The sequence below is a fragment of the Pseudarthrobacter sp. NamB4 genome (genome assembly GCF_005796185.1).
GTDB lineage: Bacteria > Actinomycetota > Actinomycetes > Actinomycetales > Micrococcaceae > Arthrobacter.
On the sequence record NZ_VAHM01000021.1, the window covers coordinates 1 to 56,323 of the forward strand.

The 56,323-nt window shown below is 65.2% G+C and carries 52 protein-coding genes, 1 pseudogene and 1 riboswitch (1 of these 54 cut by a window edge); of the genes and pseudogenes, 30 read left to right on the forward strand and 23 right to left on the reverse strand.

Annotation, left to right across the window (positions count from 1 at the left end; genetic code table 11):
• Nucleotides 1–40: 40 nt before the first annotated feature.
• From FDW81_RS16460 to FDW81_RS16485, 6 genes are all read left to right on the forward strand, one after another.
• Nucleotides 41–571, forward strand: coding sequence for a ferritin (locus FDW81_RS16460; RefSeq protein WP_138135291.1), 531 nt, complete (start codon nt 41–43; stop codon nt 569–571).
• Between the two features lie 66 nt (nt 572–637).
• A riboswitch (guanidine-III (ykkC-III) riboswitch) is annotated at nt 638–702 on the forward strand.
• A gap of 9 nt (nt 703–711) precedes the next feature.
• On the forward strand, nt 712–1,035 hold the full coding sequence (locus FDW81_RS16465) for a multidrug efflux SMR transporter (RefSeq protein WP_138135292.1): 324 nt from the start codon (nt 712–714) through the stop codon (nt 1,033–1,035).
• Entirely contained in the window at nt 1,035–1,403 is a 369-nt protein-coding gene (locus tag FDW81_RS16470; RefSeq protein ID WP_138135293.1) for a multidrug efflux SMR transporter, read from the forward strand. Before FDW81_RS16465 ends, FDW81_RS16470 begins: the two co-directional genes overlap by 1 nt.
• 110 nt (nt 1,404–1,513) lie before the next feature.
• Nucleotides 1,514–2,140 carry a nucleoside/nucleotide kinase family protein gene (locus FDW81_RS16475; RefSeq protein ID WP_138135294.1) on the forward strand — a complete coding sequence of 209 codons (627 nt, stop codon included), beginning with the start codon at nt 1,514–1,516 and terminating at the stop codon, nt 2,138–2,140.
• Nucleotides 2,141–2,190: 50 nt separating this feature from the next.
• Nucleotides 2,191–3,183, forward strand: a complete 993-nt coding sequence (locus FDW81_RS16480; protein WP_138135295.1) for an aldo/keto reductase — start codon at nt 2,191–2,193, stop codon at nt 3,181–3,183.
• Between the two features lie 36 nt (nt 3,184–3,219).
• Entirely contained in the window at nt 3,220–3,870 is a 651-nt protein-coding gene (locus tag FDW81_RS16485; RefSeq protein ID WP_138135296.1) for an MBL fold metallo-hydrolase, read from the forward strand.
• Nucleotides 3,871–3,993: 123 nt separating this feature from the next.
• Here FDW81_RS16485 and FDW81_RS16490 read toward each other — a convergent pair whose 3' ends face one another.
• Nucleotides 3,994–5,877, reverse strand: coding sequence for a DEAD/DEAH box helicase (locus tag FDW81_RS16490; RefSeq protein WP_138135297.1), 1,884 nt, complete (start codon nt 5,875–5,877; stop codon nt 3,994–3,996).
• Between the two features lie 335 nt (nt 5,878–6,212).
• Here FDW81_RS16490 and FDW81_RS16495 point away from each other — a divergent pair, with 335 nt between their 5' ends.
• Nucleotides 6,213–6,968, forward strand: a complete 756-nt coding sequence (locus FDW81_RS16495; protein ID WP_138135298.1) for a bifunctional 2-polyprenyl-6-hydroxyphenol methylase/3-demethylubiquinol 3-O-methyltransferase UbiG — start codon at nt 6,213–6,215, stop codon at nt 6,966–6,968.
• On the opposite strand, the gene FDW81_RS16500 is transcribed toward FDW81_RS16495, so the two are convergent.
• On the reverse strand, nt 6,969–8,357 hold the full coding sequence (locus FDW81_RS16500; RefSeq protein WP_138135299.1) for an MFS transporter: 1,389 nt from the start codon (nt 8,355–8,357) through the stop codon (nt 6,969–6,971).
• Between the two features lie 13 nt (nt 8,358–8,370).
• Nucleotides 8,371–9,708, reverse strand: coding sequence for an MFS transporter (locus FDW81_RS16505; RefSeq protein ID WP_138135300.1), 1,338 nt, complete (start codon nt 9,706–9,708; stop codon nt 8,371–8,373).
• Nucleotides 9,709–9,802: 94 nt separating this feature from the next.
• Here FDW81_RS16505 and FDW81_RS16510 point away from each other — a divergent pair, with 94 nt between their 5' ends.
• The 3 genes and pseudogenes from FDW81_RS16510 (at nt 9,803) to FDW81_RS18780 (ending at nt 12,145) form a co-directional block, all read left to right on the forward strand.
• Complete coding sequence (locus FDW81_RS16510; protein ID WP_138135301.1) at nt 9,803–10,222, forward strand: hypothetical protein; 420 nt, start codon at nt 9,803–9,805, stop codon at nt 10,220–10,222.
• 51 nt (nt 10,223–10,273) lie between these two features.
• Nucleotides 10,274–11,197 carry a tRNA (guanosine(46)-N7)-methyltransferase TrmB gene (gene trmB, locus FDW81_RS16515; RefSeq protein WP_138135302.1) on the forward strand — a complete coding sequence of 308 codons (924 nt, stop codon included), beginning with the start codon at nt 10,274–10,276 and terminating at the stop codon, nt 11,195–11,197.
• Nucleotides 11,198–11,243: 46 nt separating this feature from the next.
• A pseudogene (locus FDW81_RS18780) lies at nt 11,244–12,145 on the forward strand (DUF1206 domain-containing protein).
• 17 nt (nt 12,146–12,162) lie between these two features.
• On the opposite strand, the gene FDW81_RS16525 reads toward FDW81_RS18780, so the two are convergent.
• Together FDW81_RS16525 and FDW81_RS16530 are read right to left on the reverse strand one after the other, a co-directional pair.
• Nucleotides 12,163–12,822 (reverse strand): zf-HC2 domain-containing protein, encoded by a 660-nt coding sequence (locus tag FDW81_RS16525; protein ID WP_138135303.1) that lies wholly within the window; start codon nt 12,820–12,822, stop codon nt 12,163–12,165.
• Nucleotides 12,819–13,313, reverse strand: a complete 495-nt coding sequence (locus tag FDW81_RS16530; protein ID WP_138135304.1) for a sigma-70 family RNA polymerase sigma factor — start codon at nt 13,311–13,313, stop codon at nt 12,819–12,821. Before FDW81_RS16530 ends, FDW81_RS16525 begins: the two co-directional genes overlap by 4 nt.
• A 173-nt stretch (nt 13,314–13,486) precedes the next feature.
• Between FDW81_RS16530 and FDW81_RS16535 the strand changes: the two genes are divergently transcribed.
• Entirely contained in the window at nt 13,487–14,035 is a 549-nt protein-coding gene (locus FDW81_RS16535) for a hypothetical protein (RefSeq protein WP_138135305.1), read from the forward strand.
• A gap of 83 nt (nt 14,036–14,118) precedes the next feature.
• Here FDW81_RS16535 and FDW81_RS16540 read toward each other — a convergent pair whose 3' ends face one another.
• The 3 genes from FDW81_RS16540 to FDW81_RS16550 form a co-directional block, all read right to left on the reverse strand.
• Nucleotides 14,119–14,838: a hypothetical protein gene (locus tag FDW81_RS16540; RefSeq protein WP_138135306.1), complete on the reverse strand. Its 720-nt coding sequence runs from the start codon at nt 14,836–14,838 to the stop codon at nt 14,119–14,121.
• Entirely contained in the window at nt 14,831–15,394 is a 564-nt protein-coding gene (locus FDW81_RS16545; RefSeq protein ID WP_138135307.1) for an RNA polymerase sigma factor, read from the reverse strand. The genes FDW81_RS16540 and FDW81_RS16545 overlap by 8 nt, the downstream gene beginning before the upstream one ends.
• Nucleotides 15,395–15,596: 202 nt before the next feature.
• Nucleotides 15,597–16,310, reverse strand: a complete 714-nt coding sequence (locus FDW81_RS16550; protein WP_138135308.1) for a protein tyrosine phosphatase — start codon at nt 16,308–16,310, stop codon at nt 15,597–15,599.
• Nucleotides 16,311–16,490: 180 nt separating this feature from the next.
• Between FDW81_RS16550 and FDW81_RS16555 the strand changes: the two genes are divergently transcribed.
• A complete protein-coding gene (locus FDW81_RS16555) occupies nt 16,491–17,084 on the forward strand; it encodes a DUF5655 domain-containing protein (RefSeq protein WP_138135309.1) in 594 nt (197 codons plus the stop codon).
• Nucleotides 17,085–17,122: 38 nt separating this feature from the next.
• Here the strand turns inward: FDW81_RS16555 and FDW81_RS16560 are convergent, their stop codons facing one another.
• Nucleotides 17,123–17,752 carry a hypothetical protein gene (locus FDW81_RS16560; RefSeq protein WP_240720367.1) on the reverse strand — a complete coding sequence of 210 codons (630 nt, stop codon included), beginning with the start codon at nt 17,750–17,752 and terminating at the stop codon, nt 17,123–17,125.
• Between the two features lie 231 nt (nt 17,753–17,983).
• Between FDW81_RS16560 and FDW81_RS16565 the strand changes: the two genes are divergently transcribed.
• Together FDW81_RS16565 and FDW81_RS16570 are read left to right on the forward strand one after the other, a co-directional pair.
• Nucleotides 17,984–21,451 carry a DEAD/DEAH box helicase gene (locus FDW81_RS16565; RefSeq protein ID WP_138135345.1) on the forward strand — a complete coding sequence of 1,156 codons (3,468 nt, stop codon included), beginning with the start codon at nt 17,984–17,986 and terminating at the stop codon, nt 21,449–21,451.
• A gap of 147 nt (nt 21,452–21,598) precedes the next feature.
• Complete coding sequence (locus tag FDW81_RS16570; protein WP_240720368.1) at nt 21,599–21,802, forward strand: hypothetical protein; 204 nt, start codon at nt 21,599–21,601, stop codon at nt 21,800–21,802.
• Nucleotides 21,803–21,914: 112 nt separating this feature from the next.
• On the opposite strand, the gene FDW81_RS16575 is transcribed toward FDW81_RS16570, so the two are convergent.
• Nucleotides 21,915–23,204: an ammonium transporter gene (locus FDW81_RS16575; RefSeq protein ID WP_138135310.1), complete on the reverse strand. Its 1,290-nt coding sequence runs from the start codon at nt 23,202–23,204 to the stop codon at nt 21,915–21,917.
• A 518-nt stretch (nt 23,205–23,722) separates the two neighbouring features.
• On the opposite strand from FDW81_RS16575, the gene FDW81_RS16580 reads away from it, so the two are divergent.
• The 3 genes from FDW81_RS16580 to FDW81_RS16590 all read left to right on the forward strand — a co-directional run bounded on the left by FDW81_RS16580 (nt 23,723) and on the right by FDW81_RS16590 (nt 27,356).
• Entirely contained in the window at nt 23,723–24,856 is a 1,134-nt protein-coding gene (locus tag FDW81_RS16580; RefSeq protein WP_138135311.1) for a Gfo/Idh/MocA family protein, read from the forward strand.
• A complete protein-coding gene (locus FDW81_RS16585) occupies nt 24,856–25,605 on the forward strand; it encodes a ThuA domain-containing protein (RefSeq protein WP_138135312.1) in 750 nt (249 codons plus the stop codon). Before FDW81_RS16580 ends, FDW81_RS16585 begins: the two co-directional genes overlap by 1 nt.
• Before the next feature lie 65 nt (nt 25,606–25,670).
• Nucleotides 25,671–27,356: an alkaline phosphatase D family protein gene (locus FDW81_RS16590; protein ID WP_138135313.1), complete on the forward strand. Its 1,686-nt coding sequence runs from the start codon at nt 25,671–25,673 to the stop codon at nt 27,354–27,356.
• A 9-nt stretch (nt 27,357–27,365) separates the two neighbouring features.
• Here the strand turns inward: FDW81_RS16590 and gdhA are convergent, their stop codons facing one another.
• A complete protein-coding gene (gene gdhA / locus FDW81_RS16595) occupies nt 27,366–28,703 on the reverse strand; it encodes an NADP-specific glutamate dehydrogenase (protein WP_138135314.1) in 1,338 nt (445 codons plus the stop codon).
• A gap of 173 nt (nt 28,704–28,876) precedes the next feature.
• Here gdhA and FDW81_RS16600 point away from each other — a divergent pair, with 173 nt between their 5' ends.
• The 4 genes from FDW81_RS16600 (at nt 28,877) to FDW81_RS16615 (ending at nt 34,913) form a co-directional block, all read left to right on the forward strand.
• Nucleotides 28,877–29,539, forward strand: coding sequence for an AmiS/UreI family transporter (locus FDW81_RS16600; RefSeq protein WP_370279137.1), 663 nt, complete (start codon nt 28,877–28,879; stop codon nt 29,537–29,539).
• A 138-nt stretch (nt 29,540–29,677) separates the two neighbouring features.
• On the forward strand, nt 29,678–31,966 hold the full coding sequence (gene treS, locus FDW81_RS16605) for a maltose alpha-D-glucosyltransferase (protein WP_138135315.1): 2,289 nt from the start codon (nt 29,678–29,680) through the stop codon (nt 31,964–31,966).
• Nucleotides 31,967–32,026: 60 nt separating this feature from the next.
• On the forward strand, nt 32,027–33,946 hold the full coding sequence (locus FDW81_RS16610) for an amylosucrase (RefSeq protein WP_138135316.1): 1,920 nt from the start codon (nt 32,027–32,029) through the stop codon (nt 33,944–33,946).
• A gap of 109 nt (nt 33,947–34,055) precedes the next feature.
• Nucleotides 34,056–34,913, forward strand: a complete 858-nt coding sequence (locus tag FDW81_RS16615) for a prephenate dehydratase (RefSeq protein ID WP_138135317.1) — start codon at nt 34,056–34,058, stop codon at nt 34,911–34,913.
• On the opposite strand, the gene FDW81_RS16620 is transcribed toward FDW81_RS16615, so the two are convergent.
• On the reverse strand, nt 34,895–36,805 hold the full coding sequence (locus FDW81_RS16620) for an FAD-binding monooxygenase (protein ID WP_138135318.1): 1,911 nt from the start codon (nt 36,803–36,805) through the stop codon (nt 34,895–34,897). The genes FDW81_RS16615 and FDW81_RS16620 overlap by 19 nt on opposite strands.
• A gap of 207 nt (nt 36,806–37,012) precedes the next feature.
• On the opposite strand from FDW81_RS16620, the gene FDW81_RS16625 reads away from it, so the two are divergent.
• Genes FDW81_RS16625 through FDW81_RS16650 form a run of 6 tightly spaced genes read left to right on the forward strand, consistent with a single transcriptional unit; the run spans nt 37,013 to nt 43,503 of the window.
• On the forward strand, nt 37,013–38,503 hold the full coding sequence (locus FDW81_RS16625) for a fumarylacetoacetate hydrolase family protein (RefSeq protein WP_138135319.1): 1,491 nt from the start codon (nt 37,013–37,015) through the stop codon (nt 38,501–38,503).
• Complete coding sequence (locus FDW81_RS16630; RefSeq protein WP_138135320.1) at nt 38,496–39,179, forward strand: GntR family transcriptional regulator; 684 nt, start codon at nt 38,496–38,498, stop codon at nt 39,177–39,179. Before FDW81_RS16625 ends, FDW81_RS16630 begins: the two co-directional genes overlap by 8 nt.
• A gap of 37 nt (nt 39,180–39,216) precedes the next feature.
• On the forward strand, nt 39,217–40,758 hold the full coding sequence (hpaE, locus tag FDW81_RS16635) for a 5-carboxymethyl-2-hydroxymuconate semialdehyde dehydrogenase (RefSeq protein WP_138135321.1): 1,542 nt from the start codon (nt 39,217–39,219) through the stop codon (nt 40,756–40,758).
• Nucleotides 40,759–40,801: 43 nt separating this feature from the next.
• Entirely contained in the window at nt 40,802–41,905 is a 1,104-nt protein-coding gene (gene hpaD / locus FDW81_RS16640) for a 3,4-dihydroxyphenylacetate 2,3-dioxygenase (protein ID WP_138135322.1), read from the forward strand.
• Nucleotides 41,906–41,908: 3 nt separating this feature from the next.
• Complete coding sequence (gene hpaH / locus FDW81_RS16645) at nt 41,909–42,694, forward strand: 2-oxo-hept-4-ene-1,7-dioate hydratase (protein ID WP_138135323.1); 786 nt, start codon at nt 41,909–41,911, stop codon at nt 42,692–42,694.
• Nucleotides 42,679–43,503 (forward strand): HpcH/HpaI aldolase/citrate lyase family protein, encoded by an 825-nt coding sequence (locus FDW81_RS16650; RefSeq protein WP_171027254.1) that lies wholly within the window; start codon nt 42,679–42,681, stop codon nt 43,501–43,503. Before hpaH ends, FDW81_RS16650 begins: the two co-directional genes overlap by 16 nt.
• 106 nt (nt 43,504–43,609) lie before the next feature.
• On the opposite strand, the gene FDW81_RS16655 is transcribed toward FDW81_RS16650, so the two are convergent.
• The 6 genes from FDW81_RS16655 to FDW81_RS16680 form a co-directional block, all read right to left on the reverse strand.
• Nucleotides 43,610–43,843, reverse strand: a complete 234-nt coding sequence (locus FDW81_RS16655; RefSeq protein ID WP_138135324.1) for a hypothetical protein — start codon at nt 43,841–43,843, stop codon at nt 43,610–43,612.
• Nucleotides 43,844–44,184: 341 nt separating this feature from the next.
• Entirely contained in the window at nt 44,185–45,096 is a 912-nt protein-coding gene (locus FDW81_RS16660; RefSeq protein WP_138135325.1) for an NAD(P)-dependent oxidoreductase, read from the reverse strand.
• Between the two features lie 62 nt (nt 45,097–45,158).
• Nucleotides 45,159–46,436: a TRAP transporter large permease gene (locus tag FDW81_RS16665; protein ID WP_138135326.1), complete on the reverse strand. Its 1,278-nt coding sequence runs from the start codon at nt 46,434–46,436 to the stop codon at nt 45,159–45,161.
• A complete protein-coding gene (locus FDW81_RS16670; RefSeq protein ID WP_138135327.1) occupies nt 46,433–47,014 on the reverse strand; it encodes a TRAP transporter small permease in 582 nt (193 codons plus the stop codon). Before FDW81_RS16670 ends, FDW81_RS16665 begins: the two co-directional genes overlap by 4 nt.
• Nucleotides 47,015–47,044: 30 nt before the next feature.
• Nucleotides 47,045–48,073 (reverse strand): DctP family TRAP transporter solute-binding subunit, encoded by a 1,029-nt coding sequence (locus FDW81_RS16675; RefSeq protein ID WP_138135328.1) that lies wholly within the window; start codon nt 48,071–48,073, stop codon nt 47,045–47,047.
• A gap of 278 nt (nt 48,074–48,351) precedes the next feature.
• On the reverse strand, nt 48,352–49,380 hold the full coding sequence (locus tag FDW81_RS16680) for a LacI family DNA-binding transcriptional regulator (RefSeq protein WP_138135329.1): 1,029 nt from the start codon (nt 49,378–49,380) through the stop codon (nt 48,352–48,354).
• A 263-nt stretch (nt 49,381–49,643) separates the two neighbouring features.
• On the opposite strand from FDW81_RS16680, the gene FDW81_RS16685 reads away from it, so the two are divergent.
• The 3 genes from FDW81_RS16685 (at nt 49,644) to FDW81_RS16695 (ending at nt 51,948) form a co-directional block, all read left to right on the forward strand.
• The gene (locus FDW81_RS16685) at nt 49,644–51,014 is read left to right on the forward strand and encodes an NAD(P)H-dependent oxidoreductase (protein WP_138135330.1); all 1,371 of its coding nucleotides are present in this window, start codon (nt 49,644–49,646) and stop codon (nt 51,012–51,014) included.
• 122 nt (nt 51,015–51,136) lie between these two features.
• A complete protein-coding gene (locus FDW81_RS16690; RefSeq protein ID WP_138135331.1) occupies nt 51,137–51,448 on the forward strand; it encodes a putative quinol monooxygenase in 312 nt (103 codons plus the stop codon).
• Nucleotides 51,448–51,948 (forward strand): gluconokinase, encoded by a 501-nt coding sequence (locus tag FDW81_RS16695; protein WP_138135332.1) that lies wholly within the window; start codon nt 51,448–51,450, stop codon nt 51,946–51,948. Before FDW81_RS16690 ends, FDW81_RS16695 begins: the two co-directional genes overlap by 1 nt.
• A 125-nt stretch (nt 51,949–52,073) precedes the next feature.
• Here FDW81_RS16695 and FDW81_RS16700 read toward each other — a convergent pair whose 3' ends face one another.
• The 5 genes from FDW81_RS16700 to FDW81_RS16720 form a co-directional block, all read right to left on the reverse strand.
• Entirely contained in the window at nt 52,074–52,985 is a 912-nt protein-coding gene (locus FDW81_RS16700) for an amidohydrolase (RefSeq protein ID WP_171027255.1), read from the reverse strand.
• 139 nt (nt 52,986–53,124) lie between these two features.
• The gene (locus FDW81_RS16705; RefSeq protein WP_138135334.1) at nt 53,125–54,204 is read right to left on the reverse strand and encodes an ABC transporter permease; all 1,080 of its coding nucleotides are present in this window, start codon (nt 54,202–54,204) and stop codon (nt 53,125–53,127) included.
• Nucleotides 54,201–55,097 carry an ATP-binding cassette domain-containing protein gene (locus tag FDW81_RS16710; RefSeq protein ID WP_171027256.1) on the reverse strand — a complete coding sequence of 299 codons (897 nt, stop codon included), beginning with the start codon at nt 55,095–55,097 and terminating at the stop codon, nt 54,201–54,203. Before FDW81_RS16710 ends, FDW81_RS16705 begins: the two co-directional genes overlap by 4 nt.
• 13 nt (nt 55,098–55,110) lie before the next feature.
• Nucleotides 55,111–55,704: an ATP-binding cassette domain-containing protein gene (locus FDW81_RS16715; RefSeq protein ID WP_138135336.1), complete on the reverse strand. Its 594-nt coding sequence runs from the start codon at nt 55,702–55,704 to the stop codon at nt 55,111–55,113.
• A gap of 19 nt (nt 55,705–55,723) precedes the next feature.
• On the reverse strand, nt 55,724–56,323 hold the 3' portion of the coding sequence (locus FDW81_RS16720) for a substrate-binding domain-containing protein (protein ID WP_171027257.1). It continues 462 nt past the right edge of the window; the window shows 600 of its 1,062 coding nt (coding positions 463–1,062); the start codon falls outside the window, past its right edge; the stop codon is at nt 55,724–55,726.

Here is a 56,323-nt window from a genome sequence, read left to right on the forward strand (position 1 = left end):
CACTCTGGCCCCGCAACAGGACCGTCCCTAGACTCGGGCTATGACCACTTCATCGTTCAACGCGCTCCTGTCCACGCAGATCGGCAATGAGTTCACGGCCTCGCAGCAGTACATTGCCGTGGCCACCTGGTTCGCGAACCAGGACCTCCCCCAGCTGGCTAAGTACTTCTACCGGCAGTCAGTGGAGGAACGGAACCACGCCATGATGATGGTGCAGTACATGCTGGACCGGGACATACCGTTCACCATTCCCGGCGTTCCCGCGGTACGCAATGACTTCGCCTCGGTCACCGAGCCGCTGGCCCTTGCCCTGCAGCAGGAGAAGGATGTTACCCGCAACATCGAGGATCTGTTCCGGGCGGCGCGCGGCGAGGACGATGCGCTGGGCGAGCAGTTCATGCTGTGGTTCCTCAAGGAGCAGGTGGAAGAAGTGGCTTCCATGACCACCCTGCTGAACATTGCCGAACGGGCGGACAACCTGTTCGACATCGAGAACTTTATTGCCCGGGAAACCATCGGCGACGGCGGCCGGGACAGTGCCGCCCCCGAGGCAGCGGGCGGCGCCCTCTAAGACCTCGCCGGTGGTGAGGTTAGGCACCAAGGTGGCCCGCCGCCGTCGGCCGTTGCTACGCTGGAAACAAGGCCCAGCACCGGGCCTCCGGACGACGGTTCAGTACCCGGCGCACGACAAGACTGGCCAAAGGATTCATCATGTCGTGGCTGATACTCATTCTTTCCGGCGCCCTTGAAGCCGTCTGGGCCGCAGCGCTGCACCGCGCCTCCCAAACGTCGGGCCGGCGCCGGATCGCCCCCGCCGCCCTGTTCCTGGTCTCGGTTGCTGCCAGTACCGGCGGCCTGGCCGTCGCCATGCAGTCCATTCCCACCGGCACTGCCTACGCTGTCTGGGTGGGCGTGGGCGTGGTGCTGACATCCGCTTACGCCATTGTCACCAAGGTGGAGCGCCTGACGACGGCACGCCTCCTGCTGTTGTCCGGCATCGCCGCGTGCGTGGTCGGCTTGAAGGTGGTGGCGTGATGTTCCGGCGTTCCATTCCGTGGCTGGTTCTGCTGGCCTCTGCGGTCCTGGAGGCCGTGTGGGCTACGGCCCTGGGCCTGTCCGACGGCTTCAGCAAGCCGCTTCCCACCCTAGTTTTCGCCGTCACGGCCACCCTGAGCATGCTGGGCCTGGGCATGGCCATCCGGCACATCCCGCTGGGCACCGCGTATGCAGTCTGGGTGGGAACCGGCGCCGCGCTCACGGTCGCCTGGGCGATGGCCACCGGCGTGGAACCCTTCAGCGTGCTGAAACTGCTGTTCATCGCCGGAATCGTAGGCTGCGCTGCCGGGTTGAAGGCCCTGCCCGGAGGCAAGGAGCAGCCCACCGGTGACTCTTACCGCCTTTAGGGAGCGACGACGGCGTGTCCCGGCAAAACGCTGTCGAACGCCGCCTTCCCAAAGCCAAAGGTTGGGAGACTCAGCGCATGCTCCGGCGGCACTCGGTCTAGGCTTTTGCCATGGACTCCCCCGAGACAGCTAAAGCGATACACGCCCTGCGCCGGCGGCTGGTTCCCGGGGCACGGGTCATCCTGGGCATTGCCGGGGCGCCCGGCTCGGGTAAATCGACGTTCGCGGAATGGATCCGGCAGCAGTTCGGGCGCGGACAGGCCGTGGTGGTGCCGATGGACGGCTTCCACCTGGGCAACGCGATCATCGACGGCACACCGCTGCGGCAGCGCAAGGGGGCCATGGACACGTTCGACGGCGGCGGGTATCTTTCGCTGCTCCGCCGCCTGGTGCGCCGGGATGAGCCCGTGGTGTACGCGCCGGAATTCCGGCGGACCCTGGACGAGCCGGTGGCGGCATCGATCGCCGTCCCGGCCGAGGTTCCACTGGTTATCACCGAAGGTAACTACCTGCTGATGGAGCAGGAGCCCTGGAAGGATATCCGCGCACAGCTGGACGAGGTGTGGTTCGTGGATACTCCGCAGGATCTGCGGATCAGCCGGCTGGTGGATCGGCACGTCTCGTTCGGCATGGACCGGAGCGCGGCCGAGGCGTGGGCGTCAGGCCCGGACGAAGCCAACGCCGTTCTGATCCAGGCAACCCGCCCGTCTGCGGATCGCATCATCCCCTGGCACTGAGCGCCCGCAACAACACTGCAGCCAGCACCGCAACGAACAGGAGAACCTATATGGCAGCAAATGTGAACCTCGGCGACAACCTTAGCGTCGGCCCGCTCGGCTTCGGCGGAATGGCGCTCACCCCGGTCTATGGGGAGGTGGACCAGGAGGATGCGCTCCGGACGCTGCACCACGCCGTCGACTCCGGTGTCAGCTTTATTGACACCGCGGATATCTACGGCGGGGGCAGCAACGAGGAACTCATCGCGCAACTGCTGAAGGAGCGGCGGGACGAGGTGCAGCTGGCCACCAAGTTCGGCCTGGTGGGGACGCCGTTGGAGGGTTATACGGACATCCGCGGCGACGCCGCCTACATCCGGCAGGCCGTGGACCGCAGCCTGCGGCGGCTGGGCACTGACGTGATCGACCTCTACTACATGCACCGCCGTGACCTCCGCGTTCCGATTGTGGAAACCGTGGAGGCCATGGCGGAGCTTGTGCGGCAGGGCAAAGTCAGGCACCTGGGACTGTCCGAAGTGACCGCCCAGGAGCTGGAAGAAGCCTCCGCCATCCACCCCATTGCGGCGGTCCAGAGTGAATGGTCCATCTGGAGCCGCGACGTGGAACGCAACGTTGTTCCTGCCGCCGCCGCCCTGGGGGTGGGTTTTGTGCCGTACTCGCCGCTGGGCCGGGGATTCCTCACCGGCACCGTTGACGCCTCAAGCCTGGGCGAAAAGGATTTCCGACGCCGGATCCCCCGCTTCGCCCCCGATGCCGCCGACGCAAACCAGGCAGTGGTGGATACCGTCCAGTCCGTGGCTGACGAACTGGACGCGACACCCGCCCAGGTTGCCCTGGCCTGGCTGCTGGCCCAAGGCAAGCGGCTGGGGCTGCCGGTGGTTCCCATCCCCGGCACTCGCAAGCGGCACCGGATCGACGAGAACCTGGGTGCCCTGGCCCTGGCCCTGACCACGACGCAACTGGACGCGCTTGCCCGGGCCTCAGACGCCGTCGTCGGTTCCCGCTCGGCAGATCCCAACTGGGTGTCGGAGGGCCGCGAGTAACCAGGGCCGCAAGCAGTCATCCCTAGACTGAAGCCCATGGACACACTTCTTTACGACCTGCCGGCCCTGACCATCCGCCAGATCTCCGTCAGCGAGATGGACAACAACGTGTACCTGCTGACCGCCAAAGCCAGCGGCGAGCAGGTACTGATCGACGCCGCGGACGACCTTCCGGCCATCCAGCAGCTGCTGCAGGATGCGAGTGCTGACACCGCGGCCCCGCCGAGGCTCGTCCTCATCGCAACCACCCACCAGCACTGGGACCACGTCCGGGCGCTGAAGGAACTGGCGGATGTCACCGGTGCAGCCACCGCAGCAGGAAGTGACGACGCCGACGCGCTGCCTGTTCGCGTGGACCGGCGGCTCGGGCACGGGGACACGTTGGCCGTGGCCGGGTTCGAGCTGACGGCGATCCACCTGCGCGGGCACACGCCCGGATCAGTCGCCTATGTGTACGAGGACCCGCGGGGGCTGACACACATTTTCTCTGGCGACTCGTTGTTCCCCGGCGGTGTGGGCAACACCCAAAAAGACCCGGAGCGGTTCAACCAGCTGCTGGATGACGTCACGGAGCGGCTGTTCGGCACCTACCCGGACGCCGCCGTCGTGCATCCCGGCCACGGCAGGGGGACGACGCTCGGCGCCGAACGCCCGCACCTTGAGGAGTGGCGCGCCCGCGGCTGGTAGCTTTCACGGCTGGCGCTGCGCTTCGTGATTTGTGCTAGCTAAAATGCGTGGTGCTGGGGATATATCCGTAGCACCACGCATTTTGCGTGCCCCAGCTATTTTCTGTAGCGAAACCCCGTAATGCTAGCGCCCGCGGCGTTCGTTGGATGCCGGAGCCGAGGCGCGGCGGGGACCGCTGCGGGCGGGGCGGCCTGAGCCGCTGCTCTTGCCGGCACCGAACGATCCGCCGGACGTGCCGCCGGTGTTGGAGGACCAGACGGCCTTGCTGCCGCCGGAACCTGCGGCAGAGGAAGCCGCAGCCGAACGCTGGCCGCCACGGGAAGCTCCCGCTGCTGCCCGCTGGCCCGTTGCCGGCCGGCCGCCGCGCTGGCCGCCACCGGATGTTGCGGGGCGGCCGGTGCCGCCACGGGGGACTTCGCTTCGGGTCACGCGTGATTCGGCGCGGCCGTCTGAGCCGCGGCCGGCTGCTGCGCGGCCACCGGCGGCCGGAACGTCATTGCGGTGGGTGGACGCCGTGCCGCGGCCGCGGGCGTTGCGCCGTGCAGCTGCTGCCGCAATGGCACGGTCCTCGTTCTGCTCTGCGACGCGGTCGAACGCTGCGCGGGCTTCGGCGCGGCCCTCGAAGGCAGCTGCCCGGCGCTCGGCACGCGGAACGTCTGTGCGGACCGGCTCGGCCGAAACCTTGCCGCGTCCTCCACGGCCGCCGCGGCCACCGGCAACCGGCGAAGCCTGGCGGCGGGCGCGCTTGCGCTCGGCGTTGGCACCGGTGGAGGTGCCGCCGCCCTGCTTCGGTGCCTTGGCAGCCTGCAGTGCTGCCCGGGTCCGCGGGTCAACCTTGTCCGCGATCTCGCCGACCAGTTCACCCACGATGGGCGACGTGGCGGTGACGCGTTCGAAGCTGACGTCCACGCCGGCGGCCTTCATCAGCTTCTTCACGTCGGTCTGCTGCTCGGGCAGGGTGATGGTCACCACGGTGCCGTCGGAACCGGCACGGGCCGTACGGCCGGAGCGGTGCAGGTACGCCTTGTGCTCGGTGGGCGGGTCGACGTGGATGACCAGTTCGACGTCGTCCACGTGCACGCCGCGGGCTGCGACGTCGGTGGCTACCAGGACGCGGACGTCGCCATTGGAGAACTCGGCGAGGTTACGGTCACGGGCGTTCTGCGACAGGTTGCCATGCAGATCGACGGCGGGGATCCCGGCGTCGGTGAGGGTTTTGGCCAGCTTGCGGGCGTGGTGCTTGGTCCGCATGAAGAGGACTCGGCGGCCGGCGCCGGAGGCGAGCTCCACGATCAGCTGCTTTTTCACGGTCTGGTCGTTGACCACCAGCACGTGGTGCTCCATGGTGGTCACCGCTGCCTGCGGATCGTCCACAGAGTGGGTCAGCGGGTTGGACAAGTAGCGCTGGACGATCTTGTCCACGCCGTTATCCAGGGTGGCGGAGAACAGCAGGCGCTGGCCCTGGCTGGGGGTCATGTCCATAAGCTTCTTCACCACGGGCAGGAAGCCGAGGTCTGCCATGTGGTCCGCCTCGTCCAGGACGGTGATCTCCACGGCCTCGAGGGTGAGGATGCGCTGGCGGATCAAATCCTCCAGGCGGCCGGGGCAGGCGATGACGATATCGACGCCGGCGCGCAGGGCCTTCTCCTGCCGGGCCTGGGAGATGCCGCCGTAGATCACGGTAGTGTTCAGGCCGGCGGCCTTGGCCAGCGGCTCGATGGTGGCATTGATCTGGGTGGCCAGTTCGCGGGTGGGTGCAAGGACCAGGCCCATGGGGCGGCCGGGCTTGCGGAAGTACGGGGCTTCGCGTTCGGCGAGGCGGGCCACCAGGGGGATGGCGAAGGCGATGGTCTTGCCGGAGCCGGTGCGGCCGCGGCCCAGGACGTCGCGTCCCGCGAGGGTGTCAGGGAGGGTCTTCACCTGAATGGGGAACGGAGTCTCGATTCCCTGTGCGGTGAGGGTGTCGGCAAGGGCCTTGGGCGTGCCGAGGGCAGCAAATGTAGTCAAAGTCAAAGGTCTTTCAGGCGGTATCCGTGCGGATATCGGCCCCCGACGCCGGTTGGCCCAGGGGGTTCGCCGAAGAAAATTCAGGTGGTCAACCGGCCAACTGCCACTGGCAGGACGGCGGCCGGGACCAAATGGAACGCGTTCATCGACGCAGGATGTGCCTCTCACATGAAAAATGCCCACTCCCCCAATAAGGAACTCCTGAAAGGCGGAGCGAGCGGGCATCACTGCACATCAAGTACCTCCACTCTAGCATCCCCTGCCGCCGCCCCTCTTCCCGGCCTTCACCTCCCCTCCCCGTTGCCTTGGCCGGCAGGTCAGGGCAGGCTTGTGGCATGAGCGAACACGCCGGCCACCATGGAACACACGACGACGAAGCGTCGCACGGCGGCAGCGGCACCTTGAGCGGCGGGATAGGGAGCGGGATCCGCGGCAATGATGCCGCCTCCGTTTGGGACGAGCGGTACCGGACCAAGGCCAGGCTCTGGAGCGGAAAGCCGAACCCGCAACTTGTCCGGGAAGCCGGCGGCCTGCGCCCCGGGAAGGCCCTCGACCTCGGCTGCGGGGAAGGGGCGGACGCCATCTGGCTCGCACAGCAGGGCTGGACCGTGACCGCGGTCGACGTTTCCGCCGTCGCACTGGAGCGGGCCCGCGCCCACGAGAAAGCCGCGCTGGCGCGGGAAAGCGTGCATGCCGCCGAGGGCGCCATCACCAGCCGCATCACCTGGCAGCAAGCCGACCTCGAACACTGGGATCCCGGCAATTCCTACGACCTGGTGACCTCGCAGTTCCTGCACTCTGAGGAACTCGCCTGGCAGGGGCCGCTCCGGACAGCGGCGTCGGCAGTGAAGCCCGGCGGCACCCTGCTGATCGTGGGCCACCACCCGGACCGGCTTCCGCCGTGGGGCAGCGACCACCATAACCACAGGGAGATGTTCTACACCGGCGACGAGTTGGTGCAGGAACTCGGGCTGGACGCTCCAGAGTGGCAGCTCGAGGTCCTCACCAGCCGGGAGCGCCCGGTCACCGGACCGGAGGGCCAGCGCGCAACGATCGCCGATGTGGTCCTGCGGGCCACCCGGCTCCCCTGATCACTTCGGGTTTTTGGCGGTGACCCGCGGCGCAACGATTGCCGCGGCTGTGGCCACCACGGCGGCGAGGCCGAAGACCCCGGCGAAGGATCCCGCCGTGGTCGTAAATGCTGCGAACACGATGCCGGTGGTGGCCAGGGCGAGCGCGCCGCCCAGGGAGTCTGAGATGGACATCGCGGAGCTGTTGAAGCCCTCGTTTTCCTTGCTGGACAGTGCCAGGGTCATAACGCTGAGCCGTGGGTAGAGCAGTCCCATCCCGCCGCCGGCTAAGATCCAGCCGGCAATGGCGACGGCGGCAGGCCAATGAAGTGCGGCGGTTGCCAGGGCGAGTACCACCGCAGCCAGGACCATCAGCGCCCCGATCCGCACCGCTGTCCGGTGGGACAAGCGGCCGCCCAGGCGCCCTTGGACTGCGGACGCGCCCGCCCACGCCAAGGCGCCGGCGGTGAGAGTCAGCCCGGCGAAGGTGGGCGAGAATGCATACTGCTCAATCAGCAGGTACGGCAGGTAGACCTCCGCCCCAAAAAACGCCGCGGACGCGAGCCCGCGCGTCAGGATGACGCTGGGCAGCCCGCGCCTGGCCGTGAGGGTGCCGAGGGGAACCAGACGCCGGACGGCCAGCAGTGCCACCCCGACGGCTGCGACCGCCAGAACAGCGGTGGCGGCGGGAATGCCCGGGATGTCCACCTGGGCGGACAGGTTGAGCCCCAGCACCGCGAAGGCGGCGAGCACTGCCCATGCCAGCCGGTCCACCGCCCACGGGGTCGCTGCAGCCTCCGGAACCTCCGGGACCAGCCTGCGCAGCACCGGCGCGATCATTGCCAGTGCCGGAATAACCAGCCCCACCACACCAAGGAACACCCAGTGCCAGCTGAAGACCTGGGCCACGATTCCGGCTGCGAACGGCCCCACCAGCGACGGGACCACCCAGGCAGCGGAAAAGGCGGCGAAGATCTTGGGGTGCAGCGCCCCGGGGTAGATACGTGCCACCAGCACATAGAGCGCCACGGTCAGCGCTCCCCCGCCGAGGCCCTGCACCAGGCGCCCGGTGACGAGCGCCGGCATGGACACCGAGGTTCCCGCGATCAACAGGCCCGCCACAAACAGGGCAACCGACGTGTAAAGCGGGGCTGTTGGTCCACGCCGGTCGGACCAGTTTCCGGCCGCAACCATGCCGATCACCCCGGTTGCCAGCGGCCCGGCAAAGGCGAGGGCGTAGAGGTTCGCGCCGCCGAGTTCGCGGCTGACCAGGGGCATGATGGTGGTCACGGCAAGCGATTCGAAGGCGGCCAGGAACACCAGGGCGCACGTACCCACCGTTACCCACAGGAACTGGCCGCGAAGAATGCCCGCGGCGGGACGGGTGGCCGGTACAACGGAGTCCTGCACTGTCCCGGGCCCCTTAGCTGACGTACCGGTTGCGGCCGGCGCGGTACCCGAAGACGGCCGCCAGCAGGCCGACCATGATGAACAGGAGTCCGGCGGCCTTGAAGGACCCGGTGGCCTGGTGCAATTGGCCCACCATCAGGGTCCCGGTGGAACCCAGCCCGTAGCCAACGCCCTGCATCATGCCGGAAAGATGGGCTGCAGTGTGCCCGTCGCGGGTGCGGAGCATGATCATCGTCAGCGCCACTGCGGTAAGGCTTCCTTGGCCCAGCCCCAGCAGGCCGGCCCACACCCAGATGAGTTCCAGCGGGCCGAAGATGCTCAGCGCAAAGCCGCCGCCGGTCATGAGGGCCACCACTGTGTTGATGGTGCGCTGGTCCCGGAATCTGGAGGCCAGTGCGGGCGCGAACAGGGACCCCAGCATCTGCAGCACAATGCTCACGGACACGATCAGCCCGGCGGTGCCCCCGTCCACGCCGCGTTCGCGCAGGATCGGTGCCAGCCATGCGAAGACGCTGAAGGACATCATGGCCTGCAGCACCATGAAGATGGTGACCTGCCACGCCACCGCGGAGCGCCATACATTGACCCCGGTGCTGACGGCCTGGTGCTTGACGCGGGGCTGGCGGACTGCCACCGGCAGGAACAGCAGGAGCACGACGGCGGCAGGAACCGCCCAGGACCAGAGGGCCAGCGTCCACTCCCCCGTGGCCGTATAGACCGGGTAGGTCAGGCCCGCGCCCAATGCAGCAGAGGCACAGATGGCGGTGGTGTAGAGGCCTCCCATCAGGCCAAGCCGGTGCGGGAAGTCCCGCTTCACCAGCCCGGGCAGGAGCACGTTGCACAGCGCGATGGCGGCCCCGCAGGCGGCGGTCCCGGCGAGCAGCGCGGGCAGGTGGCCGGCAACCTGCCCGGCTCCGGGGAAACCCAGCTCGGCAGGGCGCAGCAGGAGTCCCGCGGTCAGGACAGCCATGGCGCCCAGGAGCACCCGCTCCGCTCCCAACCGCCGCGCAAGCACGGGCGCAGCCGGAGCGAACACGCCCAGCAGCGTCACCGGCGCGGTGGTCAGCACCACCACGGCCCACCCGGGGAGCGACGCCTGGGCTGTTACCTCCGGCAGGACCGCGGAGAAGCTGGAAAAGACCGTTCGCAGGTTCAGGCCGATCAGGACCAGGCACAGCCCCAGGTACGCGAGCTGGCGACGGCTGCCCAGGGCTGTGGGCGCGGGGGCAGGCAGCTCATCTATCTCGGCGTCCACCAGGTTGTCTGGTTGCACCGGGTTTTCGGCCTGGCGCTCCGCCGCCGGCTGCCCGGTCCGCCGCTTCTTCGCCGCCGCGTCTGTCGCTTCCGTCACCCGCCCATTCTTGCAGGAGGACCGGCGGACGAAGTTATCCACATAGCGGCCGGAGACCTACTGCCGGCAAGCCCTCGACCATAGCGTGGGAGGCATGAGCAGCGTCCAACCGCCCGGCCCGGGCCCGCCACCCCAAGACTCCGCGCTTTCAGATGTGACCGATCGTGCGGCCATCGGAAGCCTGATCCTTGCTTTCCTTTCACCCATCAGCATCTACATCAGCGGTCCCATCGGTTTATTTACCATGCTGCTGACGGCGGGACCCACCACTCATACGCCGCTGACTTGGCTGGCACCCGTCTTCTTCTGGAGCCTCCCCTTTCTCGTGGGAGTCAGCTCTGTCTCACTGGCCCGTTCCTGCCTGCGGAAGTCAAGGCGCCTGTCCAGCAGTTGGGTTGTGGCGATGACCTCGTTGACGTTTATGGGCATCTTCTTCCTCGTCGGTCTGCTCGTCACGCTGCATTTTTTGAGTGGATCGGGCTTACTTTGCCGACTCTTTGCGCCGGTTCCATAGCTGTCCGGATGGCACTCTTCCCCTCCTCCGGCCACCGGTATTCTGGAGGGGATGAGCGAATCCCCAGAAAATCCCCAGCAGCCGCATGCCCCGAGGCCCGTCACTCCCGGGACACAGGCTTCCTTTGGCACGTACGGCGGCCGGCCGGTCAGCTTTGTCCGCCGCGGCACCCGCTTGCAGGGCCGCCGGCAAGCTGCGTGGGAAGAGCACGCGGAGCGGTGGGCTGTGAACGTCCCGCGCCACGTTGCCAACACCTCTGTCCACCCCGACTATGTTTTCGACGCCGAGGCGGAGTTCGGCCGCAAGGCACCCCTGATCGTCGAGATCGGTTCCGGCCTGGGCGACGCCATCTGCCACGCCGCCGAGCAGAACCCGGACACCGATTTCCTGGCCGTGGAGGTCTACACCCCGGGGCTCGCCAACACCATCATGAAAATCAACAGCCGCGGCCTTCAGAACGTACGGGTAGTGGAGGCCAACGCCCCGGAAGTCCTGGCCACCATGCTCCCGCCCGGCTCGGTCACCGAATTGTGGGTATTTTTCCCGGACCCGTGGCACAAGTCCCGGCACCACAAGCGCCGACTGATCCAGCCCGAGTTCGCGGAGCTGGCAGCCCGCGCACTTAAACCGGGCGGGCTGTGGCGGATCGCAACCGACTGGTCCAACTATGCGGTCCACGTGCGGGACGTCCTGGCCGGTTCAGAGGACTTCGAAAACCTGCACACCGGCGAGCGCCGCGGACCCGAAAGCCCCCTGACGCACGTGTGGCAGTCCGGCGTGGAGTCCGTGGTGGGTGGCGCGCCGGTGAGGGAGGGCCGCGCCCCGGTCAGCACCGAGCACACCGGACCCAACGAAGGAATCGACGAAACAGGGGGTTGGGCACCACGATTCGAGGGCAGGATCCGGACCAGCTTCGAGGCGAAGGCACACGAGGCCGGGCGGCTGATCTTCGACCTCTGCTACCGCCGGCGGTAGCAGAGGCCTCTGTCCGGCCACTAAACGGACATGGCACGATTGCCCTATGTGCAGGGCACGCGCATCAGCACAGCACTTGCACAGAGGAACAGCCACCAAAAGCGAACTCAGGCAGGCCGTGGACGCGACGGAGAACGTCACCAACTCCCGCACGCTGGAACTGCTTGCCAGGGCTGGGTTCGCGGCGAGCGGCATCCTGCATCTGCTGGTGGGCGCGATCGGCCATCCGGCTGGCTTTTGGCGGGACCGGGAACGCCGATTTCAGCGGTGCGGTGGCGGAGCTCGCCATCCAGCCTGCAGGACCCTTCCTGTTATGGGCGAGTTTTGCAGCCTGCGCGGGCCCTGGCACTCTGGCAAACCAGTGACGCCATCTTTGACTACAACGTGACGCCATCTTTGACTACAACCACCTGCCCACCAGGTAAAAGGCCGGGAAAAGGCCAAGGCGGGTGCGCAGGCCCTCGTGTTCGCCGGGCTTGCGCTCACGCTGGTGTCCTTCGCCAGGGGAACAGGCTCGGGCGCGGACAACCAAAGGGCCGCCAGCGACCTTACCGTTGCCCTGATGAAGGCACCGGGCGGTGTTGCCCTGCTGGTCCTGCTCGGCACCGCCATCGCCGTGCCAGGGGTGGTCTATGGCATCCGCGGCCTGCGGAAGGCGTTTCAAAAGCACCTTGCCACGCCGGCGTCCCCGTTCCTGCGCACAGCTGTGACCGTCCTGGGCGTGGCAGGTTACGTTGCCAAGGGAACGGTGCTGCTGCTGACGGGCCTGCTGATCGCCGTCGCCACCCTGCAGGTCCCCCCTGAGGATTCGACCGGGCTCGACGGCGGCCTGCGGGCCCTGCGCGACCAGCCGTTGGGCATGTACCTCCTCGCCGCGGTGGGCTAGGGCCTCGTCTGTACGGCGTGTTCATGATGGTGCGCGCCAGGCTGGCCCGGATGACCAGGTGACCGGAAGGCAGCACAACTCACGGCACAGTGATGACAGCGACGGCCTGCTGCCTGCCGTCCCGCAGTTCAACGCTCGAAATGCTGCCCAGCTGGATGGGTGTGGCCCCGGTGACCCGAACCCTTCCACCGGGTGTTGCAGTCCAGGCGCACGCGCGGTCTTCACTGCCGCCGCGGTCCCGCACCCACAGCGACAACGTCCCGTCCTGCGGCAGGCTGCTTCCGTTCACGGCCAGCTCGGTTCCCCAGGTCTTCCGGGCCAGGTCGATGCTGAACTGCAGCCCTCCCCCTGACTGCACGGAGTATGTGGCGTCGGGCGAGTCGGGCCGGGCCAACAGCGGCCCCGCCAGGATGCCCAGGGTGAGGCAAGCCGCGGCGACCGCAGCCAGCAGCGCCGCCCTCCGCCGTCGTATCTTCCGACGACGGTTTGCCAGTTTGGCAAGGAGCGGCGCTGCAGTGGACGAGCCGGTGGCGGCAGTGGCACGTGAATCGAGGGTCAGCGACACCGCGTCTGGAACGGGAAGGTTATCCAGGATTACGGGAATCCCCTCGAGCCTGGCCAGCTCCTCCCGGCAGGCAGCGCACTGCTTGAGGTGGGCGGCAAAAGCTGCCCGGTCAAGGGCATCAAGGCCGCCCAGGAGGTAGGCGCCGAGCAACTGGTGTGAATCGGCTGCCTTCACTGTTCCACCCCCATCTCGTCCAGGATGGTGCGCAGTGCCCTCACGGCGTAGTACGCGCGGGACTTCACCGTCCCGCTGGGGATATTAAGCTGCACCGCGGTTTCGTTGACGGTGAGCCGGCGGTAGTGGAGGGCCACCAGGACATCCCGGTGCTCCCTGCTCAACCGGAGCAGGGCTTCCTCCACGAGCACCCGGGTGAGCAGCTCATCCACTTTTTCCCTGACCCCGGCAGCGTCCGGGCTGCCTTCGAGGGATTCGGGCCGGCGCTGGGCGCGCCGGTAGTTGTCAATCATGATGTTCCTGGCCGTCCGGTACAGGTAACTGCGGAGGCTGCCGTCAATGTCCGGGGCATGTTGCCACACGCGGAGCACCGTCTCCTGCACCACATCCTCGGCCGCTTGGGGGTCCTTGGAGGCGCTGATGACGAAACGGCGGAGCGCGGGGCCGTGTTCGCGGTAGATGGACTCCACCACATCGTCATCGAGCGGCATGACGCCCCTCCCGCCTCAGCTTTATTCAAGGTTTCCGCTTACCCCCTGAAAACGCCGCCAGCCGGCGAAAAGTTCAAACAGGGGGCACCTGCCGTGAACCATTTTCCGTCCCGACGCGTGGTAGGGGTTAGCGTCCGGTGATCCGACGCCGGGCCCAGCCAAGGAGCAACGCCATGAAACACCATGTGAGCGCAGGCCTCGCCATCCTGGCCCTTTCAGCTGCACTGACTGGCTGCGGAGGCGGTACCGGCACGTCGCCGGAAACCAGCCCGGCTGTCACGGCAGGAACACCCCTGGCCTCTGCAACCGCGCCCGCCGCCTCTGTTTCCCCCTCATCGGCCACCCCCACGTCGGCGGCAAGTGCTGCCGTCGGCCTCAAGACGGCATCTTCAAGCGCGGGCACCATCGTGGTGGATGCCAACGGAATGAGCGTCTACTTCTTCACGAAGGACGTTAAGGACTCCGGAACCAGCGCCTGCACCGATGCCTGCCTGGCGGCATGGCCGCCCGTCCTCACGGAGTCGGCGACGCCGGCCGCGGAGGGCATCACGGGTGAGCTGGGCACCATCCCCACGCCGGACGGCAAGCAGCAGGTCACCCTGAACGGCATGCCGCTGTACTACTTCGCGAAGGACACCAAGCCAGGAGACGTCATGGGCCAGGGCGTCAACGACGTCTGGTACCTCGCGGACCCGTCGGGCGAAATGATTCGGGCGATGTGATCCAGACGGGATATTCCGGTCCAGGGACGCGGTGTAGCAGGCACCTCCGCAGCAGGCACAGCGCGTCGCCGGGGCGAGGCGCCTTACGGCAGCGGGACTGCGGGTAGCGTCCCCGGCAGGGGCAGGTCTGACGGGCCGGGGACGGGTACCGGCGGCCATTGGCCCAAGCCGTCGGTGAGGTGTTCGGGGACGGTAGTGGGCACGTGCTCAGCCGCAGGATCTTTTGCGGGTTTGCCGGGGGCGGCAGTCTCCGCGACTGGCGTCTCCGTGATGGTCGGAGCAGCCGGCGGCGCCACCGGGGGCTTAGCGGCGGGCGAGGACGCCGGCGCTGCCGGCACCGTTGCCGGACCGGCGGGAACCTGTTGCAAGGGCGCGGCAGGTTCCTCCGGCTGGTGCCTGGCGGGTGCCGCTCCGGAACCGGTGACAAAGGAAGTGATGACCCGGTTCAGCTGGTTGAAGGAATCGCGGATCCCCTGGTCCGACGCCGCAGCAACAGCGCCGCCGGCACCGAGCGAAACGGCCACGGACAGTGTAGTGAGGGCAATGCGGCGCTTGGTGCGGCGGCGGGCGGCCAGTTCGTCGCGCGGCTGGACGTCAGCACGCTGCGGGACTTCCTGAAGAACCGCAGCGGCCTTAGCGGGCGCCATCAGTGCGGCGATGGCGGCGGACGGTTCGGGTGCGCCGCCTGCCAGGGCACGGAGTTCCTGCAGTGCCGGGCGGAGCTGGTCGTCGTCTTCCAGCCCTGCCTCCAGCAGCAACTGGTCAACGAATCCTTCGCTGCGGGATCCTGCGGTGTCACTCATGGTTCGCCTGGTTTCTTGTGAGCGTCTGTGCTTTGAGGTTTTGAAGGGCCCTGCGCTGGAGCTGTTTGATGGCTCCTGTGCTTTTGCCCATGGTGGCGGCCACCTGTTCGATGGACAGGTCTGCCACGACGCGGAGGGCCAGCACTTCCTGGTGTTCATCGCTGAGTCCGGCCAGCATGTCGGCGGCCCCGCCGGCCAGTTCCACGGCGTGGTCCTCGGCGGAAGGCGTCGTTCTTGCATCGTGCTGGGGATCGTACGGGCTGAGCTGCGGCCTGCGCTCCAGGCGGCGGTAGTAGTCCACCATCCGCGCGTGCGCAATGGAGAAGATCAGCGACTTGGCGCCTTGGAGCCCACCGGTGAGTCCGCTGATTTTCGGATAGAACGCCAGGAACACGTCCTGGGTTACCGCCTCGGGATCATCGACTCCGCGCGCCCTGAGGTAGCCCTGCACGGGGCCGGCGAAGGACCGATAGGCAGCACCGAACAGAACGGCCGGATCCGTTCCGGCCGCATTCTCGAATATGTCGGTCTCTTCTTGGGCCCAAGTGCTTAGCACCAGCGGCTACTCCATCCCCGGATACGGCTCGCGCCTGTCCCGGTTTCCGGTGGGGACTGCCAGTCCATGGTCTTATTGCCTGCCTTGCAGGTGGTCCGGGCCGGGCTGTTGAACAGCCAACGAGGTTTCTTCAACCCGGACTGCGGTACTGCGGGAAACGGAACCTGCGCAGTTTCCCGCAGTACACACTAGCCAACGGTCCTTAGCGGACCGAAACGGATGGGGCGTCCACGGCGGCGCTGCCGCCGTCGACCGAAGCGCCGGGAACGGCAGGAACAGCAGGGACGGCCGGAACGGCGGGCTCGCCGTCGACACCCGGAACGGAAGGCACTGCGGGCACTGCCGGAACAGCAGGCAGCTCGGGACGCTCAACCTCAACAGCGGCGGAACCGGCTGCGGCAGCACCGGCCTCTGCGGCGGCATCAGCCTCGGCAACGACGTCGGCGCAGAAGCTTTCGACGTTCGCTTCGCCTTCCGCTGCGATCACCAGGGAGGAGAAGCCCTCGGAGGAAGCATTCAGGCCGCCATTGGTGAAAGCGGTGCACAGGCCGAAGGCTGCAGCACCGGCGGCGTCCACGGCGGTATCCGCAGCAACAGCGGCATCAGCCTGGGCGGCAACCTTCTCGTCGGTGACCGTGGCTTCGCCAGCGGTCTCAACGTCGGCACCTGCGGCAACGCTGGTGTCAGCGGCTGCGGCTGCATCAGCAGCGGCCTCGGCAGTTGCCTGCGCGTCAGCGGCTGCTTCTGCCGCCAGTTTCGGGGCCGGTGCCCCAAAGAGGTTGTGGGCGGTCTGCTGAGCTTCGGCAGGCAGGACGCCGGAAACAGCGGCGGCGCCGGTTCCACCGACGGCAATGGTTCCGGCTGCCAGTACTCCGGCGGCTACTTTGCTGGTGGCGAGAACGGTGAACAACGACATGTAGAAACTCCAAAACCTAGACAACACGTTTCAATCCGGGTCCGCCGTGCGGGCCCATCACGTCCTACATCGCCGGTGCCGCCGGAAAGGTTACGGCTGTGGAGAACTTTTTATCGCCTCGTTTCCTGGTGGCACCGGCGGTGGAACCGGACACCTCCGGGCCACCGCTACGATCGATGCATGCCCAGCATCCCCGAACCCCGCAAAACCGCCGGTACCTGGCAGACCATGGTTGACAACAACAAGGCGCTCCTTCTGCGGAAGACCGGGAAGGACACCGCGTACTGGGCGGAGAAGGCCCGCGCCGCCGGAATCAAAAGTGATGCCGAGCTCCGTGACTGGATGCGCGACGCGTTCGGGGTGACCGGGTACGCCCAGTACGCCGTGTCATGGGAGATGTTCGGCTATCCGGAGTTCATGCTGCGGGACGCCGACGAACTCATCGACGGCCAGTATGCGCGCCACCCGCACCTGAGGCCCGTGGCGGACGCCATCCTGGGATGGGCGTCCGCCGCCGAAGGCGTACAGATCCAGATGCGGAAGGGCTATGTCTCCCTCCACAGCCCGCGGCGCAAGTTCGCGCAGGTTACCAGGACCACCAACACGGCTGTGGACGTGACCCTCCGGCTCGACGTCCCCGCCGAAGGCAGGATCGAGGCTGTCAAAACCCGGGCGGACGACCCCTTCACCCGGAAGGTGCGCCTGACATCCCCGGACCAGGTGGACGATGAACTGCTGGACATCCTGGCCGCTGCCCTGGAGCAGAACACATAAAACAGCCGGGGCGCCCTCGGGCCACCCCCCGAAAAGCCCTACGCGCCGACCATCTCAGCGTCGGCATCTTCTGCCAGTGCCGAGGCCTCCGCCTGCGCCTTGCGCTGCGGCAGGTCCGGGATCATCGACGCAAGGCGCTCGATGTAGGCGCCGACCTCTTCGTCGTCCAGCACCAGGAGTTCGGCCTGGCTGCGCAGCCATGCTGCATTGCGCGCCGTGATGTTCTCCCGCTCGAGCAGTTCCTCAAACTCGCCGTCGAGTTCTTCCATGCGGAGGACGCCGTCGGGGGTTTCCCCGGCGCGGCCGATGCCGCCGTCAAGGTAGTGATCGGCGTCTTCGTCGGACAGGCCGTCGAACACCTCCGCGGCGCGGTTAAAGAGATTAAGGTGGGCGGCGGCGCCCATGCCCGCCATTCCTTCGCGGACCAAAGAATCCATTTCAACCCTGTCGACGGCGGTGAACACGTACTGCGCGAAGCCGCCCTCCAAAGCCTGGCTGAGGTAGAAGTCCACGGCGTAGCTCCGGACGGCAAGGGGTGACATCTCATCGATGCGGAGCAAGGCGGCATGCATTGCTTCCACGATGCCGGCGTTGGCCTCGACGACGTCCTCGTCGCTTGAGTGGATGCTGCTGCTAGTCAGGACGACAGGCTGCTGGCTGGTGATCATGGCAATCCTCACTGCTGGTGCTGGCGGTGCTTGGAACGCTTTTCACGCTACGGGGACGGGACCTGCACGTCGTTGAGGAGGATATGAACGTCCGGCGAAGTTTGGTGGTCCGCGCGGTTCCCCACCCCTGAGGCCCGGCGGCACGGCGTCCCCCGCAGGCGAACTAAGATGGATCAGATAACCAACCACCGGCCCCGGCCCCGCCGCGGCCTGCTGAAAGTAGCGCGCACCATTCCATCCCAACCGGACGAGAGTACGGACCTGGCAATACAGACCCCCGCCATCAACGACCGTTCCTTGGCGGCCGGGCTGGCGTACGCCATGGGCGGCCGGGTCTCGGGCATTTCCTTTGACGCCGCCACCGGGCTCATGCTGGGCAAGGTCCGCGGCGGCGCGGACGTCCCTTACTCCACCACCGCCAAGCTGGTCCGCAAGGGCGGCGGCTGGAGCTGCACGGTGGGAGTATGCAGTTGCCCGGTGCGCAAGGACTGCAAGCACGTCGCTGCCCTCCTGTTCGCCGCGGAGGACACCCCTGCCGTCCGCGTCCAGTTGCTCGCGCCGTCAACCGCTGCCCAGCTGGCCCGCACCCCGTCCGGCGCCGCCCTGTCTGACTGGGAACAGGCCCTCAGCCCCTTGATTTCCCAGCCCGGCGGCGCGCCTTCCAACAGCGGCGTCCCGCTGGCGCTGCAATTCGAGATCGAAGAGCCCGCCCCGCATTTCTCCTACACCGGCCGCCGCGATCCGCAGCGCAGCGTCCGCCAGCTCAAGGCCCGGCCGGTGATCATGGGTGCCAAGGGAAAGTGGATCCGCGGCGATGTCTCCTGGAACACGCTGAGCTATCTGAACTTCCGGCGGGAATGCAATCCCGCCCATGTGGAGTGGATGCAGGAGTTCCTGGCCGCCCATTCCGCGTCTGCCGGCCGGAGCTACAACTCCTCCGGCCTCTGGCTGGGCCTGAACACCTACGCGGGCAAGAACCTTTGGGGCCTGCTGGTCGACGCCCGCAAGATCGGCCTGGCACTGGTTCACTCCCGCGGCACCGAACCCGTCCGCCTCGCCGAGGCGCCGGCCGCCGTCGGCCTCAGCCTGAGCCGCTACGGCTCCCCGGTCAGCGAGCCGGCAGCGGAGCCGGGCGCAGCGTCCGACGGCGGGTTGGAGCTTTCGCCCACCATCACCGTTGAGGGGGCGGAAATCGATCCCGCCGCGGTTGGCACCATAGGCCGTCCGGCGCACGGCATCTTTTTCACCACCGGGGAGGCCGCGTTGCCGGGCGTTCCGGACCCCGACGGCGTCATCACACTGGCACCGCTGGAAAGCGGGCTGAGCGAGGAGCTGCTGACTTTCGTCACGGCCGGCAGCACGCTGCACATCCCGGCCAAGGACGAGTCACGCTTCCTCACCGGCTTCTATCCGAAGCTGAAGCAGACGGCCCGGGTCACGGCGCGGGATGAGTCCGTTGAACTGCCTGCACTTGCTGTTCCCACACTGTCGCTGCTGGCGAACTACGGCGCGGACCACCGTGTGCGGCTGCACTGGGAATGGCACTACAAAGCCGGAAACCTTGTCACCGCCCAGCCGCTGTGGCGGCACCCCGGCGACCACGGCTACCGCGACGACACCGCCGAGGCCCGCATTTTGGAAGGCATCGGCCAGCCATGGGACGTGGTGCCGGCACTGGGTGAATCCGCTACGGACGGCTGGGGCACTCCGCGGCTGGCTGCTTCCGCAGAGCTGAAGGGGCTGGACACGCTCTCCTTCACCGAGGATGTCCTGCCGCGGCTCCGCGAGGCCCCGGACACCGAGGTGGAAACGGTGGGCGACATTGCCGACTACCGCGAAGCCGAGGAGGCCCCCGTGGTCTCCATCTCCACGAAAGCCACGGAACAGCGGGACTGGTTCGACCTCGGCATCCAGATCTCCCTGGAAGGCCAGCCGGTTTCCTTCGCCGCTGTTTTCTCCGCGCTTGCCGCCGGACAGACCAAGATGCTGCTGCCCAGCGGTGCCTACTTCTCCCTGGACCTGCCGGAGCTGCACCAGCTGCGTGCGCTGATCGAGGAGGCCCGTTCCCTGCAGGACAACAAGGATGCGCCGCTTCAGATCAGCCGCTTCCAGGCCGGCCTGTGGGATGAGCTGGCGCAGCTGGGGATCGTGGACGAGCAGGCGGCAGCGTGGCGCTCTGCAGTGGGCGGTCTGCTCGAGGGCGGCGTGGACGGCCTGCCGCTCCCGGCCACCCTCAATGCCGAGCTCCGCCCGTACCAGCTGGAGGGCTTCAACTGGCTCACCTTCCTGTACAAGCACAGCCTCGGCGGCATCCTTGCCGACGACATGGGCCTGGGCAAGACCGTGCAGGCGCTGGCCCTGATGTGCGCGGCGAAGGAACTTGCACTTGCTGCCGCCGCACCGGCCGCTGGCACGGCGGCTCCGGATGCGGGGACGAAACAAACGGCGTCCGACGCCGGGGCTGCCTTTTTGGTGGTTGCCCCCACCAGCGTGGTGGGCAACTGGGCAGCGGAGGCCGCGCGCTTCGCGCCCGGGCTGAAGGTCCGCGCCATCAGCGAGACCTTCGCCAAGAACGGGCAGGATCCGCTGGCGGTGCTGGGCGACGCCGACATCATCATCACCTCCTACGCCCTCTTCCGGATCGACTACGAGTCCTACGCTTCCCGGGACTGGTCCGGGCTGGTGCTGGACGAGGCGCAGTTCGTGAAAAACCACCAGTCCAAGGCGTACCAGTGCGCCCGCAAACTGCCGGCAACGTTCAAGCTGGCCATCACCGGCACGCCCCTTGAAAACAACCTCATGGAATTCTGGGCGCTCACGTCCATCGTGGCGCCGGGCCTGTTCTCCAGCCCCAAGCGCTTCGCGGAGTATTACCAGAAGCCAGTGGAGAAGAACGGCGACAAGGGGCAACTGGACAAGCTCCGCCGTCGTGTCCGTCCCCTGATGATGCGCCGCACCAAGGACCAGGTGATTAAGGACCTGCCGCCCAAGCAGGAGCAGATCCTGGAAGTTGTGCTGAATCCGCGCCACCAGAAGGTGTACCAGACGCACCTGCAGCGCGAACGGCAGAAGATCCTGGGCCTGATCGAGGATGTCAACAAGAACCGCTTCACCATTTTCCAGTCGCTGACCCTGCTGCGGCAGCTCAGCCTGGATGCCTCGCTGATTGATGCGTCGCTGTCCGCCGTCCGCTCAAGCAAGCTGGACGTGCTGTTCGAACAGCTCGAGGACCTGGTGGCCGAAGGACACCGCGCCCTGATCTTCAGCCAGTTCACCGGCTTCCTGGGCAAGGTCCGGGAACGGCTGGACGAGGAAAAGATCGAGTACTGCTACCTCGACGGCGGCACCCGCAACCGTGCCGACGTGGTCAACGAGTTCAAGAACGGCAGCGCGCCGGTGTTCCTGATTTCGCTGAAGGCCGGCGGGTTCGGGCTCAACCTCACCGAAGCCGACTACGTGTTCCTGCTGGATCCCTGGTGGAACCCGGCGTCCGAGGCGCAGGCCGTGGACCGTACCCACCGGATCGGCCAGGCCCGCAACGTGATGGTCTACCGGCTGGTGGCCAAGGACACCATCGAGGAAAAGGTCATGGCATTGAAGGCCCGGAAGTCCCAGCTCTTCTCCGACGTAATGGAGGGCGACGCCCTGGCCGGCGGCGCCATCACGGCCGACGACCTCGCGGAGCTGTTCAAGGAGTAAGTGTTCCGGCCACCGCTCCGGTTTCGATACGCAAGTGCACTTTCGAGGCCCCACCGCGGTATCGACGCGCGGATTCCGTTGCGCTGCCCACATATCGGCGCGTCAGGGAATGTGCGTAGCGCCGAAGAACCACCTGACCGTCCTGGGGTGCAGTGGGCGTATCTGGGTTCCATCAACTTCGATTCGCCCCGGGTGCTCGATGCCGCGGTCCTGCTGGTCTACTTCACCCACCCCTACTGGGGCGGCGAGGAAATTGACACCATGGCCCCGGACCCGAAGGTCCGCCTCAGCCACGTCCGCGCTGCCGTCCTGGAAGTGCATGACGGCAACCTCGTCTGCACCGAACACTAAGTACGACAAAGGGCCAACCCCTGGAACTATAAGCCGGCTGCTGCCGGCACCGGTCCAGGGGTTGGCCCTCTGCCTGACTCGTACTCCGGGGCGGCCCCCGGAACTCCTGAAGCTAGCCGCGCTGCGGTGACCCCAGCTCCACCGGATCCTCATCCGTGAGGTAGGCAAGTTCGGAGTGTGCGGCGAGGTCAATGCCGCGCATTTCGTCCTCCGGCTTGATGCGCAGGCCGATGGTCCGGTCCAGGATCTTCGCCAGGATCCAGGTGATGCCGAACGAGTAGACCAGCACCGTGACCGTTGCCAGCGCCTGGACGCCCAGCAGTTCCACCCCGCCGCCGTAGAAGAGTCCGCTGACTCCGTTCGGGGCTGCATCGGTGGCAAAGAGGCCGATAAGCAGGGTGCCCAGGATGCCGCCCACCAGATGGACGCCCACGACGTCGAGCGAATCGTCGAAGCCCAGGCGGAACTTCAGTTCGATGGCCAGCGAGCAGACGGCGCCGGCGATCGCGCCGATGGCAATGGCTCCCAACGGGCTGACCGAGCCGCAGGCAGGGGTGATGGCGACCAGTGCCGAGATGAGGCCCGAGGCCGCACCCATGCTGCTGGCCGCGCCGCGGCGGAGCCTTTCCACCAGGGACCAGGCCAGGAGGCCTGCCGAGGCAGCCACTGCGGTGTTCAGGAACACCACCGACGCCGAGTGGCCGGCGGACAGTGCGGAGCCGGCGTTGAAGCCGAACCAGCCCACCCACAGCAGCCCGGCGCCGATCAGGACCAGCGGCCGGCTGTGCGGTTTGGCGTGTTCCACCTTGGGCCAGCCCGAGCTCTTGCCCAATACCAGGGCCAGGGCCAGGGCGGCCGCGCCGGCGTTCATGTGCACAGCCGTGCCGCCCGCGAAGTCAATGGCCTTGATCCCGTTGGCGATCCAGCCGCCAACGGTGCTGCCGTCCGCCGAGGAGAAGGCGAACACCCAGTGCGCGATGGGGAAGTAGACGATGGTGGCCCAGATGCCGGCGAAGAGCATCCAGGCGCCGAACTTCATCCGCCCGGCGGCCGCACCGGCCACCAGTGCAGTGGTGACGCAGGCGAAGAACAGCTGGAAGGCAGCGAAGAGGATGACCGGGATGGACGCCTCCTCATCCGCGGCCAGCAGCTGGTCCATGCCGGGGAACTCAGTGACGTCACCGATCAGCCCCAGCCCGCCCACGGAGTTCCCGAACGACAGCGAGTATCCGAACAGCGCCCAGAGTACGGCCACCAGGCTGGCGCCGCCAAAGCACATCATCATCATGTTGAGGATGCGGCGCGACCCCACCATGCCCCCGTAAAACAGCGCCAGGGCGGGGATCATCATGCAGACCAGCGCGGCGCTGGTCAAAATCCAAGCGACATTTCCCGAATCCATGGGAAACCCCTTTCGTGATGTGAAGAGAGAACGGTAACTTGCCGTCAGAGCCGCTCCGGAGGAGGGACGCGGGACGATTCCACGTTCAGCGGAGGGCGGCTATAGCCGTCTGGTTCCAACTGTATGGCGGGCATTTTTGGGTGGGTTTCCGCTGTGTTAAATGATCGTTTCAGTCATTCACACGAGAGTTTCAGGCGTCCCGCTGACCGCACTAGTGCCGCAACAGGGACACGGAACCCAGGACTACCTGGCGGACATCACCGTGTGGCCATACACCATCCCGCGGCAAGCACGTACCTGAATTCACTGCCGGGGTGCTGGAACAGCGTACAGACGTCTGAGGTATCCCTTGCTGCCGGCACCACCACCGCTTTGAGCGGCAGGCGGCTAAGCTGAGGACACCAACATAGCCTGTATGCACGAACAGGTTCACTGGCCGCGGACGCCTTCCAGCGGGTGCTGGAGCTGCCGCTTGCAAGCGCGAGATTTCCCTCCCTCAGCACCAGAAGGAGCACCTTTTGAACAACGAGCAGCAGTCGTCAGCGCAGCCCGCCGCTCTTCCCGAAGGAGCACCGGCAGAATTGCGGGTGGGGGTCGTCGGCATCGGCTGGGCGGGCCAGCAGCACCTTAAGGCCTACGCAGCCCTGGACGGCGTCAGCATCGTGTCGCTGGCCGGGATGGAGCAGGAACTCCGGGACTCGCTGCAGGCCGAGCACTCCATTCCCAATGCCTTTGCGGACTGGAAAGAGATGCTGGACCACGGCGGCCTGGATGCCATCAGCGTGGCAGTGCCCACCTTCCTCCACGCACCCATCACCATCGCCGCTTTGGAGCGGGGGGTCCATGTGCTGAGCGAGAAGCCTATCGCGCGCAATGCCGTCGAGGGCCAGGCCATGGTGGACGCTGCCCGCAAGGCAGGGCGCGTGCTGGACGTGGCGTTTAACCATCGCCGCCGCGGCGATATCAAGGCGCTCAAGGAAGTCATCGACGAGGGCGGCCTGGGGCGGCCGTACTACGCCAAGGCATCGTGGCTGCGCCGCTCCGGCATCCCCACCATCGGAAGCTGGTTCACCAACCCGGAACTGGCCGGCGGCGGTCCGCTGGCGGACATTGGAGTACACGCATTGGACTACGCCCTGCACCTTTTGGGCGAACCGAAGGTGGTGGCCGTATCCGCCGCAACACACTCAGAACTCGGGCCGCAGGGTCGCGGTGGCGGCAGCGCGTACTCCGCCCTGGCCTCCAGCCACGCGTTCGAAGTCGAAGACTTCGCGTCAGCCTTCCTCCGGCTTGAGGGCGGCGGAACGCTGCTCATCGAGGCAAGCTGGGCCACCTACCGGGAAACAGACGATCTGCTGGACTTCACGGTCTACGGCACCGATGGCGGCGCCGAGCTCAAAGTGCAGGGCGCGCCCTTCCCTCCCGTTGGCCAGCTCCGGGTGTTTACAGACAAGGACGGCGAATCCGCCGACTACGTGCCGCCGGTCCTGCCTGGCCGCGCCCACGATGCAGTGGTGGAAGACTTCATCACGGCAGTGCGCGGCGGCGGCGAAGTCTGGGGTGAACACGATGGCTCCCTGGCGCTGTACCGTGCACAGATCATCGATGCGTGCTACCAGTCGGCGCTGGAGCAGAGGGAGGTTCGTCTCTAATGAACGACAAGCTGAGAATCCGGGTCTGGAACGAGGGCGTCCACGAGGCCATCAACGAGCCGTCCCACATCGGCGAGATCTACCCGGACGGCATCCACGGGGCCATCGCTGCCGGGCTCCGCTCCTACTACCCTGAGGCGGAAATCACGACGGCGGTCCTCGCCACGGACGATGAGCACGGGCTGGACGAGGAGGTGCTCGCGGAGACTGACGTCCTGCTCTGGTGGGGGCACATGGCCCATCACGAGGTGAGTGACGCCGTCGTCGAACGCGTCCACCGGCACGTGCTGGGCGGCATGGGGCTGATCGTGCTCCACTCGGGGCACTTCGCCAAGGTGTTCACCAAGCTCCTGGGCACCAGCTGCTCCCTTGCCTGGCGGAACGACGGCGAGCGCGAGCTCGTGTGGACGGTGAAGCCTTCGCACCCGATCGCCGAGGGAGTGGACAGCCCCATCGTCATCCCCGAGCAGGAGATGTACGGCGAACTGTTCGACATTCCGGACCCGGACGACCTGATCTTCATCAGCTCCTTCGAGGGCGGCGAAGTGTTCCGTTCCGGCGTCACGTTCACCCGGGGCAAGGGCCGCATCTTCTACTTCAGCCCAGGCGACCAGGAGTACCCGGTGTACCATCATCCCGAGATTCAGCGGGTGCTCGCCAACGGGGTGGAATGGGCTGCCCAGCCCAGGCTGCAGCGCGCGGCTCCGGAGGTCACCAACCCGTCGCGGGACTGGTTCGACCAGGGCTAGGAGCGGGGACCGCAGTTGCGGGTTTCCCCATGGCGGTGCAGGTCCAAGGCGGGTACAACTGAGAGATGACTACTCCCGCGCTGGTTCTCGGTCCTTTGATGCGGTACGTGGATGAGACTTCCGCCAGTATCTGGGTGGAAACCCGGGGTGATGCCCGGGTAACCGTCCGCGCGGGGGCAAGGGAGTGGGAAGCCCGCACCTTCGCGGTCCATGGCCATCATTACGCGTTGGTGGCGGTGGACGGTCTCGAGCCCGGATCAGTGACTCCGTACACGGTGACGCTCAATGGGGGCCAGGTGTGGCCCGAGGCCGGGGCCGGCTTCCCGCCGCCGGTGATTGCCACCCTCAAACCAGGCAAGCCGCTGCGCCTGGCCTATGGTTCCTGCCGCACCAGCGTTCCGCACGACGCCTCGGGGAACCGGAGCCACGGCGTGGACTCGCTGCGGACCTACGCCCTGGCGATGGCGTCTGGCGGGGCAGAACCATGGCCGGACCTGGTGGCGTTTTTGGGGGACCAGGTCTATGCCGATTCGACCAGCAAGCAGATGCAGGAGTTCATCAAGGCACGCCGTGACATCAAGGCGCCGCCGGGCGAGGAACTCAAGGACTATGAGGAATACGCCCACCTTTACTGCCTGGCCTGGTCCGACCCGGCCAACCGGTGGCTGCTCTCCACACTGCCCAGCGCCATGATCTTCGACGACCATGACATCCGGGACGACTGGAACGCGTCGCAGAGCTGGCGGAAAGCCATAAAGGACAAGCCATGGTGGCACGGGCGGATCATGGCGGGACTGGCTTCCTATTGGGTGTACCAGCACCTGGGAAACCTGTCGCCGCGGGAGCGGGCGGTGGATCCGCTCTGGCAGAAAGCCGCCGGGCACTTGGACGGGGACGAGCCGGACCTCAGCGCCGAACTGGACAGTTTTGCCCTCCGGGCAGACCGGGAGCCCGAAGCCTACCGTTGGAGCTACTGCCGGGACTTTGGCGATACCAGGCTGATCGTGGTTGATTCCCGTGCCGCCCGGAACCTCGCGCCGCACCGCCGCGCCCTGCTGGACGACGCCGAGATGGGATGGCTGGACGCGAGGATGCAGGGCGGCTTCCGGCATCTGCTGGTGGCCACGTCCCTGCCCTTTCTGCTGCCGATGGGCCTGCACCATCTGGAGTCCTGGGACGAGGCGGTCTCCGAAGGTGCGTGGGGAAGACCCGGCGCCAGGGTGGGAGAGAAACTCCGCCAGGCAGCCGACCTGGAGCACTGGGCTGCGTTCCAGGGAAGCTTCCGCCGGGTGGCGGGCATGGCGGCGGAAGTGGCAGACGGTGCGCGCGGGCCTGCACCGGACACCGTCACGTTCCTGTCCGGAGACGTCCACTTTTCCTACGTCTCTGAGGTGGAGCGAACCTCGGGCAGCCGCATCATCCAGGCAGTCTGCTCACCGATCCGCAACCCCCTGCCGCGGCTCCTCAGGTCCTTCGGCGCCGTGATGTCCTACGGCCTGGCCGCCCCCATCGGCGCTGCAATAGCCCGCTCCGCCAGGGTCCAGGAACCGCCGTTCCATTGGAAGGGCATCAAAGGCCCCTGGTTCGACAACAACCTGGCCTGCCTTGAGGTGGTGCCTGAGGGGCTGAAGCTGTGGTGGCAGAAAGGCGAGGTGGACGGTGGCGACCACCTGCATCCACGGCTCAAACGCGTCGCGGATATCACCATTGCTTCCCGGACAACAGCGGAGGCCGTCCGGGAAGCCCGGTAAATCGCTGCCCTAGATGAGGCCCTGCGCCAGCATGGCATCAGCCACCTTGACGAAGCCGCCGATGTTGGCGCCCAGGACATAGTTGCCAGGCTCCCCGTATTCGTCGGCGGTGGCCGCGCACCGGTGGTGAATCCCCACCATGATCTCGCTCAGCCGCTCTTCCGTGTGTTCGAAGGACCACGAGTCGCGGCTGGCATTCTGCTGCATCTCCAGCGCCGACGTCGCCACTACACCCGCGTTGGCGGCCTTGCCGGGACCGAACAGTACGCCGGCCTCCTGGAAAACTGAGACGGCGTCCCGCGTGGACGGCATGTTGGCACCTTCGCCGACGGCAAGGAGCCCGCCGCGCACCAGGCGGGCGGCAGCATCGCCGTCGAGCTCGTTTTGCGTGGCGCAGGGCAACGCCACTGTGGCGTCAACGTCCCACACGGAGCCGCTGTCCACATAGGTAACTCCGGGACGGCGGGCCGCATAGTCCTTCAGGCGGCCGCGCTCCACCTCCTTCACCTCGCGAAGAAGCGCGACGTCGATCCCCGCCTCATCCACCACGTAGCCGGAGGAGTCCGAGCAGGCAACGACCGTGGCGCCGAGGGCCTGCGCCTTGGCGATTGCGTTGATGGCCACATTGCCGGAGCCCGAGACCACTACGCGCTGGCCGTCGAAGGACGTTCCGCGGGTCTTCAGCATTTCCTCCGTGAAGATCACTGTTCCGAAGCCCGTGGCTTCCGGCCGGACCAGTGAACCGCCCCACGAGATGCCCTTCCCGGTCAGGACACCGGATTCGTAGCGGTTGGTTATGCGCTTGTACTGTCCGAAGAGGAAGCCCATTTCGCGCCCGCCCACGCCAATGTCCCCGGCAGGAACGTCAGTGTATTCGCCGATGTGCCGGTACAGCTCTGTCATGAAGGACTGGCAAAACCGCATCACTTCCGAATCGCTGCGGCCGCGGGGGTCAAAGTCCGAGCCGCCCTTGCCGCCGCCGATGGGCATGCCGGTTAGGGCGTTCTTGAAGATCTGCTCAAAGCCCAGGAATTTGACGATGCCCAGGTACACCGAGGGGTGGAACCGCAGGCCGCCCTTGTAGGGGCCCAGGGCGGAGTTGAATTCCACGCGAAAGCCGCGGTTGATCTGGACTCGGCCCTCGTCATCGGTCCACGGAACGCGGAAGATGATCTGCCGCTCGGGTTCGCAGAGCCGCTCCAGGATGGCTGCTTCGAGAAACTCGGGGTGCCTGTCGTGGACCCATCCCAGGCTTTCGAAGACTTCCACTACTGCCTGGTGGAACTCCGACTCACCCGGGTTCCGGGCCAGGACGGTATCCCTGATGGCTTCCAGCCGTGCATCCATGAACTCTCCTCACCCCTGTGTGATGGAACGGCCAAAAACCACAACCGCTCGTATGTTGAATCTTCAACCTACCCACTACGACCGTGGTTCGCTCAACCCCTGGCACCGAGATGCCCTAGTATCCGTAATGTGACATCTGAATTCCGCAAAGCGAAAAGACCATTGATGCGCGCATGGCTTGCGATGGCCGGCTGATGCCGTACGTGTGCCTGCTTCTCTCCGGCGGCGCCCTGCTGATCAACGGACTGGCCACGCTCGGGCTCCTCCCCCGCCGGGACGCAGCTGTCTTCAGCCTGGTGGTCGGATCCGTCCAACTGGTCCTTGCTGTCTCCTACCTGTCCTCAGCGGGAGGGGCTCCGCTGTCGCTGCTGACCGCCGTCGGGATGTTCCTCTTTGGCCTGACTTACGTCTATGTGGGGCTGGATGTGCTGCTGGGCCTCGGCTCCCGCGGGCTGGGATGGTTCTGCGGCATGGTGGCACTTGTGGGCCTGCTGCTTACCGGCACCTGGCTGGGAACCGACCCCCTGCTGGCAGTCCTCTGGCTGTGCTGGGCCGCGCTGTGGGGCATGTTCTTCCTTTCCATGGCACTGGGCCTGAACCGCCTGGACCCGTTCATCGGCTGGGCGCTGGTGCTGACCAGCCAGGCAAGCGCCACCCTTCCTGCTTTCCTGGGCCTCGCGGGTGCATGGCCCGGCACGCCCGCCGCGGCATGGCCGACAGCAGCCTTCCTGGCTTCGCTCTTTGTCCTGGCCCGCATCCTCGCCAGGCGTGGAGATGCTCCAGGGCGGGCCGGTGCCGCGCCTCCCGGTCCTGCCGCCCGAAAAGCTGCCCGTTAGCCGCTGACTGGTCCAGACCCGGGCTTCGAAAACGGACACCCCGCGAATAGTCGGAGTGGACCGGGGTACGGTGAAGAGTACGCGAGGTGTCCCGGGACATTGTTCCCGATCACGGAAGCAACCTTCGGAGAGGAACAGATGAGCGAATCGATGACGGGCGAGGGAATTCTTGGAGCGGATGCCCTTGCTGGCAACAGCGAAGAGGAAGAGCAGGCTGCCACCGAATCCGCGGTGGACCCGGACCTCAATTACGACGAGCAGTTTTATCCGGCCCGCCCGAAAGCCCTGAGGCCGGTCGCCCGCCGGCGCCAGTACCTTGCCACCCGGCCATCGTTCGAGTTCGACGGCCGAAACGCGGCGTACGTCGAATGGCTGCGGAACCAGGCCATGCTCGGGGACGCCAACGTCCTTGCCCGGCAGCTTTCCGGGCAGGCCAGCATGTGGCAGAACGCGTACGCGCACCCCAACCCGAGGGCCGCCGTCGAGAAGGCACCGGTCTGGTTCACCGCCTATCCGCTGTCCTTCATCACCAAGCCCGGCCAGTCCTTCCTGGCTGCCTTGGGCGATAAGGAAATGTGGGACGCCTTTCGGGAGATCGGCATCAGGGCAATCCATACCGGGCCGGTCAAGCTGGCAGGAGGCATCAGCGGCTGGCTGCAGACGCCGAGCGTGGACGGCCACTTCGACAGGATCAGCATGGCGATCGATCCGGTCTTCGGTGACGAGGACGAGTTCCGCAGCATGTGCCAGGTGGCCGCGGACCACGGCGGGACGATCATCGACGACATCGTTCCCGGCCACACCGGCAAGGGAGCGGACTTCCGCCTGGCCGAGATGAACTTCCGGGACTACCCCGGCATCTACCACATGGTGGACATTCCCGAGGAGGACTGGCACCTGCTGCCGGACGTCCCCGAAGGGCAGGACTCGGTGAACCTGAGCCCCGAGTCAGAACAGGCGCTCCAGAATGCCGGATACATCATCGGCCGGCTGCAGCGGGTGATCTTCTATGAGCCCGGCGTCAAGGAAACCAACTGGAGCGCAACCCGCCCGGTAGTCGACACCACCGGAAAGACGCGGCGCTGGGTCTACCTCCATTACTTCAAGGCCGGCCAGCCGTCCATCAACTGGCTGGACCCCACCTTTGCCGGAATGCGGCTGGTGGTGGGCGATGCCCTGCACTCGCTGGTTGACCTCGGCACCGGAGCCCTCCGGCTCGACGCCAACGGCTTCCTTGGCGTGGAAAAGAGTGCCGAAGAGCAGCCGGGCTGGTCAGAAGGCCACCCCCTGTCCCAGGCCGCCAACCAGCTCATCGGCTCCATGATCCGCAAGGTGGGTGGATTCTCCTTCCAGGAGCTCAACCTCACCATCGACGACATCAAGGCCACCTCAGAATCAGGCCCGGACCTTTCCTACGACTTCATCACCCGTCCCGCCTACCACTACGCACTGGTGACCGCGGACACCGAGTTCCTCCGGCTGACGCTCCGCCTGTCCATGGAGATCGGCGTTGACCAGGCCTCACTGGTCCATGCACTGCAGAACCATGACGAACTGACGTACGAGCTCATGCACTTTGCCGCGGGGCACCGGGACGAGATGTTCGAACTGAACGGGCAGGAACTGACGGGTGCGCAGATTGCCGAACACGTCCAGCAGACCATGCGGGAACGGCTGACCGGCCCGAATGCTCCCTACAACTCCGTGTTCACCACCAACGGCATCGCCTGTACCTCCGTCAGTTTCATCATGGCTGCGCTGGGGATCCAGGATCCAGCGGCCATCACCCCTGAACAGGAATCGCAGGTGCTGGATGTCCACATCCTCCTGTCGATGTACAACGCGCTGCAGCCGGGCGTCTTCGCGCTTTCCGGCTGGGACCTGGCCGGCATTACAGTGCTCGACCGCAGCAGCGTGGAGGAGCTTATCGCACAGGGCGACACCCGGTGGATCAACCGCGGCGCGCACGACATCATGGGCATCAGCCCGGATGCCACAACATCCTCCGCCGGGATGCCACGGGCACACAGCCTTTACGGCCCCCTCCCCGAGCAGCTCCAGGATGAGAATTCCTTCGCCCGGAGGCTCCAGAAGATCCTGGCTGTGCGCGAGGAAAACGGGATTGCCACTGGCAAACTGCTCGACGTGCCGGAAGTTTCGCACCGCGGACTGCTCGTCCTGGTCATCGGACTGGGAGATGGGGCGCTGGCAGTGACAGTGCTGAACTTCTCCGGCCAGGACATCTCGGGCAGCATCCAGTCCACGCACCTTCCGCCCGGAGCAGACGTCCGCGACCTGTTCAGCGGGGAGCCGGTGGGGCACGTGGATGACCTGCACAGCTTCTTCCTGGACCTGCCGGCCTACCAGGGCACCACGCTGCTCCTCACAGCGGAAGATGACGGCGGCGGGCAAGGCACGCCCATGTGACGTGCGATACTTCCAACTGTGCCGCCGGAAGTTCCGTCGGTGATGGAAGGGGCCGTGGGCATGCAGGAATCCGTCAGGGTGGATGAAACACCACTGGAGCGCGTACAGGCGGCGCTGTCCCGGGAACGGGACGGCGGCCTGCTCCAGGATCCGGCGTTCGACCACCGCCTGGAACGGCATTTCCCCACGCTTTCACACCTGTTCGGGTCCCTGTACGGCTCGCGGCCGGACTGGATGGACCAGCTCGCAGTGCTGGTTGTCCAGTCCGCCCGCTCCTGGCAGGAGCGGCCGGCCGAGCTGAAGGCGCTGGACGCCGAACGGGAAAGCAACAGCAACTGGTTCCAGTCAAACAGGATGCTGGGCGGCGTCTGCTACGTGGACAGGTACGCGGAGAGCCTGGAGGGCGTGCGGGGGCGCATCCCGTACTTCAAGGAACTTGGCCTTACCTACCTGCACCTGATGCCGCTGTTCCTGGCGCCCGAGCCGCATTCGGACGGCGGGTACGCCGTCTCCAGCTACCGCCAGGTCAACCCCAAGCTGGGCACCATGGAGCAGTTGCAGTCCCTTGCCGCCGAGTTGAAGAGCAATGGCATCAGCCTGGTGGTCGATTTCATCTTCAACCACACCTCGGACGAGCATGAGTGGGCGCGCAAGGCAGCCGCAGGGGATCCGGAGTACAGCGACTACTACTGGATCTTCCCGGACCGGACCATGCCGGACGCCTTCGAGCAGAACGTCCGTGAGATCTTCCCCGAAAACCATGCGGGCTCCTTCATCCAAATGGAGGACGGACGCTGGGTCTGGGCCACCTTCCACACCTACCAATGGGACCTGAACTACTCCAACCCGGACGTCTTTCGCGCCATGGCCGGCGAGATGCTGTTCCTTGCCAACCAGGGCGTGGACATCCTGCGCATGGATGCTGTCGCCTTCATCTGGAAGCAGCTGGGCACGTCCTGCGAGAATCTGCCCGAGGCCCACACGCTGCTCCGGGCCTTCAACGCCGTGACCCGGCTGGCGGCGCCGTCGCTGCTGTTCAAGTCAGAGGCCATCGTGCACCCCGACGAGGTGGCCCTCTACATTGATCCCGCCGAATGCCAGATTTCCTACAACCCGCTGCAGATGGCGCTGATCTGGGAGTCCCTGGCCACCCGCGACGCCTCGCTCCTGGCCCAGGCCCTGGAACGGCGGCACAACATTCCCGCAGGAACCTCATGGGTGAACTACGTGCGCAGCCATGACGACATTGGCTGGACCTTTGCTGACGAGGACGCCGCTGAACTGGGCATCAACGGCTTCGACCACCGCCGCTTCCTCAACTCCTTCTACGTCAACCGGTTCCCCGGCAGCTTTGCCCGCGGCGTCCCCTTCCAGGACAACCCGAAGACCGGCGACTGCAGGATTTCAGGCACGACGGCGTCCCTGTGCGGCATGGAGGTCGACCCGGCTGAGGCGGTGGAACGGATCCTCCTGGCCCATTCGGTACCGTTCAGCACCGGCGGCATTCCGCTCCTGTACCTGGGCGACGAGGTAGGCCAGGTCAACGACTACAGCTACGCACGGGAGCCAGGCCACGAGGATGACAGCCGCTGGGTGCACCGGCCGCACTTCCCCGAGGAGCAGTATGCCCGGCGCACGGACCCTTCCACCCCGGAGGGGGCTATCTACGCAGGGCTGCAGCGGATGATCGCGGTCCGTTCCGCCGCCCCTGAACTTGCCGGCACCACCCTCATCCCTTTCGATACCCATAACCGCGGTGTCCTGGCGTACCAGCGCCCTGCCAGCGCAGCCGCCGGCGGCGAAACGAGGGTCCTGGCCCTCGCCAACTTCAGCGATTCCACGCAGACCCTGCCCGCGGAAACCTTCGGCGGATTCCTGCCCGCCGCCGTCGACCTGCTCTCCGAAGCGAAGCTGCAGCTGGGCGACGGCGTCACCCTCCTCCCCCGGCAATACGTCTGGCTGCGCGTCACTCCCGCATAACCCCTCCCACCCCAACCAGGTAGCGCCAAGTGTCGTTTTGACTGCCCGAGACGACACTTGGCGCTACTCAGTTGGGTCTGCGGGCGCGGGGCGTGAAACGATACGGATCATGGCCTCCAAGATTGCGTACCAGGGTGAGCCCGGCGCCAACTCCAATATCGCGTGCAAGCAGATGTTCCCGGACCTGGAAAGCGTGCCGTGCGCGAGCTTTGAGGACGCGTTCGAACTGGTGGCCAGCGGCGAGGCGGACCTGGCCATGATCCCCATCGAGAACTCGATCGCCGGCCGGGTGGCTGACATCCACATCCTGCTGCCGCAGTCCAACCTGCAGATCGTGGGCGAGTTCTTCCTGCCCATCCACTTCGACCTGCTGGGCATTCCGGGCAGCACCATCGAGGAGGCCACGGAAGTTCACAGCCATATCCATGCCCTGGGCCAGTGCCGCAGGCTGATCCGCGAACACGGCCTTAAGCCGGTGATCGCCGGTGACACCGCCGGGTCCGCGCGTGAAGTGGCCGAGTGGAATGATCCACGCAAGCTCTCCCTCGCTCCCCCGCTCGCCGCGCAGATTTACGGCCTGGACGTGCTCGCGTCACGGGTCGAGGACGACCCTTCCAACACCACACGCTTCGTGGTCCTGGCCAGGGAGAAGGAACTGCCGGCCCGGGCTGAACTTCCCGGACCGGCGGTCACCAGCTTTGTGTTCCGCGTCCGCAACGTCCCGTCCGCGCTGTACAAGGCGCTGGGCGGCTTCGCCACCAACGGTGTGAACATGACGCGGCTGGAGAGCTACATGGTGGGAAATGAATTCGCCGCCACTATGTTCATGGCCGACGTCGAGGGCCACCCCGAGGACCTGCCGCTGCAGCTGGCCCTCGAGGAACTGGACTTCTTCACCACCGAGGTGCGGATTCTCGGGGTGTACGCGGCCGCGGAGTACAGGACTGGTCAGACGGTCAGCGGCTGACCTGAGGCCCTGCGGGGTTTCAGCAGCGGCGCAAAGAACCTGCCCAGGTCCGCCGTGGCGGTGAGTGGCAGGACGTTCGCTACGTACTGGTCCGGACGCACCACCACCAGAACTCCCTGTCGGTCCAGGCCGCGCAGTTCAAAAATGTCCGCCGCAGGGTCCGTACCATAGACCTTTTCGTAGTCCGTGAGCTTGAACGGGCCCACCCGCGGCTTGAAGACCGCCGGAACCGCGTTGATGTCCAGCTCGGTGTGCGGCTGCTGGTAGACCACCTTCACGTCGAACCACGCATCGGGGTCAGCGTCCGACGCCGTTGCGGCCAGCGGCGATTCCGGCGAGGTCGCGAGCCACTCGCCGAGCTTGTCCGTGGCTGAGCCGGTCCCCGGAAGCGACGGGTCCGCGAAGACATAGATCCGCCAGCGCCCGTCGGCCGTTGCATGATGTCCGAGGTGGATGGGGTTGGTGTCTGCGACCCGCACGACGGGAGCTGACTTGAAGCGTTTACCGACCGGGAAGCCCGTGGCGAGGTTCTGGTGGTCGGAACTCGCGACAATCAGGGATGGGGCGTACTGCGTCATGAATCCGGCCGGAAACTCGGCTGTCCGTACATAGAAATCCTCAAGGTCCGACGGGTGCTCGAATTCCTCGGGCTTTTTGGCCATCATTGATGACCATTCCTTGTCGAAGTCGATCAGGTTCTTTGCCACCACCTGGCGTTCCTCCGAATAGGTGGACAGCAGGCTTTCCGGGCTGCGGCCCTCCAGGACGTGCCCGAGTTTCCAGGCTATATTGAAGCCGTCCTGCATGGAGACGTTCATGCCCTGGCCGGCCTTGGCGCTGTGCGTGTGGCAGGCGTCGCCGGTGATGAAGACGCGGGGCGTGCGCGTACCGCGGTCCTGCGGCAGGACGTCGTCGAACCTGTCGGTGAGTCGGTGTCCCACTTCGTAGACGCTGTGCCACGCGACGTCCCGGACGTCCAGCCTGTAGGGGTGCAGGATCTCGTTGGCCTTTTGGATGATCTGCTCGATGCTGGTGTTCCGCACCGCGTGGTGGGTGGCCGGATCCACCTCGCCCAGGTCCACGTACATGCGGAACAGGTGTCCGCCCTCGCGGGGGATCAGGAGGATGCTGCCTTTTTCGCCCTGGATTGCGCACTTGGTGCGGATGTCCGGGAAGTCGGTGACGGCGAGGGTGTCCATCACGCCCCATGCGTGGTTGGCCTGGTCGCCCGCGAGGGTGCAACCGATCGCCTGGCGCACTTTGCTCCGGGCCCCGTCCGCCCCCACCACGTACTTTGCGCGGACAACGCGCTCTTGCCCTTCCTTTGGCCCGGCGGTGTGCAGCAGCGTCACGGTGACGGGGTACTCGCCGCCGTCCGCGACCTCCAGGCTCTGGAACTCGTAGCCGTAGTCGGGCTTCAGGCGGGACGGCGAGTTGGCTGCAAACTCGGCGAAGTAATCCAGCACTCGGGCCTGGTTGACGATCAGGTGCGGGAATTCGCTGATGCCCGTGGGATCATCCACCGTCCGGGCGGTGCGGACGATGCGGCTGCGGTCTGCGGGGTCCGGCTTCCAGAACGCCATCTCCGTGATCCGGTAGGCCTCGGCGGTGATCCGCTCCGCAAAGCCGAAGGCCTGGAAGGTCTCGACGCTGCGCGCCTGTATACCGTCGGCCTGGCCAATCACCAGGCGTCCTGGGCGCCGCTCGATGATGCGGGTGGTGACATTCGGAAACATGGAGAGCTGTGCGGCCGCGAGCATCCCCGCCGGTCCGGTTCCAACAATGAGAACGTCCACTTCCTCCGGTAGCTCCTCGGGTCGATTGAGGCCGACGCCGGCTGCCGGCTTTACCCGCGGGTCTCCAGAGACGTAGCCATGGTGGTGAAACTGCACGGGTTCCTCACTTCATTGTGTGGCTGTCGAGCCAACGAATGTGTTCGATAATAGAATTTTGGTTTCCATATCAGAAAGCACTGCTTCGGCTCAACACTGTACGCCACCTGTGACAGGCACTACAAGAGCGCCTGAAAGGCGCGGGAAGCGGGGGGTTGACGAACCGCAGCGGCAGCAGGATAGTGATCGTATACGATTTCATACCCAATGAGGAGAGTGCTCTTGGAGCAGGTCAATGAGGACACGCTGGCGTCAGCGGGCAAGGTGGTTGCGGTGCACATCAACTACCCCAGCCGGGCTGCGCAGCGGGGACGCACGCCGTCGCAGCCCTCCTACTTCCTCAAGCCCTCCAGCTCCCTGGCGGTGAGCGGCAGCCCCGTGGAGCGCCCAGCGGGCTGTGAGTTGCTGGGGTATGAAGGCGAGATTGCGCTGGTCATCGGCAAGGCCGCCCGGCGCGTCGGGATTGAGGACGCGTGGAGCCATGTTGCCGCCGTGACGGCCAGCAACGACCTTGGAGTCTACGACCTGCGCTACGCGGACAAGGGCTCCAACGTCCGGTCCAAGGGCGGTGACGGGTTCACTCCGGTGGGCCCGGCCCTGATCCCGGCAGACGCCGTCGACCCCGCAAGGCTGCGGATCCGCACCTGGCACAACGGCGAACTGGTCCAGGACGACACCACGGAGGACCTGCTCTTCCCGTTCGCCCTGCTCGTGGCGGACCTGTCCCAGCTGCTCACGCTCGAGGAGGGGGACATCATCCTTACCGGTACCCCGGCCGGCGCCTCCGTCGCCAAGCCGGGGGATGTCCTGGAAGTTGAGGTTTTCGCCGGTGAACTCACCACGGGCCGGCTGGTCACCACTGTGGAGGAAGGCACGACGCCGTTCGCGGACTTTGGTGCCCGGCCCAAGGTTGATGACCTGCAGCGGGAGGAGGCATACGGTTCCCGCGAAGCGGCCGGACTTCCCGCTCTGGCAAGTGCCGCCGTCGCAACTTCCCTCTCGCCGGAACTGAAGGCCAAGCTCGAGTCTGTCGCCACCGCCACCCTCTCCGCCCAGATGCGCAAGCGCGGCCTTGACAACGTCAGCGTCGACGGCCTGCAGGCCACCCGGCCGGACCGCCGCGTGGTGGGCCTGGCCCGGACCCTGCGCTACGTCCCCAACCGCGAGGACCTCTTCAAGACCCACGGCGGAGGGTTCAACGCCCAGAAGCGAGCCATCGACTCCGTCAATGAGGGCGAAATCCTGGTGATGGAGGCCCGCGGCGAAAAGGGAACCGGCACGGTGGGTGACATCCTCGCCCTGCGCGCCCAGGTGCGTGGCGCCGCGGCCATCATCACCGACGGCGGCGTCCGGGACTACACCGCGGTGGCCGGGCTGGAAATGCCCACGTACTTCGCCAACCCGCACCCTGCCGTACTGGGCCGCCGGCACATTCCGTGGGATACGGACATCACCATCGCCTGCGGCGGCGCCACCGTCCAGCCCGGCGACATCATCGTCGCCGACGCCGACGGCATCCTGGTGATCCCGCCGGCCATCGCGGAGGAACTGGTGGAGGACTGCATCCAGCAGGAAAAGGAAGAAACCTTCATCTTGGAGATGGTCAGGGAAGGCAACAGCGTGGACGGCCTCTACCCGATGAACGCCGAATGGCAGGCCCGGTACAAGGAATGGGAAGCAGGCAAGACTGATGACTGAGGCAGCCCTCACCGAACTGCCCGCCGCGGCTCCCGGCAGCAAGTCCGAACAGGCGTACCAGGCAGTCAAGGGCCGCATCGTCGAAGGCACCTACACCCCCGGCTACCGGCTGGTCCTCGGCAGCATTGCCAAGGACCTCGGCGTCAGTGTGGTGCCGGTCCGGGAAGCCATCCGCCGGCTCGAGGCTGAGGGCCTGGTGAAGTTTGAACGCAACGTCGGCGCCACCGTTGCCGGGATCGATCCCACGGAATACCTCTACACCATGCAGACCCTCAGCATCGTGGAGGGTGCCGCAACGGCGCTGTCCGCCCCGCTGATCGATGCCGTGGCGATTGCCCGCGCGAGGGCAATGAACGAGGAGATGCGCGAGTGCCTGGACCACTTCGATCCCGTCCGATTCACCAAACTCAACCAGGACTTCCACAGCGTACTGTTTGAGCACTGCCCCAACCCCCACATCCTGGACCTGGTGCACCGCGGCTGGAACCGACTGGCCGCACTCCGCTCCTCCACGTTCCGCTTCGTTCCCGGCCGCGCCCGCGACTCCGTGGAGGAACACGAGAACCTGCTCACGCTCATTGAAATTGGAGCCGGCGCCGACGAGATCGAAAAGGCCGCCCGGCTGCACCGCTCCGCCACCCTGGACGCCTACCTCCGGCAGACCAACAACCTCTGAACTCCCTCAGCAGCACCCGAGCAGTAAGGAAACAACAATGACGTTCACTGCAGAACAGGCCGCCACGCATTACGTGCCGCAGGACCTTCCCACCCACCTCCAGCACTACATCAACGGCAAGTTTGTTGACTCCGTGGGCGGCAAGACCTTCGATGTCCTGGATCCGGTGTCCAACCGGAACTACGCCACCGCCGCGGCTGGCCAGAAGGAGGACATCGACCTCGCTGTGGCCGCCGCCCGGGAAGCCTTCGTCAACGGACCCTGGCCGAAAATGAAGCCACGCGAACGCGCCCGCGTCCTCAACAGGATCGCCGACGCCGTCGAGGCCCAGGAAGCACGGCTCGCCGAACTCGAAACCTTCGACACCGGCCTGCCCATCACGCAGGCCAAAGGCCAGGCGCTGCGCGCGGCTGAAAACTTCCGCTTCTTCGCGGACCTGATCGTGGCGCAGTTCGACGACGCCATGAAGGTCCCCGGCTCGCAGATCAACTACGTGAACCGGAAGCCGATCGGCGTCGCAGGTCTGATCACCCCGTGGAACACCCCGTTCATGCTTGAGTCCTGGAAGCTCGCCCCGGCCCTGGCCACCGGCAACACGGTGGTCCTCAAACCGGCCGAGTTCACCCCGCTGTCCGCTTCACTGTGGGCCGCCATCTTCAAGGACGCAGGCCTTCCCGACGGCGTCTTCAACCTGGTCAACGGCCTGGGCGAGGAAGCCGGGGATGGCCTGGTAAAGCACCCGGACGTTCCGCTGATCTCCTTTACCGGCGAGACCACCACCGGCCAGACCATCTTCCGGAACGCCGCCGCCAACCTCAAGGGCCTCTCGATGGAGCTCGGCGGAAAGTCCCCCTGTGTAGTGTTCGCCGATGCGGACTTGGACGCCGCGATCGATTCGGCCCTGTTCGGCGTCTTCTCCCTCAACGGCGAGCGCTGCACCGCCGGCTCCCGCATCCTGGTGGAACGTGCCGTCTATGACGAGTTCTGCGAAAAGTACGCCGCCCGGGCCAAGAAGATCGTGGTTGGCGACCCGCACGATCCCAAGACCGAAGTCGGCGCCCTGGTCCATCCCGAGCACTACCGGAAGGTGGCATCCTACGTGGAGATCGGCAAGTCCGAAGGCCGGCTCCTGGCCGGCGGCGGGCGACCGGACCACCTGCCCGAAGGCAACTACATCGCACCCACCGTGTTTGCCGACGTCGCGCCTGACGCCCGGATCTTCCAGGAGGAAATCTTCGGACCCGTCGTGGCCATCACCCCGTTCGATAACGACGACGAAGCCCTCGCCCTGGCGAACAACACCAAGTACGGCCTGGCCGCCTACATCTGGACCCAGACCCTCACCCGGGCGCACAACTTCTCGCAGAATGTCGAAGCCGGGATGGTGTGGCTGAACAGCCACAACGTCCGCGACCTGCGCACCCCGTTCGGCGGAGTCAAGGCCTCAGGCCTGGGCCACGAGGGCGGTTACCGCTCCATCGACTTCTACACCGACCAGCAGGCCGTCCACATCACGCTTGGCTCCGTCCACACTCCCAAGTTCGGCAGCATCGAAGCCGCCGCCGCCAACGAGGGCTAACCCCTTACTTACTGAAGAACCTGCTCAAAGAAGAGAGACCACCATGACCACCCCATTCACCGGCCCAATCCCCACCCCCACCGTCCCGGCACCGGACATCGTCCGCTGCGCCTACATGGAAATCGTGGTCACCGACCTCTCCAAGTCACGCGAGTTCTACGTGGACGTCCTGGGCCTGCACGTGACCGAGGAGGACAACAACGCGATCTACCTGCGCTCCCTGGAGGAGTTCATCCACCACAATTTGGTGCTCCGCAAGGGCCCGGTCGCCGCCGTCGCCGCGTTCGCCTACCGGGTGAAGTCCCCCGCCGAAGTGGACGCCGCCGAAGCCTACTACCGCGAGCTGGGCTGCCGGGTGGAGCGGCGGAAGGACGGGTTCACCAAGGGCATTGGTGATTCCCTCCGCGTTGAGGACCCCCTGGGCTTCCCGTACGAGTTCTTCTATGAAGTGGAGCATGTGGAGCGCCTCACCCAGCGCTACGACCTCTACTCCGCCGGTGAACTGGTCCGCCTGGACCACTTCAACCAGGTCACCCCCGACGTCCCGCGCGGCCGCGCCTACCTGGAGGATCTGGGCTTCCGCGTCTCCGAGGACATCAAGGATGCCGACGGTGTCACGTACGCGGCGTGGATGCACCGTAAGCAGACCGTGCACGACACCGCGCTGACCGGCGGGAACGGCCCGCGCATGCACCACATCGCGTTCGCCACCCACGAAAAGCACAACATCATCCAGATCTGCGACAAAATGGGCGCCCTGCGCATCAGCGACCGGATCGAACGCGGCCCCGGCCGGCACGGCGTCTCCAACGCCTTCTACCTCTACATCCTGGACCCGGACGGGCACCGCATCGAGATCTACACCCAGGACTACTACACCGGCGACCCGGACAACCCCACCATCACCTGGGACGTTCACGACAACCAGCGCCGCGACTGGTGGGGCAACCCCGTGGTCCCGTCCTGGTACACCGAAGCCTCCCTGGTCCTGGACCTCGACGGCAACCCCCAGCCCGTCATCGAACGTGAAGAAAAGAGCGAGATGGCTGTCACCGTCGGCGCCGATGGCTTCTCCTACACCCGGAAGCCGGGCGAGGGAGCGGATCCTGCGGACCGCACCGGTTTCAAGCTCGGAGCGCAGGTCTAAGCCATGCTCGAGCCGAAGACGATCGAGGCCATTGCGGATGAACTGCTGGAAGCCGGCCGCACCCGCACTCCTGTTCCGCTGCTAACTGCCCGGCACCCGGAAATGACGGTGGAGGACTCCTACGCGGTGCAGCAGCTGTGCCGGCGCCGCAACGAGGAAGCCGGCCGGACCCTGGTGGGGCGGAAGATCGGCCTCACGTCCAAGGCCATGCAGGACGCCACCGGCATCACCGAACCGGACTATGGCGCGATCTTTGACGACATGGTCCTCGAAACCGGGTGTTCGGTGCAGTGGGACCAGTACACGCATCCGCGGGTGGAGGTGGAGCTGGCCTTCGTTTTGAAGGACGGGCTCAAGGGCCCCGGCGTCACGATCTTCGATGTCCTTAAAGCCACCGATTACGTGGTTCCGGCCCTCGAGATCCTGGATTCGAGGATCGAGATGAAGGGCCGGACCATCGTGGACACCATCTCGGACAATGCCGCCATGGGTGCCATGGTGATCGGCGGCCGGCCGGTGAAACCGGACGCCGTGGACCTGCGCTGGGTGTCCGCCATCCTCTACAAGAACCAGACCGTGGAGGAAACCGGCGTGGCCGCCGGCGTCCTGGACCACCCCGCCAACGGCGTCCACTGGCTCGCCAACAAGATCGCCGCCCACGGGGATTCACTAAAAGCCGGGGACATCATCCTCGCCGGATCCTTCACCCGACCTCTCTGGGTCTACAAGGGTGACACGGTCCATGCCGATTACGGACCTTTGGGGGCGGTAACATGCCGCTTCGAATAGAAGACACCTTCCGCGACGCCCTGCGCGCTCAACAGGGTGAAGCGGGCCGGCCGCTGGCCGGGATGTGGGTGTGCTCGGGCAGCCCCCTGGTCGCCGAGCTCTGCGCCGGATCGGGGCTGGACTGGCTGCTGGTGGACGCCGAGCACAGCCCCAACGGGCTCGAATCCATCCTCGCCCAGCTCCAGGCCACCTCCGCCTACCCGGTCCACACCCTGGTGCGCCCACCGGTAAACGACACCGTAATCATCAAGCAGTACCTGGACCTGGGCGTGCAGAACCTGCTGATTCCCATGGTCAACTCCGTCGCCGAAGCCGAAGCCGCAGTCGCCGCCACCCGGTACCCGCCGCAGGGCGTCCGAGGTGTCGGTTCCGCCCTGGCCCGCGCCGCGCGGTGGAACCGGGTCCCGGACTACCTCGCCCGGGCCAACGACACCATCAGCGTCACCGTCCAGATCGAATCGACCTCCGCCGTCGAGGCCGTTGAGGACATACTGAAAGTCGACGGCGTCGACGCTGTCTTCATCGGCCCGTCGGACCTCGCCGCGTCCATGGGCCTGCTGGGACAGCAGGAACACCCCGAGGTGCGCGCCGCCGTCGAACACTGCCTTACCGTTGCACGTGCCGCGGGGAAGCCCGCCGGCGTGAACGCCTTCAACCCTGACACCGCCAGGCACTACCTCTCGTCCGGTGCCGACTTCATCCTGGTGGGGGCCGACGTCGCCCTCCTGGCCCGCGGTTCAGAAGCCCTTGCCGCAAAATACATTCCGCACCCAGTGGCTGAGACAGCGGAAACCAGGACGAGCTACTGAGTTTCGGGACGGTTGGCTTCAAAGCCGTGGCCTGAGCCAGGTACAGCAAAGGCGCCCGCCGGCTCTCCGTTCGGAGGGTTGGCGGGCGCCTTACTGCGTGTATGCGCTAGCCGACGCGGGTGTAGCTGATTTCCGTCTCACCCATCGGAGCAGAGTGAATGGTTACATAGCTGCCCTGGGCTTTGTTGCCGCTGCCGGTTGCCGCACCAGGCACGGTGACGTAGTTTCCCTCGGCCGGGCGAGCGACGTCCACGTTACCGGGCAGGGTGACGTAGCTGTTCCGGCGCGTGGCGCTGTGCGTAGCTTTATGGTTTGTGGGGCGTTCGATGAGCAAGGTCATGGGGTTCTCCTCGTGGTTCGCGGAAGGGGCCGGCCGTGCCAGATGAGTGCCTGGAATTCTTTCCGCTTTGGGGCGGAGGTGGCGGAGCTGTACCGGAAGCGGGCGGCCACCGGCGTTGCTGGAGCGGGCACTGTTCACCCGCCACGCACTCAAGGGCTGCGGTGGCCTGGTATTAACTCTACGGGCTTAATTTGAGCTTTTCATAATAAGGTGGGCGATCTCACGCATGACGCTACGGCAGCCTTGACCTGCCACGCTTGGCATCATCTTGAGAGAGCCTTCGTTATCGGCGTTGAGAGCTGGCCGCAGAAGGGGTACTTTGGCACTTTTCGGGAGGGTTTTCAGGTCTCAGTTAGAGCTCTGTTGCGCTGAGCAAGGGTGCGGAGGATTCCTGTGTGGTCAAGGGCGCCGTCGCCCCGCGCGATCATATCCTCGAAGAGATTCTGGATTACCGTGCTGAGGGGTAGCTCCAGATGTGCTGTTCTAGCCGCCCCCAGCACGAAGTTGAGGTCCTTCAGCTGGTTTTGGGCGCTGCCGCCACCTGTGAAGTCGCCGTCAATCCATCTGTGCCCTTTTTGGCGCAGCACCTCGGAGTCGGCCAGCCCACCCCGAAGCAGTTCAAGCATCACCGATGGATCCAGCCCCCCGCCGCGCGCGAGAAGCATGGCCTCGGAAACTGCCGTGACCGTGCCGGCGACCACGATTTGGTTGCAGGCCTTGGCCAGTGCGCCCGAACCTCCCGAACCCATGTGCCGGATGGTGCTGCCCATGAACTGAAACGCCGGGGTAACCGAGCTAAACGCGTCCTCGTCTCCGCCCACCATGATGCTCAGGGTGCCGTTTTCGGCGCCCACGGTGCCGCCACTGACGGGGGCGTCCAGGACTCGGACGCCGTGTTCGCGAAGTATCCGTTCGCCAAAGGCCGCCACTGCCCCCGGCGAGACGGTCCCGTGCACGACGAGTATCGGCCGGGCAATGCCCCGGGCTGTCCATCCGGCTATCAGGCCCTCTTCTCCCGGAAGCAACAATTCGACGTGGCTTAGGTCCGGCAACACGGTGAGAACGATGTCGGTGGCCGCCTCAAAAGGTGAGGTCGCAACGCGGGCGCCCAGGTCCACCAAGGCTTCGGCCTTTGAAGCAGTCCGGTTCCAGACTGTCAGCTCACCGTAGCCCTTCAGCAGCCGGCGCGCCATGGGTTCCCCCATCGGCCCTAATCCCATCAGGGCAAGCGCTGGGTGGTCATGTTCAGGCATTGGGGATCCTTTAGGGATTAGGGCGTGCAGGTACGTGTGGGATAGCGAACTGAGGGCAGGCGTTACTGGTTGGTCAGGAGATCAGACGGCCACAGGATGAGCTGCGGGAAGATGGCCAGCATGACGACGGCAACCACCATGACCACGTAGAGCGGCACCGCGGCCTTCACGATCTTCTCCATCGGCAGCCCGCTGACATAGGACGCCGCGAACAGGCAGACCCCGACAGGCGGCGTGACCAGGCCAACGGCAAGGGCGGCAACGAGGAAGACGACGAAGTGGATGGGATCCACACCGGAAGACACGGCGGCAGGCATGAGCACTGGTGTGCAAAGCAGGATGGCTGCGACTTTGTCCATCACGGTTCCGATGATGATCAGGATCAGGCCGATAAGTAGCATGACGATGGTGGGGTCAGTGCTGACACTCAGCAGCCAGCTGCTGACCTTTGCCGGCAGCCCGTCAATGGTGAAGATGTAAGAGGCGACGCCGGCGATCATGGCGATGAGCAGGATGGTGCCGGTGGTGAGGCCGGCGTCCACGATCATCCTGGGCATCTGGCGCCACTTCATGTCCCGGTAGACGTAGACGCCGACCAACAGGCTGTAGAAGACGGCGACCGCGGCCGCTTCCGTTGGCGTGACGAGCCCGCTGAACATGCCCACCAGGATGATCACCGGGCCGCCCATGGCCGGGATTCCCCCGAGGACGATCCTAAGGCCCTTCTTAAAAGGCGTCCTCGAGACCTCGCCGTAACCATGGCGTGCTGACAGGAAGAAATTCACAATCATCAGGACCAGGATCAGGACAATGGACGGTCCAAATCCTCCCGCCAGTGCCGCGCCTACCGAGACGTTCGCGGTCGAGGCGGCGATGATCATGAGGATGCTGGGCGGTATCAGTGAGGACAGGGTAGCGGTGACCATGGTCATGGCGGCCGCATAGGGCCGCGGATACTTGTGGTCAGTCATGGCCTTGATCTCGATCTTGCCAAGGCTGACAATGTCGGCAACTGAGGAACCCGAGATGCCGCCGAAGATCGCGCTCGATGCGATGTTCACTTGGCCAAGGCCGCCACGGAAGCGGCCGAAGATGACTTCGGCGCCCCGGAAGATGCGGTCCGAAATACCCCCTCCGGCCATGAGGTTGCCGGCCAGGACGAACAAGGGGACAGCAACCAGCAGGAAGCTGTTCATGGAACTCATCATGGACTGCGGCAACAGGTCGAGGGGGATATCGAAGATCAGCAGCGTGGCGATGACGCCAATGCCGAGTGAGACTGAGAGCGGAACGCCCAGCAGCAGCAGGAGGAGGAAAATGCCCAGCAGGGTCAGGCTCATGCGATCATCTCTCCTTCGAGAATCCTCTTACGCATATACGGGGAGAAATAGACGGTCGTGATATGGGCGACGATGGCAAGTGCCGCGCTGATCACAAGGGGCAGGGTTACCAGGAACATCTTCAGTCCAAGGGCAGGACTGGACTCTCCGGCGGCGTACTGCTGCAGCATCAGTTCCCACGTCTTGTAGATCAGGACACTGAAGAACACGGTCCCGCAGATGGCGTAGAGATGCATGCTGACTTGCTTAAGCCAGGCTGGTCCCCACGCCACCGCGAAGTTCACCCGCGGGTGCACGGCGGCGCGGAAGCCTGCTGCCATCCCCAGGAAGGTGGTGTCCATGAACAGGAAACGGGTCAGTTCCTCGGTCCAAGGCAGCGAGGCTCCCATCTGCCGGCTGACCATCTGGGCAGCAAGGCTGAGCAACATCGCGCAGATTCCGACGAACAGGAGAGCATCCACGGCCTTCCAAATCAGACCATGGGGTTCCGATACTTCGCTTACCGGAACCACCGTGATGCTGTCTCCGGCCGCCTGGTTTTCGGTCCCCCGGGTGGAGGTGGTTTTATCATCATGCACTGAACTCGTCTCCTGCACTGGACCAGTCACTTACCGTCCGAGGAATTCGAGGCTTGACTGGACGAATTCCTTGCCCACCTTGTCCTCAAGCTCGGGGTAGACCGTCTGCGCTGCAGCCTGGAACTTCTCCTTGGCTTCAGGCGTGAGCTCGTTGATCTTCACGCCCTCGCCCTTCAGCTTGTCGAGGGTTTTGGCGGCTTCGTCGGTGTCGTACTTTGTCTTGAAGTCAGCGGTCTCGTCTGCAGCTTCCTGCAGGACCTTCCGGGTGTCCTCATCAAAGGAGTCCCACTTCTTCTTGCTGAACCCGAGGACGAAGGCGTCGGAGATGTGGCTCGTCAGGGAGAGGTAGTCCTGCACTTCGAAGAACTTGTTGTTGACTGGAACTTCCAGAGGGTTTTCCTGGCCGTCGATGGTGCCAAGCTGCAGGGCGGTGTAAACCTCTTTGAAGTCCATCGGCGTCGGGTTGGCGCCCACTGAGCCAAAGAACTTTACCCAGAGGTCATTCTGCGGTACGCGGAGCTTCAGGTCCTTGAAGTCCTCGGGCTGGGTGATGGGACGCACCGAGTTGGTCGTGTGCCGCGGAGTACGGGTCAGCATGGACACGCCCTTGATGCCCAGCTTGTCCAGCGAGCCCAGCAGTTCCTTGCCCGGCTCGCCTTCGAGGTACTTGGTGACCTCCTCCGTGTCCTTGAAAAGGTAGGGAAGGCTGATGGCATTCATCTTCGGCTCGAAGGACGCGTATACCGAGGTGGACATGATGGTCGAGTCCAGCGTGCCGTTTCCAAGCAGGTTGACGGCTGCGTTCTGGTCCCCGCCAAAAAGGGTGCCGTCGGGGAATGTCTCGACCTTGACCTTGCCGTCGCTCAACTCGGCAACCTTATCGGCGAAGTGCTTTGCGGAGACGCCCATGGAAGAGGTTGCGGGGTCGCCGAGGCCGAGGCGGACCGTCGTGCTGGGCGCGCCGGCGCCGGCCGCCCCGCCCCCGCCGCAACCGGTGAGGGCAGTAGTAACGGTGAGTGCAACGGCCACCACTGTGGCGGCCAGGGTGCGCTTTGGCATCTGATTCTCCTTTGAATGCTTGCTGGTTCCTGGCTATCAGGACAGGGGTACTGATGCTTCGATAATGGCGGTGGTTAAGGCAGCCTGGGCTGGGCGGATATGGGCGAGAAGGGCTGCTCTTGCTGCTTTGTCGGACCCGCTTGCCCAGTGCCTTGTAAACGCGGCGGTGCTCGCGCAGGCTGCCTTTCCGCAGTCAATCATCCCGAAGTGGAACCGGTACACTTTTCTACCACAGGCGGGCGCGGCTGTAAACCGTAAGGAGCGAATGCCACCTTGGATTACTTCGCTAACTGCAGGCGGGCCACGCTAGACCGTTCGACAAGTTCGGCGGCTACGCGTATGACACTGGGTTTTCCCGACGTTTTGCCCTGCGTGTTGGACAAAGCGAGCTGCACGGAATGCCGGGCGAGCAGGTCTATGGGTTGCCGGACGATTGTCAGGGCCGGTGTCACGAGTTCGGTCCAAGGTGAATCTTCAAAGACGATGACGGACAACGTCCCGGGGATGTCGATTCCGGCGTGCGAAAGGCGTCGCAGAACTTCGGTTACCTGGGCGGTATTTGCCACCACCAAAGCGGTGGGCGGCTCCTCGATGCTGAGCAGCGCCGACGCTGCATCTCCTCCCGCCGGCCCTCGGAACGCCGCGTGCCGTATGAGGAGCTCATCCTGCTCCAAGCCAGCTGTTTCCAGGGCTTGCCGATAGCCGGCAATCCGGTCCCTTCCGGTAGTGGAGGAAGCCGGCCCGGAGATGATCCCGATGCGGCGGTGGCCGTGCGCTGCGAGCATCGCTGTAGCGGACCGGGCGGATTCAAAGTTGTCGATGCTGACAACATCAACTTCGGGGAGTGACGGTATTGATCGGTCGACAAAAACCACCTCAGTGCCCAGATCCTGGAGCTGCTTCCAGATGGCCAGGTTATTGCCGGTCGGGGTCGCGATAATCCCGCTGACCCGGCGTTCGATCAGTGTCGCCAGACGTTCTGACTCCAGCTGGTCATCCTCCTGCGTGGTCATCAGCAGCACCTGAATTCCGCGTGAGTGTGCCTCCTGCACCACTTGGTCCGCGAGTCGGGCGAAAAAGGGGTTGGAGACATCGGCGAGCAGCAGCCCCAGCGTCGTAGGCGGGCCGTACTTGAGCTCCCTGGCTGCCGTGCGGGGGTGATAGCCGAGGTTCTTCATCACGTCGTTTACTCTGCCGCGGGTAGCTGCCGCGACGGGACCTGACCCAGGGTTCAGCACCCGGGAGACGACTGCAACGGACACCCCTGCCGCCTGGGCAACATCGCGGATGGTCGGTTGTTTCTGCATGCCTACTCCTTGCCTCCTTGCCTGGCACCCCCGTGGACATCCGGGAACCTGCTTTCAGCCTAGGGCTTGACCTCGGGCCTGCCCCTGTGACATAAAAGTGTACCGGTTCCACTTATGTTACCTTAGTTCGGTCCCGCTCGCTCTGCAGCGTCACTGCCAACGGCGGCAAGCCGCAAGGTGAAAGTAGAGCCCAAAGCTGCGGTTGATCTCAGACCAGCCCGCATCCCTTCCGGAACAGCGCCGTATCCCTTGAAAGGCAACCCATGAATCTGCACCATCTCTTGACCCAGCGCGAAGCCGACGGAGAACCCATCCGGGTCGGCCTGGTCGGCGCCGGACGCTACGGGACGATGTACCTGGCCCAGGCAAACAACATTCCGGGCATCCACGTCGTCGCCATCGCAGACATTAACGTCAAGCGTGCTGAAGGTGCTTTCGAACTCGTTGGATGGCCCAAAGACCAGATCGCCCCCGACATAGCAACTGCCCTAAGGGACCGCTCAACCGCGATCGTGGCCAACGCTGACGAGCTTTTCGACGTCGACATCGACATCATCGTCGAAGCCACCGGCAACCCCATCGTTGGTGTCAGGCACGCGCTGCGCGCCATCGAAACGAAAAAGCACATCATCATGGTCACGGTTGAAGCCGACGCGCTGGCAGGGCCCGCTCTTGCCAAGCGGGCAGAAGCAGCCGGTGTCGTCTACTCAATGGCATACGGCGACCAGCCGGCCCTCATCATGGAACTTGTCGATTGGGCCCGCACCAGCGGATTCGACGTCGTTTGCGCCGGCAAGGGCGCCAAATTCCTTGAGCACTACCACGAGATGAACCCCGACAACGTCTGGGAGAACTGGGAGTTCTCCAAGGAACTCACCGACTCCGGGCAGCTGAACCCCAACATGCACACCTCCTTCCGCGACGGCACCAAAGCCGCCATCGAAATGGCCGCAGTCGCCAACGGGGCAGGATTGGTACCCTCTGACACCGGGTTGACGTTCACGCCGGGAGACGTTGAGGAAATCGCCTCAATCTGCCGCCCCGCCGAGGTTGGAGGAGCCCTCGCACACGAAGGGACCGTCGACGTCATGTCCAGTGTCAACCGCGACGGCACCTGGATCCCCCACAACACCCAGGAAGGCGTTTTCGTCGTCGTGAAGGCCACGAACGCCTACGTCTCCGGCTGCTTCAACGAATACCCCTGGCATCCGGACCCCACCGGCCAGTACGCCGCCCTGTACCGCCCCTACCACTATGTCGGCCTGGAACTGAACGTATCCATCGCCAACGCCGTCCTCCGCGGAATCCCCACGGGTTCACCCATCGGATTCTTCGGCGACGTTGTCGCCACAGCCAAAAAAGACCTCAAGGCCGGTGAATTCCTCGACGGCGAAGGCGGATACACCGTGTGGGGCCAACTCGTTTCCGCTAAGCACTCCGTCGCTACCGGCGCTCTGCCGGTCGCGCTGGCCCACCACGTGGAACTACGCAATGACGTAACCAAGGGCGGGATCGTCCGCTGGGAAGACGTCATCATGGACGACTCGCTCGCCCAGGCCCTCGAACTGCGCCGCGAAACCGAAGCCCTTGCCCTTGCCCTTGCCCTTGAGGAAAACCTCGCCGCTCGCAGCTAAATCTGAAGAACACCCTGCGGATGTTCGGCGCGGACCGACGACTTTAGGCGTCGGTCCGCGCCGGGTCCCCCAAAACCCTCCCACGCCCTCAAAGGCACCCGTAACACTAGGAGAACCCCAACATGACCATCGTCGTCACCGCTGCTTTCAGCCCGAAGGAAGGCGCCTTCGACCAGGTCGTCGCCGCCCTCTCCCCCGCAATCAGCGAAGTGCACCAGGAACCCGGCTGCCTGCTCTACGCGATCCACGAAGCCCCCAACAACCAGATCCTCATGATCGAGAAATGGGAATCAGCCGAGCTGCTCGACGCCCACGGCAAAGGTGAACCAGTTAAACGCCTGAACGCCGCCCTGGACGGCCTTTTGGAAACACCTGTTGTAGTGACCCGGATGACGCCTATCCCCGCAGGAAACCCACGGCAAGGAATCCTCTAGTGCACAGCCCCCTTGTCGTTATGGGTGTGTCAGGCTCCGGCAAGACTACGGTGGGCGCTGCCCTGGCAGCCCGGCTCGGAGCAACCTTCAAGGACGCTGACGGCCTTCACCCCTTGCCGAACGTCGAAAAAATGACAGCTGGCGTACCGCTCACCGATGAAGACAGATGGCCCTGGCTTCGCCTGGTAGGTGCGGAGCTTTCAGCTCCCCATGAACAAGGGATTGTCGTTGCCTGCTCAGCGCTCAAACGCGCCTACAGGGATGCCATCCGCGCGGCTGCTCCTTCAACAACCTTCATCCTGTTGAACGTGAACACACTCGTGTTGGAAAAACGGCTGGTCCAGCGCCCGGGACACTTCATGCCTGCAGCCCTCCTCGCCTCGCAACTGGAAACCCTCGAGCCACTGGAAGCAGACGAGGCGGGAATGAGCCTGACCTCTGAGGACGGCGTTGGAGAGACCATGGAGCGAATTTTGGCAGGCTTGGTGCCGCCGCGGTAGTGTCTCCCGCACGGGTTGCTCCGCAACCCAGCCAGCACAAAAGGCCACCTCATCAGCTGTTTGGATGAGGCGGCCTTTTGGCCTTTGTTTCCCATGCCTTCTATCGCAGCGGATGCCCTTTTCGGCTAAGTGGGCAGACCGGAGAGGCCAATGCGATAGATTTTTCTTGCTGTTTCGGCAAATAGGTCCCCGCGTTCGCCGTCCGTCATGTCCGCGGTTATGTCGTCGAAGGCGGTGTAGAGCGCGGTGAAACTGGAGTAGAGGCTGTCCACGGGAAAGTTGCTTCCGAACATTGTGCGGGACGGGCCGAAGACCTCAATGGTTTCCAGAATGATTGGCCGTATGGACGCCGTTGTCCAGGAGTGGTCGTTGGTTCCCAGCGCGGAGATCTTGGTGACTACGTTTGGCTGCTTCGCCAGCTTTTCCATACCAGCCCGCCAGTTCCGGAGGGAGGCCGGGTCTCGGTGAATGGGCATCGCTGCGTGGTCCAGGATGATGGTTGTGTCTGGATGGTTGGCGGCCAGGTGTGCGGCTTGGTCCAGTTGGTCCGGAAAGATCTGTAGGTCAAAGGACAGGCCCAGGGACGGCAGATGGGCGAATCCAGCCAGCCAGCCGGGGTCGGTGATCAGGTCCGGGCGGGAGGTATGGGTGTAGCGGTGGTCCGGGTGCCAGTTGAGGATGTCCCGTATTCCCCGTATCGATGGGATGGCAGCAAGCCGTTCCAGTCTGGGCAGCACTCCCGGATCGGCCAAGGAAGCCTTCGCCACGTGGACCGAGGGCAAGCCGCCGCCGTCATGTACATTCTGGATCCACTCCGCTTCCCAGAATGGGTCCTCGGCGCCGTTCTCGATGTGGACGGAACCGGCGACAGTGAATTCCCGGGCGTCGGCCAGGTAATCCTCAATGAGGTAGTCCCGCCTCAGTGGGCGGTCGTCTCCATGGTAGCGAAACGGTTCTGCCGGGCCCTGCAGCCAGGGGTAGGAGCGGGAGAAGTCACACAGGTGGTGATGGGCGTCGATAATTCCAAAATCGAGCAACGTGGCTCCTCCTGTAGCTCTTTGCCGTTTATGAGTGACCGGCAGAGCCGGCAGCGGCGGCAGCTGACTTTGGCTGCCGCCGTTACCGGCTCTTGTTCATTCGTACCGTCTCCTTCAGGCGGCTACAGCCGATTCCGGGTCACGCCGTGGCTTCTTTCTGTGGTTCTGACTTTCTTTTCTTCAACAGCGGCCATCCCTTGCTTCCCTGGTCCAGGGCGACGGCGATGACGACGACGAGACCGGTGACGATCTGTTCATAGAAGCTGGGGACGTTGAGCAGTACCAGGCCGTTGGTGAGTGCCCCGAGGATCAGGGCTCCGACCAATGTGCCTGCGATCCGTCCTTCGCCGCCCATGAGGTTGGCTCCGCCTATCACGGCCGCGGCGATCGCGGTCAGGAGGTAGGGGCTTCCGGCATCGGTTTGCGCTGCATTGATTCGGGCAACGATTACCAGTCCGCCCACTCCTGCGAGTACACCGGAGAGGGCGTACACGGCGATTTTGACTCTGTCAACGCGGACACCGGAGAGCCAGGCCGTTTCTTCACTGCCCCCGGTAGCGATGACGTTCTGCCCAAATACTGTCCGGCGGAGCAGCAGCCAGCAGAGAATCGCGAGAACCGCCACCAGGATGACCGCGACAGGGATGCCACCGACGTAGCTGTTGAGCATGAACACAAAGTCTTTGGGGACGTTGTAAACCGGGCGCCCGTTCGTAACGACGTATGCGAAGCCTTGGTAGATACTCATGGTGCCGAGGGTGGCAATGAACGGCGGGAGCTTTAGTTTGGTGATTAGCAAGCCGTTAATGGCGCCGCAGACCAGACCCAAGGCGATGCCGGCGAGCAAGGCAAGGAAGGGTGAGGTTCCGGCATTGACCATGAGGGTGGCAGTAACGATCCCAACGAAGCTCGCGATGGACCCGACCGCGAGGTCGATACCGCCCGTGATGATCACGAACGTAATGCCCAGCCCGATGATGGCGTTGACGCTGGCTGAAACGGCGATGTCGCGAAGGTTGCCGGAAGTGAGGAAGTTGGGATTCAGCAGTCCGAAGATCAGGAAAATGATCACGGCTGCCATGTAGATGCCGAACGCCTGGAGGTTCAGCGTGCGCCCCTTGTGTAGCTTTCCGGGGATCGAAGCGCCGGGCCGCGGAGCCGCAGGGGTCGTCCGGCTGTCCTGGGCCGGTTCATTCTTGGGCAGCGTGGGCTGGCTCATGTCGTTGTTCTTTCTGCGATGCCCATGGCGTTGGCCACAAGGCTGTGTTCATTAATGTCGTCGCCGGTGTGCTCGGAAACAAACTGGCCCTGGCGCATCACCTTGACCCGATCGCTGAGGGAAATGATCTCGGGCAGGTCTGAGGAGACCACGATTACTGCGCTTCCGGCATTGGCCAGCGCGTCGATGAGTTCATAAATTTCGACTTTGCCGCCGACGTCTACGCCCTTTGTGGGTTCATCAAAGAGAAACACCTTGGTGTTGCGCCATGTCCACTTGGCGATAACGATTTTTTGCTGGTTACCGCCGGAGAACTGCCGGGCATTGAGGCGCACATTAGCGGGCCGGAGCGACATTCGCGCAGCGGCCTCCTCCGCGGCGGCGATCTGCTTCCGCACACTGATGATGGGCCCAAAGCCGTTGAACTGCCTGTCGGCGGTGAGTGCGACGTTGAAGTAGGCAGGAACCTGCAGTACCAGGCCCTGGTGCTTGCGTTCTTCGGGGATAAAGGCGATCCCGGCGTTTCGGCTGTCCCGCGGTGAGCGGATCCTGCGCTTTTTTCCGTCGACGCTGACAGTGCCGGCGCTGCCCTTGCCCGCCCGGATGATGGCCCGGAGGAACTCGGTACGGCCTGATCCGACCAGGCCGGCGATCCCCAGAACCTCGCCGGCCCGGACGTCCACGGAAAGGGGACCGCCACCGGTGGGGTGGCTTACCCCTGAGGCTGAAAACAGGACCGGAGCCCCTGGCGGGACCGGGTGCTGCCGTTTGAATGACAGCAGCTCCCGGCCCACCATGTTCCGCACGATGTCCTGCTCGGAGGTCTGCGCTATCGGCTGGGTGTAGTTCACGGTGCCGTCGCGCAGAACCACCACCTTGTCGGAGATGCTCATGACCTCGGGCATCTTATGTGAGACGTAGATGATACCCACCCCGCGGGTGTGGGCAATTCCGCACCCGGTTCAGCACGCCTTCGACGTTGTGTTCCAGCATGCTGGTGGTGGGTTCGTCGAGGGCCACGATCTTGGCGCCGAACGCCAGCGCCCTGGCGATGGTCAGGGCGTGCCGTTGGGCCGGGCTCAGCCCCCGTACGGAGGCTTTGGCGTTGAGCGGGAACCCCATCTGGGCGACGTCCGCCAGCGCCTGCTCGATGTCTTTGCCGGCGTCCCGGCGCTGACGGGATGTACGGCCCAGTACGAGGTTTTGCTCCACGGTCAGCTGCGGAACGATGGCCGGTTCCTGGTGGGCGATTCTCACCCCGTCAGCCAGTGCCTGGCGGGGTGTGAAGTGCTGCCGTACGGTGCCCTCAATGATCACGGACCCGTGGTCCGGGACGAGGGAGCCTCCCAGAATGGCGAGCAAAGTGCTTTTACCCGCCCCGTTTTCGCCGGCCAGTGTGCAAATCTCTCCGCGTTCCAAGGTGAAGCTGACATCGTTTAGAGCACGGACTCCGGGGAATGACTTCGCGATATTCTGCAGTTCAAGCAGCGGTGTAACCATGATGGGCGTCGTTTCTGCCTTACGGCATTCCGGTCGGGTACTCCCCGACGTTCTCAGAATCGATGATGAAGGCCGGAACGTCGATCCATGCGGGAACCTCTTTGCCGGCCATCAGCCAAAGAGCTGCGTCCACGCCGCTGGCGCCTTCGGTCACCGGCTGTTCACTGACAGTGGCGGTCATGTTGCCGGCCTGGATTTCCTTCTTGGCCTGGGGGATTCCGTCGGTACCTACAAGCACAACCTTGCCCGTGAGGTTCTTGGCTGCGATAGCGGCTGCGACTCCAAACGCCATGCCGTCATTCTGGGAATAGAAGGCTTTGATATCGGGGTTTGCCGTGAGCATGGCAGTCGCGATCTCCTGCGCCCTGGTTTGATCCCACTTGGCAGTCTGGGAAGCGACCAGCTCAAGGTTCGGATGCTTGGCGAGGCCATTCTTGAACCCTTCGCCACGGTTCAGTGCATTGGATGATCCTGGGTCGCCTTCGATCATGGCGACCTTACCGCCCTCGGGCAGCTTGGATGCGATGTAGTCAGCAGCCGTTTCGCCGATCGTCAGGGCGTCGGGACCGACGTAAACACTGCCGGGGATATTGCCCTTGGCGTCATTCAGGATGACCAC

Bases quoted from the DNA above. Each gene is read 5' to 3' on its own strand.
- FDW81_RS16675 (WP_138135328.1), bottom strand. From the start codon at position 48,073: ATGCCAAAGCGCACCCTGGCCGCCACAGTGGTGGCCGTTGCACTCACC.
- FDW81_RS16615 (WP_138135317.1), top strand. From the start codon at position 34,056: ATGGCCTCCAAGATTGCGTACCAGGGTGAGCCCGGCGCCAACTCCAAT.
- FDW81_RS16460 (WP_138135291.1), top strand. From the start codon at position 41: ATGACCACTTCATCGTTCAACGCGCTCCTGTCCACGCAGATCGGCAAT.
- FDW81_RS16650 (WP_171027254.1), top strand. From the start codon at position 42,679: ATGCCGCTTCGAATAGAAGACACCTTCCGCGACGCCCTGCGCGCTCAA.
- FDW81_RS16690 (WP_138135331.1), top strand. From the start codon at position 51,137: ATGACCATCGTCGTCACCGCTGCTTTCAGCCCGAAGGAAGGCGCCTTC.
- FDW81_RS16705 (WP_138135334.1), bottom strand. From the start codon at position 54,204: ATGAGCCAGCCCACGCTGCCCAAGAATGAACCGGCCCAGGACAGCCGG.
- trmB (WP_138135302.1), top strand. From the start codon at position 10,274: ATGAGCGAATCCCCAGAAAATCCCCAGCAGCCGCATGCCCCGAGGCCC.
- FDW81_RS16630 (WP_138135320.1), top strand. From the start codon at position 38,496: ATGACTGAGGCAGCCCTCACCGAACTGCCCGCCGCGGCTCCCGGCAGC.
- FDW81_RS16535 (WP_138135305.1), top strand. From the start codon at position 13,487: ATGAAACACCATGTGAGCGCAGGCCTCGCCATCCTGGCCCTTTCAGCT.
- FDW81_RS16560 (WP_240720367.1), bottom strand. From the start codon at position 17,752: ATGATCACCAGCCAGCAGCCTGTCGTCCTGACTAGCAGCAGCATCCAC.
- FDW81_RS16610 (WP_138135316.1), top strand. From the start codon at position 32,027: ATGCAGGAATCCGTCAGGGTGGATGAAACACCACTGGAGCGCGTACAG.
- FDW81_RS16625 (WP_138135319.1), top strand. From the start codon at position 37,013: ATGAGGAGAGTGCTCTTGGAGCAGGTCAATGAGGACACGCTGGCGTCA.
- hpaD (WP_138135322.1), top strand. From the start codon at position 40,802: ATGACCACCCCATTCACCGGCCCAATCCCCACCCCCACCGTCCCGGCA.
- FDW81_RS16510 (WP_138135301.1), top strand. From the start codon at position 9,803: ATGAGCAGCGTCCAACCGCCCGGCCCGGGCCCGCCACCCCAAGACTCC.
- FDW81_RS16715 (WP_138135336.1), bottom strand. From the start codon at position 55,704: ATGGTTACACCGCTGCTTGAACTGCAGAATATCGCGAAGTCATTCCCC.
- FDW81_RS16585 (WP_138135312.1), top strand. From the start codon at position 24,856: ATGAACGACAAGCTGAGAATCCGGGTCTGGAACGAGGGCGTCCACGAG.
- FDW81_RS16475 (WP_138135294.1), top strand. From the start codon at position 1,514: ATGGACTCCCCCGAGACAGCTAAAGCGATACACGCCCTGCGCCGGCGG.
- FDW81_RS16660 (WP_138135325.1), bottom strand. From the start codon at position 45,096: ATGCCTGAACATGACCACCCAGCGCTTGCCCTGATGGGATTAGGGCCG.
- FDW81_RS16685 (WP_138135330.1), top strand. From the start codon at position 49,644: ATGAATCTGCACCATCTCTTGACCCAGCGCGAAGCCGACGGAGAACCC.
- treS (WP_138135315.1), top strand. From the start codon at position 29,678: ATGAGCGAATCGATGACGGGCGAGGGAATTCTTGGAGCGGATGCCCTT.
- FDW81_RS16480 (WP_138135295.1), top strand. From the start codon at position 2,191: ATGGCAGCAAATGTGAACCTCGGCGACAACCTTAGCGTCGGCCCGCTC.
- gdhA (WP_138135314.1), bottom strand. From the start codon at position 28,703: ATGGATGCACGGCTGGAAGCCATCAGGGATACCGTCCTGGCCCGGAAC.
- hpaH (WP_138135323.1), top strand. From the start codon at position 41,909: ATGCTCGAGCCGAAGACGATCGAGGCCATTGCGGATGAACTGCTGGAA.
- FDW81_RS16575 (WP_138135310.1), bottom strand. From the start codon at position 23,204: ATGGATTCGGGAAATGTCGCTTGGATTTTGACCAGCGCCGCGCTGGTC.
- FDW81_RS16665 (WP_138135326.1), bottom strand. From the start codon at position 46,436: ATGAGCCTGACCCTGCTGGGCATTTTCCTCCTCCTGCTGCTGCTGGGC.
- FDW81_RS16680 (WP_138135329.1), bottom strand. From the start codon at position 49,380: ATGCAGAAACAACCGACCATCCGCGATGTTGCCCAGGCGGCAGGGGTG.
- FDW81_RS16540 (WP_138135306.1), bottom strand. From the start codon at position 14,838: ATGAGTGACACCGCAGGATCCCGCAGCGAAGGATTCGTTGACCAGTTG.
- FDW81_RS16470 (WP_138135293.1), top strand. From the start codon at position 1,035: ATGTTCCGGCGTTCCATTCCGTGGCTGGTTCTGCTGGCCTCTGCGGTC.
- FDW81_RS16590 (WP_138135313.1), top strand. From the start codon at position 25,671: ATGACTACTCCCGCGCTGGTTCTCGGTCCTTTGATGCGGTACGTGGAT.
- FDW81_RS16655 (WP_138135324.1), bottom strand. From the start codon at position 43,843: ATGACCTTGCTCATCGAACGCCCCACAAACCATAAAGCTACGCACAGC.
- hpaE (WP_138135321.1), top strand. From the start codon at position 39,217: ATGACGTTCACTGCAGAACAGGCCGCCACGCATTACGTGCCGCAGGAC.
- FDW81_RS16710 (WP_171027256.1), bottom strand. From the start codon at position 55,097: ATGAGCATCTCCGACAAGGTGGTGGTTCTGCGCGACGGCACCGTGAAC.
- FDW81_RS16550 (WP_138135308.1), bottom strand. From the start codon at position 16,310: ATGTCGTTGTTCACCGTTCTCGCCACCAGCAAAGTAGCCGCCGGAGTA.
- FDW81_RS16530 (WP_138135304.1), bottom strand. From the start codon at position 13,313: ATGCCGCTCGATGACGATGTGGTGGAGTCCATCTACCGCGAACACGGC.
- FDW81_RS16465 (WP_138135292.1), top strand. From the start codon at position 712: ATGTCGTGGCTGATACTCATTCTTTCCGGCGCCCTTGAAGCCGTCTGG.
- FDW81_RS16600 (WP_370279137.1), top strand. From the start codon at position 28,877: ATGGCTTGCGATGGCCGGCTGATGCCGTACGTGTGCCTGCTTCTCTCC.
- FDW81_RS16555 (WP_138135309.1), top strand. From the start codon at position 16,491: ATGCCCAGCATCCCCGAACCCCGCAAAACCGCCGGTACCTGGCAGACC.
- FDW81_RS16495 (WP_138135298.1), top strand. From the start codon at position 6,213: ATGAGCGAACACGCCGGCCACCATGGAACACACGACGACGAAGCGTCG.
- FDW81_RS16485 (WP_138135296.1), top strand. From the start codon at position 3,220: ATGGACACACTTCTTTACGACCTGCCGGCCCTGACCATCCGCCAGATC.